47 protein-coding genes, 2 tRNA genes and 1 other RNA gene are annotated in these 50,864 nt (G+C 72.3%); 23 read left to right on the forward strand and 27 right to left on the reverse strand.

Going from position 1 to position 50,864, the window contains the following annotated elements; genetic code table 11:
• Positions 1-164: 164 nt before the first annotated feature.
• The 10 genes from ACWD6P_RS27425 to ACWD6P_RS27470 all read right to left on the reverse strand — a co-directional run bounded on the left by ACWD6P_RS27425 (position 165) and on the right by ACWD6P_RS27470 (position 8,931).
• Positions 165-1,271 carry a zinc-binding dehydrogenase gene (locus ACWD6P_RS27425; protein WP_451446836.1) on the reverse strand — a complete coding sequence of 369 codons (1,107 nt, stop codon included), beginning with the start codon at positions 1,269-1,271 and terminating at the stop codon, positions 165-167.
• Complete coding sequence (locus ACWD6P_RS27430) at positions 1,268-2,080, reverse strand: phytanoyl-CoA dioxygenase family protein (RefSeq protein ID WP_451446837.1); 813 nt, start codon at positions 2,078-2,080, stop codon at positions 1,268-1,270. The genes ACWD6P_RS27425 and ACWD6P_RS27430 overlap by 4 nt, the downstream gene beginning before the upstream one ends.
• Positions 2,081-2,150: 70 nt before the next feature.
• Complete coding sequence (locus ACWD6P_RS27435; protein WP_451446838.1) at positions 2,151-2,885, reverse strand: SDR family NAD(P)-dependent oxidoreductase; 735 nt, start codon at positions 2,883-2,885, stop codon at positions 2,151-2,153.
• Positions 2,886-2,916: 31 nt separating this feature from the next.
• Complete coding sequence (gene panD / locus ACWD6P_RS27440; protein ID WP_451446839.1) at positions 2,917-3,333, reverse strand: aspartate 1-decarboxylase; 417 nt, start codon at positions 3,331-3,333, stop codon at positions 2,917-2,919.
• An 80-nt stretch (positions 3,334-3,413) separates the two neighbouring features.
• Entirely contained in the window at positions 3,414-3,932 is a 519-nt protein-coding gene (locus tag ACWD6P_RS27445) for a flavin reductase family protein (RefSeq protein WP_451446840.1), read from the reverse strand.
• Positions 3,926-5,116: an acyl-CoA dehydrogenase family protein gene (locus ACWD6P_RS27450; RefSeq protein WP_451446841.1), complete on the reverse strand. Its 1,191-nt coding sequence runs from the start codon at positions 5,114-5,116 to the stop codon at positions 3,926-3,928. The genes ACWD6P_RS27445 and ACWD6P_RS27450 overlap by 7 nt, the downstream gene beginning before the upstream one ends.
• A gap of 44 nt (positions 5,117-5,160) precedes the next feature.
• Complete coding sequence (locus ACWD6P_RS27455) at positions 5,161-6,321, reverse strand: acyl-CoA dehydrogenase family protein (protein WP_451446842.1); 1,161 nt, start codon at positions 6,319-6,321, stop codon at positions 5,161-5,163.
• Positions 6,318-6,581: an acyl carrier protein gene (locus tag ACWD6P_RS27460; protein ID WP_451446843.1), complete on the reverse strand. Its 264-nt coding sequence runs from the start codon at positions 6,579-6,581 to the stop codon at positions 6,318-6,320. Before ACWD6P_RS27460 ends, ACWD6P_RS27455 begins: the two co-directional genes overlap by 4 nt.
• Entirely contained in the window at positions 6,578-8,161 is a 1,584-nt protein-coding gene (locus ACWD6P_RS27465) for an amino acid adenylation domain-containing protein (RefSeq protein ID WP_451446844.1), read from the reverse strand. The genes ACWD6P_RS27460 and ACWD6P_RS27465 overlap by 4 nt, the downstream gene beginning before the upstream one ends.
• Positions 8,158-8,931, reverse strand: a complete 774-nt coding sequence (locus ACWD6P_RS27470; RefSeq protein ID WP_451446845.1) for an alpha/beta fold hydrolase — start codon at positions 8,929-8,931, stop codon at positions 8,158-8,160. Before ACWD6P_RS27470 ends, ACWD6P_RS27465 begins: the two co-directional genes overlap by 4 nt.
• A 560-nt stretch (positions 8,932-9,491) precedes the next feature.
• On the opposite strand from ACWD6P_RS27470, the gene ACWD6P_RS27475 reads away from it, so the two are divergent.
• A complete protein-coding gene (locus tag ACWD6P_RS27475; RefSeq protein WP_451446846.1) occupies positions 9,492-10,346 on the forward strand; it encodes a LysR family transcriptional regulator in 855 nt (284 codons plus the stop codon).
• An 837-nt stretch (positions 10,347-11,183) separates the two neighbouring features.
• Here ACWD6P_RS27475 and ACWD6P_RS27480 read toward each other — a convergent pair.
• Positions 11,184-11,271: transfer RNA gene (locus ACWD6P_RS27480), tRNA-Ser, on the reverse strand.
• Positions 11,272-11,403: 132 nt separating this feature from the next.
• On the opposite strand from ACWD6P_RS27480, the gene ffs reads away from it, so the two are divergent.
• From ffs to ACWD6P_RS27535, 11 genes are all read left to right on the forward strand, one after another.
• Positions 11,404-11,502, forward strand: an RNA gene (ffs, locus tag ACWD6P_RS27485) — signal recognition particle sRNA small type.
• A gap of 169 nt (positions 11,503-11,671) precedes the next feature.
• The gene (locus ACWD6P_RS27490; RefSeq protein WP_451446847.1) at positions 11,672-14,278 is read left to right on the forward strand and encodes a DNA polymerase III subunit gamma and tau; all 2,607 of its coding nucleotides are present in this window, start codon (positions 11,672-11,674) and stop codon (positions 14,276-14,278) included.
• A gap of 168 nt (positions 14,279-14,446) precedes the next feature.
• Positions 14,447-14,797, forward strand: a complete 351-nt coding sequence (locus ACWD6P_RS27495; RefSeq protein WP_451446848.1) for a YbaB/EbfC family nucleoid-associated protein — start codon at positions 14,447-14,449, stop codon at positions 14,795-14,797.
• Between the two features lie 51 nt (positions 14,798-14,848).
• Positions 14,849-15,448, forward strand: coding sequence for a recombination mediator RecR (recR, locus tag ACWD6P_RS27500; RefSeq protein ID WP_006604196.1), 600 nt, complete (start codon positions 14,849-14,851; stop codon positions 15,446-15,448).
• Positions 15,441-16,103 carry a DUF5063 domain-containing protein gene (locus tag ACWD6P_RS27505; protein ID WP_451446849.1) on the forward strand — a complete coding sequence of 221 codons (663 nt, stop codon included), beginning with the start codon at positions 15,441-15,443 and terminating at the stop codon, positions 16,101-16,103. Before recR ends, ACWD6P_RS27505 begins: the two co-directional genes overlap by 8 nt.
• A 273-nt stretch (positions 16,104-16,376) precedes the next feature.
• Positions 16,377-17,648, forward strand: coding sequence for an aspartate kinase (locus ACWD6P_RS27510; RefSeq protein WP_384427788.1), 1,272 nt, complete (start codon positions 16,377-16,379; stop codon positions 17,646-17,648).
• Positions 17,645-18,784: an aspartate-semialdehyde dehydrogenase gene (locus ACWD6P_RS27515; RefSeq protein WP_451446850.1), complete on the forward strand. Its 1,140-nt coding sequence runs from the start codon at positions 17,645-17,647 to the stop codon at positions 18,782-18,784. The genes ACWD6P_RS27510 and ACWD6P_RS27515 overlap by 4 nt, the downstream gene beginning before the upstream one ends.
• A 371-nt stretch (positions 18,785-19,155) precedes the next feature.
• Positions 19,156-19,818 carry a SigE family RNA polymerase sigma factor gene (locus ACWD6P_RS27520; RefSeq protein ID WP_451446851.1) on the forward strand — a complete coding sequence of 221 codons (663 nt, stop codon included), beginning with the start codon at positions 19,156-19,158 and terminating at the stop codon, positions 19,816-19,818.
• Complete coding sequence (locus ACWD6P_RS27525) at positions 19,815-21,314, forward strand: hypothetical protein (protein ID WP_451446852.1); 1,500 nt, start codon at positions 19,815-19,817, stop codon at positions 21,312-21,314. The genes ACWD6P_RS27520 and ACWD6P_RS27525 overlap by 4 nt, the downstream gene beginning before the upstream one ends.
• 86 nt (positions 21,315-21,400) lie before the next feature.
• Positions 21,401-22,192 carry an SURF1 family protein gene (locus tag ACWD6P_RS27530; protein WP_451446853.1) on the forward strand — a complete coding sequence of 264 codons (792 nt, stop codon included), beginning with the start codon at positions 21,401-21,403 and terminating at the stop codon, positions 22,190-22,192.
• 92 nt (positions 22,193-22,284) lie between these two features.
• Positions 22,285-23,406, forward strand: a complete 1,122-nt coding sequence (locus ACWD6P_RS27535) for a cation diffusion facilitator family transporter (protein WP_451446854.1) — start codon at positions 22,285-22,287, stop codon at positions 23,404-23,406.
• Positions 23,407-23,603: 197 nt separating this feature from the next.
• Here the strand turns inward: ACWD6P_RS27535 and ACWD6P_RS27540 are convergent, their stop codons facing one another.
• Entirely contained in the window at positions 23,604-25,394 is a 1,791-nt protein-coding gene (locus ACWD6P_RS27540; protein WP_451446878.1) for a S9 family peptidase, read from the reverse strand.
• A gap of 189 nt (positions 25,395-25,583) precedes the next feature.
• Between ACWD6P_RS27540 and ACWD6P_RS27545 the strand changes: the two genes are divergently transcribed.
• Complete coding sequence (locus ACWD6P_RS27545; protein ID WP_451446855.1) at positions 25,584-26,417, forward strand: class I SAM-dependent methyltransferase; 834 nt, start codon at positions 25,584-25,586, stop codon at positions 26,415-26,417.
• A gap of 101 nt (positions 26,418-26,518) precedes the next feature.
• Here ACWD6P_RS27545 and ACWD6P_RS27550 read toward each other — a convergent pair whose 3' ends face one another.
• The 7 genes from ACWD6P_RS27550 to ACWD6P_RS27580 form a co-directional block, all read right to left on the reverse strand.
• Positions 26,519-27,811 carry a cytochrome P450 family protein gene (locus ACWD6P_RS27550; RefSeq protein WP_451446856.1) on the reverse strand — a complete coding sequence of 431 codons (1,293 nt, stop codon included), beginning with the start codon at positions 27,809-27,811 and terminating at the stop codon, positions 26,519-26,521.
• Between the two features lie 54 nt (positions 27,812-27,865).
• A complete protein-coding gene (locus tag ACWD6P_RS27555; protein WP_451446857.1) occupies positions 27,866-28,609 on the reverse strand; it encodes a TetR/AcrR family transcriptional regulator in 744 nt (247 codons plus the stop codon).
• Positions 28,610-28,737: 128 nt separating this feature from the next.
• On the reverse strand, positions 28,738-30,345 hold the full coding sequence (locus ACWD6P_RS27560) for a hypothetical protein (protein ID WP_451446879.1): 1,608 nt from the start codon (positions 30,343-30,345) through the stop codon (positions 28,738-28,740).
• Between the two features lie 2 nt (positions 30,346-30,347).
• On the reverse strand, positions 30,348-31,268 hold the full coding sequence (locus tag ACWD6P_RS27565) for an ABC transporter ATP-binding protein (RefSeq protein WP_451446858.1): 921 nt from the start codon (positions 31,266-31,268) through the stop codon (positions 30,348-30,350).
• A 2-nt stretch (positions 31,269-31,270) separates the two neighbouring features.
• Complete coding sequence (locus tag ACWD6P_RS27570) at positions 31,271-31,666, reverse strand: hypothetical protein (RefSeq protein ID WP_451446859.1); 396 nt, start codon at positions 31,664-31,666, stop codon at positions 31,271-31,273.
• Between the two features lie 88 nt (positions 31,667-31,754).
• Complete coding sequence (locus ACWD6P_RS27575; RefSeq protein ID WP_451446860.1) at positions 31,755-32,927, reverse strand: sensor histidine kinase; 1,173 nt, start codon at positions 32,925-32,927, stop codon at positions 31,755-31,757.
• Between the two features lie 9 nt (positions 32,928-32,936).
• Positions 32,937-33,626: a response regulator gene (locus ACWD6P_RS27580; protein ID WP_451446861.1), complete on the reverse strand. Its 690-nt coding sequence runs from the start codon at positions 33,624-33,626 to the stop codon at positions 32,937-32,939.
• Between the two features lie 272 nt (positions 33,627-33,898).
• Here ACWD6P_RS27580 and ACWD6P_RS27585 point away from each other — a divergent pair, with 272 nt between their 5' ends.
• The 4 genes from ACWD6P_RS27585 (at position 33,899) to ACWD6P_RS27600 (ending at position 37,571) form a co-directional block, all read left to right on the forward strand.
• A complete protein-coding gene (locus ACWD6P_RS27585; RefSeq protein ID WP_451446862.1) occupies positions 33,899-34,807 on the forward strand; it encodes a hypothetical protein in 909 nt (302 codons plus the stop codon).
• A 71-nt stretch (positions 34,808-34,878) separates the two neighbouring features.
• Positions 34,879-35,997: a hypothetical protein gene (locus tag ACWD6P_RS27590; RefSeq protein WP_451446863.1), complete on the forward strand. Its 1,119-nt coding sequence runs from the start codon at positions 34,879-34,881 to the stop codon at positions 35,995-35,997.
• A gap of 70 nt (positions 35,998-36,067) precedes the next feature.
• Positions 36,068-36,487, forward strand: coding sequence for an effector-associated constant component EACC1 (locus ACWD6P_RS27595; protein ID WP_451446864.1), 420 nt, complete (start codon positions 36,068-36,070; stop codon positions 36,485-36,487).
• Positions 36,474-37,571 (forward strand): caspase, EACC1-associated type, encoded by a 1,098-nt coding sequence (locus ACWD6P_RS27600; RefSeq protein ID WP_451446865.1) that lies wholly within the window; start codon positions 36,474-36,476, stop codon positions 37,569-37,571. Before ACWD6P_RS27595 ends, ACWD6P_RS27600 begins: the two co-directional genes overlap by 14 nt.
• Before the next feature lie 261 nt (positions 37,572-37,832).
• On the opposite strand, the gene ACWD6P_RS27605 is transcribed toward ACWD6P_RS27600, so the two are convergent.
• From ACWD6P_RS27605 to ACWD6P_RS27615, 3 genes are all read right to left on the reverse strand, one after another.
• Positions 37,833-37,906, reverse strand: a tRNA-Pro gene (locus tag ACWD6P_RS27605).
• A 12-nt stretch (positions 37,907-37,918) separates the two neighbouring features.
• Positions 37,919-38,650 carry a Pr6Pr family membrane protein gene (locus ACWD6P_RS27610; protein ID WP_451446866.1) on the reverse strand — a complete coding sequence of 244 codons (732 nt, stop codon included), beginning with the start codon at positions 38,648-38,650 and terminating at the stop codon, positions 37,919-37,921.
• A 168-nt stretch (positions 38,651-38,818) separates the two neighbouring features.
• The gene (locus tag ACWD6P_RS27615; RefSeq protein ID WP_451446867.1) at positions 38,819-39,745 is read right to left on the reverse strand and encodes a metallophosphoesterase; all 927 of its coding nucleotides are present in this window, start codon (positions 39,743-39,745) and stop codon (positions 38,819-38,821) included.
• Positions 39,746-39,972: 227 nt separating this feature from the next.
• Here ACWD6P_RS27615 and ACWD6P_RS27620 point away from each other — a divergent pair, with 227 nt between their 5' ends.
• Positions 39,973-40,437 (forward strand): GatB/YqeY domain-containing protein, encoded by a 465-nt coding sequence (locus ACWD6P_RS27620; RefSeq protein WP_451446868.1) that lies wholly within the window; start codon positions 39,973-39,975, stop codon positions 40,435-40,437.
• A 314-nt stretch (positions 40,438-40,751) separates the two neighbouring features.
• Here ACWD6P_RS27620 and ACWD6P_RS27625 read toward each other — a convergent pair whose 3' ends face one another.
• Positions 40,752-42,959, reverse strand: coding sequence for a transglycosylase domain-containing protein (locus tag ACWD6P_RS27625; RefSeq protein WP_451446869.1), 2,208 nt, complete (start codon positions 42,957-42,959; stop codon positions 40,752-40,754).
• 381 nt (positions 42,960-43,340) lie between these two features.
• Between ACWD6P_RS27625 and ACWD6P_RS27630 the strand changes: the two genes are divergently transcribed.
• Positions 43,341-43,688: a WhiB family transcriptional regulator gene (locus ACWD6P_RS27630; RefSeq protein WP_451446870.1), complete on the forward strand. Its 348-nt coding sequence runs from the start codon at positions 43,341-43,343 to the stop codon at positions 43,686-43,688.
• A gap of 287 nt (positions 43,689-43,975) precedes the next feature.
• Here the strand turns inward: ACWD6P_RS27630 and ACWD6P_RS27635 are convergent, their stop codons facing one another.
• Together ACWD6P_RS27635 and ACWD6P_RS27640 are read right to left on the reverse strand one after the other, a co-directional pair.
• Positions 43,976-45,349 carry an ArsA family ATPase gene (locus ACWD6P_RS27635; RefSeq protein WP_451446871.1) on the reverse strand — a complete coding sequence of 458 codons (1,374 nt, stop codon included), beginning with the start codon at positions 45,347-45,349 and terminating at the stop codon, positions 43,976-43,978.
• Entirely contained in the window at positions 45,346-46,407 is a 1,062-nt protein-coding gene (locus ACWD6P_RS27640; protein WP_451446872.1) for an ArsA-related P-loop ATPase, read from the reverse strand. Before ACWD6P_RS27640 ends, ACWD6P_RS27635 begins: the two co-directional genes overlap by 4 nt.
• A 209-nt stretch (positions 46,408-46,616) precedes the next feature.
• Here ACWD6P_RS27640 and ACWD6P_RS27645 point away from each other — a divergent pair, with 209 nt between their 5' ends.
• From ACWD6P_RS27645 to ACWD6P_RS27660, 4 genes are all read left to right on the forward strand, one after another.
• On the forward strand, positions 46,617-46,778 hold the full coding sequence (locus ACWD6P_RS27645) for a DUF4177 domain-containing protein (RefSeq protein WP_003975360.1): 162 nt from the start codon (positions 46,617-46,619) through the stop codon (positions 46,776-46,778).
• Positions 46,775-47,239 (forward strand): RidA family protein, encoded by a 465-nt coding sequence (locus ACWD6P_RS27650; protein ID WP_451446873.1) that lies wholly within the window; start codon positions 46,775-46,777, stop codon positions 47,237-47,239. Before ACWD6P_RS27645 ends, ACWD6P_RS27650 begins: the two co-directional genes overlap by 4 nt.
• A gap of 204 nt (positions 47,240-47,443) precedes the next feature.
• The gene (locus ACWD6P_RS27655) at positions 47,444-48,391 is read left to right on the forward strand and encodes an NUDIX hydrolase (protein WP_451446874.1); all 948 of its coding nucleotides are present in this window, start codon (positions 47,444-47,446) and stop codon (positions 48,389-48,391) included.
• Entirely contained in the window at positions 48,388-49,224 is an 837-nt protein-coding gene (locus ACWD6P_RS27660; protein ID WP_451446875.1) for an MBL fold metallo-hydrolase, read from the forward strand. Before ACWD6P_RS27655 ends, ACWD6P_RS27660 begins: the two co-directional genes overlap by 4 nt.
• Positions 49,225-49,280: 56 nt before the next feature.
• On the opposite strand, the gene ACWD6P_RS27665 is transcribed toward ACWD6P_RS27660, so the two are convergent.
• Together ACWD6P_RS27665 and ACWD6P_RS27670 are read right to left on the reverse strand one after the other, a co-directional pair.
• On the reverse strand, positions 49,281-50,096 hold the full coding sequence (locus ACWD6P_RS27665; protein WP_451446876.1) for a nucleotidyltransferase: 816 nt from the start codon (positions 50,094-50,096) through the stop codon (positions 49,281-49,283).
• A gap of 137 nt (positions 50,097-50,233) precedes the next feature.
• Positions 50,234-50,864, reverse strand: a 631-nt coding sequence (locus tag ACWD6P_RS27670) for a Crp/Fnr family transcriptional regulator (RefSeq protein WP_451446877.1), incomplete at its 5' end; no start/stop codon positions are given.

Consider the following 50,864-nt stretch of genomic DNA (forward strand, 5'->3'; position numbering starts at 1 on the left):
GCGCTGGGGGCGCTCGTGGGGTGAGCCGGCGCCGCTTTGCGCGGGCGGGCAGGCAGCGGTGACGGCCCGACCGCGGCGGAGCCTGCTGTCGGGCCGTCACCTGCACCGTCCCGGCGCACCGCGGGGGCCGGTGCGTCAGGAGGTGAGCGAGTGGAGCACAGGTGTCAGGAGGTGAGCACCGCCTTCATCACCGACCCGTCGGCGACCGCGGTGAGCGCGTCGGCGTGGTGCTCCAGCGGGAACGGCGTCACCAGGCTCGCCAGGTCGAACCGGCCGGTGAGGGCCGGCAACAGGCGGACGTACTCGACGAGATGGGCGCCGGTGAAGGCCCAGGAGCCGACGACGTCGAGCTGCCGGTGGACGATCTGGTGCGGGTTGATCAGGGTGTCCCCGGCGTCCGTGTACTGGCCGATGATGAGGTAGCTGCCACCCCGGCGGGCCAGGGTGAGGCCCTGCCCGACGGCGGCCGGCACTCCGGCGCACTCGATCACCAGGTCGGCGCCGTCCCCGCCGGCGGCGGCCCGCGCCTCGCGCAGGACCTCCGCGGGGTCGGCGGCGTCGGCGATGTCCAGGTGGACGTCACCGATGCCGGCCGCGGCGGCCCGCTCCAGCCGGCCGGCCGGCCCGCCGATGACGACGACCTTGGCGGCCCCGGCCAGCTGCGCGAACGCGGCCGCCGCCAGTCCGACCGGCCCGCTGCCCTGCACCACCACCGTCTCGCCCAGCCGCACCGGGCGCCTCTCGTACAGCGCATGCGCCACGGTGGGCCCGGCGCACGCCAGCGACATGGCGGCGAGCGGGTCGGTGCCCTCGGGCACCTTGATCACGGTGGTGCCGGGCTGCAGCACGATGTGGTCGGCCCAGGACCCGGAGAGTTCGGGGCCGTCGGCGAGGGCGCGGTTGACGCCGTAGGTGCGGCGCCGCTCGCACAGGGTCGGTTCGCGGTGCAGCCGGCAGGGCGGGCAGACGCCGCAGGCGATGGAGGAGGCCCACATCACCGTGTCGCCGACCGCGAGCGGCGACCCGGCGGCATCCCGGTCCGTGCCCTGGCCCAACTCCCGTACGACACCGAGCCCTTCGTGCCCGAGCACGAGCGGGACGGGGATGTCCAGGTGGCCCTGCTGCAGATGCAGATCGGTGCCGCAGACGCCGCCGTATCCGCAGGCGACGACCATGCCGCCGGCGGGGGCCGCGGGCAGCGGGAACTCCCGCAGCCGCAGCGGCTGGGCGAACTCCTCCAGGACGACGGCGCGTCCGGTGCGCCGGGTCATGCCGTCACCGTGCTCAGGGTCTGGGAGAACGGGGCCGCCAGCGGGCGCAGCGGCTCGGTGTCGCGGCACACGACGTAGTCCGGGCGGGGTTCGCCCTTGGGCCGCGGCAGGTTGGCGGTGTCGTTGTAGGTGGCGATCAGCAGCCGGCGGGCGAACGGCGACATGTTGGGGGACGAGCCGTGCACGATCTCCGGGGAGAACAGCACGACGGAGCCGGCCGGGCCCTTGGGGCTGGTCATGCCGTGCCGGTCGACGTGTTCGGCGAGCTGCTGCGGCGACAGCGAGATGTCGTCGGGGTCGAGGTGCTGCTCGGACCTGGCCGCGGCCGAGCGGCCCTCGTGGACGAGGCCGTTGCGGTGCGAGCCGGGCAGGAAGATGACCGGGCCGTTGAACTCGGTCACATCGTCGAGGAAGACGCCGATGTTGACCTGGCGCGGGGCGGGCAGGCCGTCGGCGAGCCGCCAGGCGAGGAAGTCCTGGTGCCAGGCCCACTTGTCGCCGCCGAACGCCGGCTTGGCGTTGATCTTGAACTGGTAGATGTAGACGTCCTCGGTGAGCAGCTGCCGGACCGGCTCCAGGATGCGCGGGTCGCGGATCAGACCGGCGTACTCGGGCTGCCGCTGGTGGGAGGAGTAGACCGCGCGCACCTCCGTGCCGCCTTCCTCGGTCACCACCTGCGGTCCGGGCACCTTCGCATCGCGCTCGAAGGCGTCGCGGAGCGACTCCACCTCCTGCGGGTCGAGGAGGGATTCGAGCAGGAGGAATCCCTGCTCGTGGTACTGGTCGGCCTGGTGCTGGGTCAGTCGCATCGCTTCTTCTCCTGAGAGGTGAGGGAATCCGTCGGGCGGACCGGTGGGTGAGCGGACCGGCGGTGGGGGGTCATCCCATGAAGTGGCCGCCGTCGACGATGAGTTGCTGTCCGGTGACATAGCCGCTGCGCGCGGTCACCAGGAATTCGAGGGCGTCGGCCATGTCCTCGGCCGTGCCGAGCCGGCGGCCGGGGATGGTGTCCAGTACGGCGGCCAGCCGCTCCGGGTCATCGAGGCGGTAGCGCTCGGTGACCTCTTCGGTGTCGGTGAATCCGGGCAGCAGGGCGTTCACCCTGATGTGCGGGGCGAGTTCGAGGGCCATGCACTTGGTGAGCTGGAGCAGGCCCGCCTTGCTGGCGCAGTAGTTGGCGCCGTTCGCACGGGGCCGGATCGCTGTGGTGGAGGCGACGTTGACGATGCTGCCGCCGCCGGCCTCCAGCATCGCGGGCGCCAGGGCCCGGGTGAGGTGGAAGGGGCCCGAGAGGTTGGTGGCCAGCACCGTGTCCCAGTCCTCGGCGGTCATCGACAGGAACGGCCGGTCGCGGTTCACCCCGGCGTTGTTGACGAGTACCGAGGGCGCGCCGTACTCGGCGGTGATCCGGTCGCCGACCGACCGGACCTCCTCGGGCCGGGCGAGGTCGCAGCGCAGCGTCTCGATCCGGCCGTCGCCGGCCTTGGCGGTCTGCTGCGCGGCGAGGTCGTCACCGCGGTAGAGGGCGATCACCCGGTGGCCGAGGGCGGCGAGCCTGAGGCTCAGCGCCCGTCCGATGCCGCGGGTGCCGCCGCTGACCACGGAGATCGTCATGGCATCTCCCTGAAGTGCACTGTGCGGACGGTCAGTTGGCGACGAGGTCGCCGCGCTTGAGGCCCGAGCCCTCGGGCACCTCGGCCGGGTCGCCGCCGACGCCGGCAAGGGCGTTGTGCTCGTCGACGAAGACGACGTGGGGGACGAAGGAGGCGGCCTCGGCGTCCGTCATGGCGGCGTAGGCGATCAGGATGACGAGGTCGCCGGGGCTGATGAGCCGGGCGGCGGCGCCGTTGATGCCGATGACGCCGGAGCCGGCCGGGCCCTCGATGACGTAGGTGGACAGCCGGGCGCCGTTGTCGATGTCGACGATGTCGACCTTCTCGCCGGGCAGTAGGTCGGCGGCCTTCATGAGGTCGGAGTCGACGGTCACCGAGCCGACGTAGTGCAGGTCTGCCTGGGTGACGGTGGCACGGTGGATCTTCGACTTCATCAGGGTGCGGTACATGCGGACTCCTCACAGGTGGTGGGGCGGGTGGTGGTGCGGCGCGGCCGCGGGTGGGGCCGGCCGGTGGGGTTGCGACCGGATCAGGCCGGCCAGGCGGCGTAGCGGCGCATGCCGTACAGCAGCGGCGCCTCTTCGGCGGCCGGGGCGTGGGTCTGGGTGCTGAGCACCTCGCCGATCACGATGGTGTGATCGCCGGCCGGGATGAGCCGGGTGACCCGGCACTCGGCGGTGGCGTGCGCGTCCTGGGTCAGCGCCGGCAGGCCGGTGGCCGGCGCGGGCCGCCAGGGGACGGTGCGAAAGCGTTCGGCGGCCGGTCCGGCGAACGCCTCGGCGGCGCGCCGCCCGGCGCTGTGCAGCAGGTTGACGGTGAAGGCCCCGCGGGCGGCGAGGACCGGGAGGGTGCTCCCGTTGTTGCCCGCGCACACCAGCAGCTGGGGCGGGTCGAGGGAGACCGAGCACAGCGCGGTGCAGGTGAAGCCGTACGGCGTGCCCTCGGCATCGGCGGTGGTGATCACGGCGACGCCGCTGGGGTGCGAGCCCATCAGGGCCCGGAAGGCGTCGCGGGTCACCGCGAGTTCGTCCTGGACGGGGGTCACCATGCGAAGGCCCGGGCGTCGTAGAGGTTGACGCCGACCGCGGCCTTGCCCAGGTATTCCAGGCACTCCTGCGGTTTGGCGGGCATCACATGGGCGAACTGGGCCTCGCGGATCAGCCGCTCCAGCGGGTGGCTGCGGCTGACCGCGGCCGAGCCGCACAGCCGCAGCGCGTCCTGCGCGAGCTGCGGGCCGACCTCGCCGACGACGTACTTGGCGGCGTGCACCATGGCGTTGGCCTCCAGGCTGCCGCGCTCGGCGGTGACGAGGTCACCGGCCTCGTGCACCAGGGCGCGGGCGGCCCGGAGCCGGGCGGACATCCGGCCCAGCTCCTGCTGCACGACGGGCGACTCGGCGCGGGCGGGCGAGGCGGTGACATGGTCGACGGTGTGCCGGAAGAGGGCCTCGGCGATGCCGAGGTAGGCGCCGGTGTAGCCGGCGACCATCCAGTGCGGCTCGCGCACGACCTTGAACAGGGACATGCCCTCGACGCCGAGGTAGAGGCGGGAGCGGGGCACCGGGACCTCGTCCAGCGTCATCGGGGCGGTGCTGGTGCCGTACATCGCCGACATGTGCTGCACGGTGCCGAAGCTCACGCCGGGGTCGTCGGCGGCGACGACGAAGTGCGAGGCCTCGCCGGTGTCCTCGGCGCCGTTGTCGGCGGCCGCCGCGACGACGTAGTAGTCGGCGGCTCCGGCCAGCGACACAAAGGACTTCTTGCCGCTCAGGATGTAGTGCCTGCCGTCGTCGGAGAGGCGGTAACGGGTCTGCATGCCGCGGAGCTTGGCGCCGCGGCCGGCCTCGGAGGTGGCGGAGGCGAACAGCTTGCGCCCGTTCACGACCTCGTCCAGCATCCAGGCGCGGAACGTCTCGGCGGCGGGGGGCAGCCGGGTGCCGGCGGCATCGGCGAGCGCGCCGATGACGACGTGGTGCATGTTGAAGCCGAGGGCGGCGGCGCCGTTGTGCGCACCGAGTTCGGCCAGCACCCGCCAGTAGTCGCCGAAGCCGAGACCGGCGCCGCCCGCTTCCTGAGGGACGAGCAGGGCGAGCAGACCGGACTCGCGCAGGATGCGGTAGGTCTCGTGGCCGTCGTCGCGTCCGGCGTCGGTGCCGGCGGCGAGCGGGGCGAGCCGTTCGCCCGTCTCCGCCGCGAGTTTGAGGAGGTCGTCGAGGTGGGTCGGCAGCGTCATCGAAATCCTTCGGGTCGGTGGTCGGCCGGTCGGGTCCCGACCGGTCAGTTCTCGACGGGCAGGCCGAGTTGCCGTGCGACACCCACGCGCAGCAGGTCGTTCGGACCGGCGTAGGTGAGGGCCGCCATGGGGCCGGCGAGGTCGGCGGCGAGGTCGAAGCCGGGGAGGAAGGCGCGGACGCCGGACAGCGCGGTGGCGTGCTCGGTCATCCGGACGTAGTCCTCGGAGACGGAGATCTTGGTGAGGGCCGCCTCGGCGGCCAGCTGCCGGGCGGGCGTGCCGGCGTCGAGCCGGGCGGCCATCGCGTAGAGCTGGACGCGGGAGCGGTGCAGCGCCAGGGCCATGTCGCTGACCCGGCCCGCGACCTGGTGGCTCGCTCCCATGCGGCGGCCGAAGTGGTCGCGCTCCGCGGCCCAGCCGACGGTACGGGCCAGGAGGCGCTGCATCGGGCCGAGGGCGTAGCCGAGGATGACGGAGCGCTCCCAGGCGGTGGTGGAGGCCATCACCGCCAGGCCGGAGCCCTCCTCGCCGAGCAGCGCGCTCCCCGGCAGCCGGGCGCCCTCGAAGAGGAGCTCGCCCATCGGCACGGTGGGCAGCGCGGTCTTGGCGAACGTCTCGCCGCGGCGGATCCCCGGCAGGTCCAGCGGGAAGAGGAATGCGGACAGCGCGAACGGCGAGCGTCCCTCGGAGGTGCGGGCGAAGACGATCGCCCGGTCGGCCACGGGGGCCGCGGTGATGAACGTCTTGGCGCCGTCGAGCACAAAGCCGTCCCCGTCGCGCCGGGCGCGGGTCTGCATGGAGAACGGGTCGCTGCCGCCGCCGCGCTCGGTCAGCGCGTGGCACAGCAGCACCCGGCCCTGCTGGACGTCGGCGACCGCCCGCCAGGCGTCGGCGCCGAGGGCGTCCCGCAGCGGGAACTGCATCCCGAAGATCTGCGAGGTCAGCGCGTAGCACAGCCCCGGGTCGGCGCCGGCCAGACCGATGCCCTCGATCATGGCGAGCGAGCGGGTGACCGGGCCGGGGGCCGTGGCGTCCGGGGCGGCGAGCTTGAGCACACCGAGGTCGGCCATGGCCCGCCACTGGGCGGTGAAGTCCTCGTCCGCGATCCGCTCGACCACCGGTGCGGCCAGGTCCCGGTAGGTGTCGACGAGGTGCTCGGTCGCCGGTGCGCCGGTGCGCAGCGCCGCGGTGGCCGCCGCGCTCACTTGCGGCCCTCGCCGGAGAGGTTCTCGATGGCGACCCAAAGGGCCTTGGGGCTGCGGAAGTTGGCGGCGACGATCTCGGTGTCGGGCAGGGTGATACCGGCCTCCTTGTGGAGCGCCGCGACGATCTCCATGATCGCCAGCGAGTCGACCAGGCCCATTTCGAGCAGCGGGGTGTCGGGGTTCAGGGAGTCGGCGTCCTCGGCGCGTCCCCAGCTGATGCGGCTGCCGATGAGGGTGCAGAGTTCTTCGACGCTGTTCATGCGGTGATCTCCTCCGGGAGTGCGGGGGCGGTGGTGTGGTCGGCGGTGTGGCCGGTGGCGCTCAGGGCGCGGCGGTCGACCTTCCCGCTGCTGGTGGTGGGCAGGGTGGCGAGCGGGACGACCCGGTCCGGCAGCATCCGCTTGGGCAGCACCTCGCGCAGCGCGGCCAGGACCTCCCGTTCGGTGGCGTCGGTCTGTGCGTAGGCCCAGATCTGGCCGGCGTACGGGCCGTCCTTGGCGACGACCGCGGCGGTGGCGATCTGCGGCAGCTCCAGGACGGCGTTCTCCACGTCCATCAGGTCGATGCGGTGGCCGCGCCGCTTGACCTGGTTGTCGCGCCGGCCGCGCAGGAAGACCCGGCCGTCGGGGGTGATCCGGCCGATGTCACCGCTGGCGTAGGCGCGGCGGGCCACGCCGTCACGGCAGGTCACGGTGACGGTGGGGTCCTCGGGTGCGCCGCCGCGCAGATAGCCCTGGAACACGACGGGTCCGGCGATGTGGATCTCGCCCTCGCCGTCGGTGGGCCGGCCGTCCTCGTCGAGCACCTCGATGTGGACGCCGCCGATCCCGCGGCCGATGGGCAGTTCCTGGTCGGCGGTCCAGTCGGCCGGCACCCGGTGGTAGGTGCAGGCGTTGGTCTCGGTGGGCCCGTACAGGTTGTAGAAGGGCACCCCGTCCAGCAGCCGCAGGTACCGCTCCAGCAGGTCGGGGGCGAACGCCTCCCCGCCGAAGGCCGCGATGCGCAGGTCGGGCGGCGGCGTATCGGCGATACCGCCCTGCTGGAGCATGTTGTGGTACAGGGACGGCACGGCCATGAAGGCGGTGATGCGCTGTTCGGTCAGCCAGCCGACGACATCGCGCGGGAAGGCCCGCAGCAGGTCCGGCATCAGGACCGTGCAGGCCCCCGCGGCGGCGGCGCTGAACAGGTCGAAGGTGGTCAGGTCGAAGGTGAGGGCGGCCTGGGAGCCGATCCGGTCGTCCGGGGTGAGGCCGAACTCGCCGGCGGCCCACAGCGCGTAGTGGGCGACGTTCTCGTGCGAGAGCAGCACGCCCTTGGGCCAGCCGGTGCTGCCGGAGGTGAAGAGGATGTAGCCGCCGGAGCCGGTGGGTGCGGGCAGTGGCGCGGGCCGCTCCTCGGGGGCGAGGACCCGCAGCCAGTGCAGGCCGTGGTCGAGGGCGCCCGCGTCGGCCGGCGCGCCGTCGCGGGCGCGGGCGGCGGCGCGGTGGGCTCCGGCCAGGGCACGGTCGACGGTCACCAGCAGGGACAGACCCGCGTTGCGGATCATGCGGGCGGTGCGCTCCGGCGGGTCGGCGACATCGAGGGGCGCGGTCACCGCACCGGCCCGCAGCGCCGCGTACAGGGCGATGACGGTGGCCGGGGTCTTGGGGGCGTAGACGCCGACCCGGTCGCCGGGCGCGACGCCGGTGGCGGTCAGGTGGGCCGCCAACGCGTCCACGGCGCGGTCGAGTTGGGCGTACGTCCAGCTCTCGCCGGCCCCCTCCAGGGCGGTGCGGTCGGGGTGGGCCCGCGCGGAGCGGGACAGCAGGGCGTCGAGGCGTACGGGGGCCTGCGCGGTCATCGGGCCGCCTCCACGGACTGCGGGTGCCCGGTGAGGAACTCGCGGACGGTGTCGGTGACGAGGTCGGGGCAGACCAGATGCGGGTAGTGGTCGCAGCCCTCGGGGACCAGGCGCCGGAAGGGGCCGGCGACCGCGCGCTCGACGGCGTCGACCTGGCCCATGGAGCCGTACTCGTCCGCGTCCCCCTGGATCACCAGCACCGGCGCGGTGACGTCGAGGTCCTTCTCGATGGACCAGCTGCGGAAGGCGGGCGAGAGCCAGACCCCGCTCCAGCGGTCGAAGACGCCCCGGGGGTCGTCGTGCACCATGGCCATCTTCTTGGCGAGCGGGCCGGCCTCGTAGGAGGCGCGGGCGTTCTCGATGCCGATGCGGTTCTCCTCCTCGAAGTACATGTGCGGGCCCATCCCGACGACGGCTTCGACGGGGTGCGCGGAGGCGTACAGCAGGGCGATGGAGGCGCCGTCGCTGTGGCCGACCAGGACGGGGCGGTGGATGCCCAGCGCGTCGAGCAGTTCGGGCAGCACGTCCTGGGCGTGCTCGTGCATATAGCGGGGGGTGCGGGGCAGCGGGTCGGGGCCGCTGCCGCCGTTGCCGTGGCGGGAGTAGACCAGGGCGCGGCGTCCGGTGGCGGCGGCCAGCCGGGCGGGGAAGCGGCCCCAGGCCGCGAGGCAGCCGAGGCCGCCGTGCAGGAAGACCAGGGGCGCCAGGTCCGGGTCACCGTCGATGACGACGTGTTCCAGCGGACCGTTGCGCGTATCGATTACCGGCACAGCAAAATCCTTCACAGTGATTTACGGCAGCAGAAACGGACATTCCGGCAACCCGGCCGGCGTCATCCCGCGACGGCCTGCCCTGGCGCGGAATAAAGGTGAATGACGGGCCGGAAAGGCGGCAGCAATAGTTGAGGAATGGCTTTTGAGAGGGCAGCAGTCACCGGCGGAACGGCGATGCGGGCACGATGCATCGCATTACGTCGAATCACCGGTTCCGCATCCCGCGCGGCCGAGGGGCGGCGCGGTCGGCAACTGAGCTACGAGGCGTCCGAAGAGGCTGCGAAGAAAAAGACTTCGGAGTCGGAAACCTGTCGGATGACCCGGCCGTCCGGGGATTCTTTTACTTTGCCTTTGGCCGATTTTTGCGCTCTGCCGACTGACGGCGCGCGCCAACTTTCCTGCACGTTACCCCCGTTGAACACATGACTGCACGCCAGCGGCGGCGGCTATCGGCCCGTACTTCCCGGGCGCCCTGTCCGCTCGGCGACACCAAGAAGACTAGACACTGTGCCGGGGGTGGAGAAATGACATTGCTGAACCACCTATACGCTCGACGAATGAACATCGACCTGCGTCACTTGCGATGCTTTCTGGCCGTAGCCGAGGAAGGAGGCTTCACGGCCGCTGGCCGCCGTCTGCATCTGGCCCAGCCGACCCTGACCCGCAACATCAGAACTCTTGAGGAGTCCCTCGGCGTACGGCTATTTGAACGCAGCACCCGCAGAACCGAGCTGACCGACAAAGGAGAAACCCTGCGCAAGGCCGTCACCCCGCTGCTGCGCCAACTCGATTCGGCGCTGACGGATTTGCAGAAAGGGGAGAAACTGCGCATCGGGTTCAGCTGGGGCCTGCCCGAGGGTCTGTCGCGACTGGCCGCCCGGTTCGGGGAGGAGACCGGGGTCGGAGTCGAATTCATCCGCTGCGACACCCCCCAGGCCGGACTCGACACCGGCCAGGCGGATCTGGGCCTGCTGCGCAGCGAGCCCCTGCCGAAGGGACTGCGCGGCGTCCTCCTCTACGAGGAGTCCCGGATCGCCGCCGTCCCCGCGAGCTGGCAGCTGGCCGAACGCACCGAACTCGACTGGACGGAGCTCGCCGGCCTGCCACTGATCATCAACACCGTCAGCGGCACCACCTTCCCCGACATGTGGCCCGACGGCAGCCGGCCGGTGGTCGGCGCCGAGTGCCGCAACTTCGACGAATGGCTGGAGCAGGTGGCCGTCGGCCTCGGCGTGGGCACCGCCCCGATCTCCGCCGCCCGCCGCTACACCCACCCCTCCGTCCGCCTCGTCCCCCTCACCGGCGCCCCCACCGTCCGCGCCTACCTAGCCCACCCCTCCCACGGCGCCCACCCCCAGGCCACCCGCTTCACTGACCACGCCTGGCGCGCGACGGAGGAACTCCAGACGTAGCAGTCCGGCGGGCCCTGTGGGGGCCACCGCGCCCTGCCCGCCCATCGCTGCCACGCCCCCACCCGGCCCGCCTCGGATGTCGCCAGCATCAGCAGAGGCGACCCTCAGGCCATGCTCATCGTGATCAACCTTGTCCTGCTTCTGTGTTCGGTCCTCGCCGTGGCGGGATGGCGCAAGGGGCGACACGGGATGCTCCTCGCGGCGGGCTTGGGCGTAGTGGCCGGCGCAGGACGTACGACGGCTGCGAGGTGAACCTCACAGACCACGAAGCGCCTCGTAGAGATCGCCGTAGGCGGTCCAGCAGTCGACACTGCCATCGTCATTGAGCCCGCCCATGTGCCAGTGCTCGTCGTTGACCGGCTTCACCAGACACAGGCCATGAAAGCCCAGAACGATCTCAGGGCGGATCCGTTCATGACCTCCTGGTCCAGGGACACGTCTTCGCCTCACCGGTCGGAGGCCCGCTCAGGACCAACACCGCCTTCCATGTCTGGAAGCGGCTTCTTCGGGACGCGGGCGTCCGGGAGGGGCGGCTTCACGGCGGCTTCATGACGCTCGTCACACAGCGGGGGCCGTGCCGTCCTGTTTGCTGCTCGGCGTTCCGGATGTCGTGGTCGGCGCGATCACGGGGTGGGAGCCGGGGGAGCGGCGCGGATGCGGCTTGGTACATGCAGATCACCGGGCCGGTGCTGCAGTGCTGCGGAAGGTCGCGCAGTGGGTCGGAGGCGCGCTCTGGGCGCCGGCCGGGGCCGGCTGAGGTGAGAACCGAGGGGGAGAACCGCGAAGGGCCCCACCGCAAGCGGTGGGGCCCTTCGACGTATTGCCCGGTGAGAGCAATGGCGGAGGATACGAGATTCGAACTCGTGAGGGGTTGCCCCCAACACGCTTTCCAAGCGTGCGCCCTAGGCCACTAGGCGAATCCTCCGCCGCAAACAATACAAGACGTTGGGGAGTGCTCGCGAACATGATCCGGGGGACGGGGTGGGGCGGGGGTCGGAGTGGGGGTCTGGGCGGGGTGTGGGTTCGATTGCGGGGCGGGGGATCCGCTACTGTGGTGTGCAGCCCCTCACGTGGCGCTATCTGACTGAACTCCCCCAGGGCCGGAAGGCAGCAAGGGTAGGTTGGCTCTGGCGGGTGCGTGGGGGGCGCTTGCGTTGGTGCATGGGGCCTTCCCGCTCTGCTTATGAGGCCCGCTTCCTGCTCATGGGGCGAGGTCCGCTTCCTGCTCATGGGGTGTCCCCGCTCGGGCGAAGCCGGGGGCGGGGGAGAAGCCGGGAACTTTGGGGTAGGGCCGGTTGTCAGTGGGGCCCGATATCGTCGTATGCGTGTCGTCCCTTGCGCTGTACCGCCGATACCGACCCGAGACCTTCGCCGAGGTCATCGGGCAAGAGCACGTGACCGATCCGCTGCAGCAGGCGCTGCGGAACAACCGGGTCAACCACGCCTATCTGTTCAGCGGGCCGCGCGGCTGCGGCAAGACGACGAGCGCGCGGATCCTGGCGCGGTGCTTGAACTGTGAGGAAGGTCCCACTCCCACGCCCTGCGGGAAGTGCCAGTCGTGTGTGGATCTCGCCAGGAACGGGCGGGGGTCCATCGATGTCATCGAGATCGACGCTGCTTCGCACGGTGGTGTGGACGATGCCCGTGAGCTGCGGGAGAAGGCGTTCTTCGGGCCGGCGAGCAGCCGGTACAAGATCTACATCATCGACGAGGCCCATATGGTCACGTCGGCGGGCTTCAACGCGCTGCTGAAGGTGGTCGAGGAGCCGCCGGAGCACCTGAAGTTCATCTTTGCCACGACCGAGCCCGAGAAGGTCATCGGGACGATCCGGTCGCGTACGCACCACTATCCGTTCCGGCTGGTGCCGCCGGGGACGCTGCGCGAGTACCTGGGGCAGGTGTGCGGGCAGGAGGAGATCCCGGTCGAGGACGGCGTGCTGCCGCTGGTCGTGCGGGCGGGCGCGGGCTCCGTACGTGACTCGATGTCGGTGATGGACCAGCTGCTCGCGGGGGCGGGCGCCGACGGTGTGACGTATGCCATGGCGACGGCCCTGCTGGGGTACACGGACGGGTCGCTGCTGGATTCGGTGGTGGAGGCGTTCGCCGCCGGGGACGGGGCGGCGGCCTTCGAGGTGGTCGATCGCGTCATCGAGGGCGGTAACGACCCCCGTCGGTTCGTCGCGGACCTGCTGGAGCGGCTGCGGGATCTGGTGATCCTCGCGGCGGTGCCGGACGCGGGGGAGAAGGGGCTGATCGACGCCCCTGCCGACGTGGTGGAGCGGATGACGGCGCAGGCGTCCGTGTTCGGGGCGGCCGAGCTGAGCCGGGCGGCCGACCTGGTCAATGCGGGCCTGACGGAGATGCGCGGGGCGACCTCGCCCCGGTTGCAGCTGGAGCTGATCTGCGCGCGGGTGCTGCTGCCCGCGGCGTATGACGACGAGCGGTCGGTGCAGGCGCGGCTCGACCGTCTGGAGCGCGGTGCGGGTGCGGCGCTGCTCGGCGGTGCCGGCGGTGTGACTGGTGGTGGCGGTGCGGGCGCCGGGGGTGACCTCGGGGCCGGGCCGGTGCCCGTGGTGTCCGGCGGCGGGCCCGCGGCCGGTTATGTGCCGGGCCCCGAGGCGCATCCGCCGATGCCGGCCGGACCGTCCGGACCGGCCGCTGCCCGCGCCGCGGTGCGGGGCGCGACGGGCGCGACGGGTGCGACGGGTGCGACGAACGGCGGTGCCGGAAGCGGCGGCCCGGGTGCCGGTGCGGGGGCACCGGTCGCTCAGGGCGGGTCGGCTGGTGCCCCCGCGGCTCCGGCTGCGGGCGGTCCCGCGGCCGCCTCGGGCACGCCCGGCGGGGCGGCGGCCGGTCCCGGTGGGGAGCAGCAGCGGGGTTCCGACGGCGGGCCGCAGGGCGGTCCGGCGGGTGGTGCGCAGGACGCCGACCGGGCGGGTGTGCCCGCGCGGCCCGGGGCCTGGCCCGGCGGTGCCGGCCGCGGCGGCGGCAACGGCAGTGGCGCAGGCAACGGCGGCGGCCCAGGCAACGGCGGCGGGGCGCGGCAGCCCGGTGGCTGGCCGACGGCCGTGGCGCCGGGGCAGGGCGGCCAGGGGCAGCAGGGCGGTGCGCCCGCGGCGGCCGGCCCGGCGGGCGGTGCGCCCGTGCAGCAGCAGCCGGCACCGGCCGCCCCGGCGGCGGGCGCTCCGGCGGCCGCGCCGCAGCAGCCGCAGGGCGGGCCGGCTCCCGGGGCGGCGCAGGGTGCCGCCCAGGTGCGGCAGATGTGGCCGGACATCCTCGAGGCGGTGAAGGACCGCCGGCGCTTCACCTGGATCCTGCTGAGCCAGAACGCCCAGGTCTCCGGCTTCGACGGCACGACGCTGCAGATCGGCTTCCCCAACGCCGGCGCCCGCGACAGCTTCGCCAACGGCGGGAGCGAGGACGTCCTCAAGGACGTGCTCGCCGAGCGGTTCCAGGTGCAGTGGCGGGTCGAGGCGATCGTCGACCCGTCCGGCGGCGCCAATCCGCCGGCCGGCGGTGCGCCCCGCAGCGGCGGTGGCGGCTTCGGCGGCGGCCCCGGTGGCGGTGGCGGCTTCGGCGGCACGGCGCCCGCCGCGCCGGCGCAGCCCGCACCGCACTCGCCGCCCCAGCAGGGCGGCCCAGCGGCGCCCGAGTCCTCCGGCGGTCAGTACGGACAGGGCGGCGGCACAGGCGGCGGCCAGGGCGCGCGGATGGCGCGGGAGGCCGTGGCCCCCTCGGCGTCCGCGGGCGGCGGGCAGGGCGGCGCCCCGGCGGCGGAGCCCTCGTACGCCCCCGAGCCCCCGCCGATGTCGATCGAGTACGACATGCCCGCCGAGGACGACCCCGACCTGGTCGACTCCGCGCTCAGCGGCCACGACCTGATCGTGCGGGAGCTCGGCGCGACGGTGCTGGAGGAGTTCAACAATGAGTAAGAGCCCGCCCCCGCGGTGCATACGGGCGACGACACACCGTTAGCGGCAGCACCGGCAGTACACCAGGCGTACACCCGTGCTCCTCCCTACGGCGTAGGGCGCGGGGCCGTTGGAACACGTAGGCTCGGGCTACCGCACCAATCGTTGTCGTATGGCAGGAGTCACGTCGTGATCCCCGGTGGTCAGCCCAATATGCAGCAGCTGCTCCAGCAGGCCCAGAAGATGCAGCAGGACCTTGCGGCCGCCCAGCAGGAGCTGGCGGAGACGCCCGTGGAGGGCACCGCGGGCGGTGGCCTGGTCAAGGCGACGGTGACCGGCTCCGGTGAGCTCAAGGGCCTGGTCATCGACCCCAAGGCGGTCGACACCGACTCCGCGGAGGAGACGGCCGAGACGATCGCCGACCTCGTGCTGGCGGCCGTCCGGGACGCCAACGCCAGCGCCCAGCAGCTGCAGCAGGCCAAGCTCGGTCCGCTCGCCCAGGGTCTGGGCGGTGGCGGCATCCCCGGTCTCCCCTTCTGAGGAGTAGCCAACTAGCGTACGCAGCACGGCAGAAGAGAGAGAAGACGTTCCGTGTATGAAGGCGTGGTCCAGGACCTGATCGACGAGTTGGGCAGGCTGCCCGGCGTCGGTCCCAAGAGCGCGCAGCGGATCGCCTTCCACATTCTTCAGGCCGAGCCGACCGATGTCCGCCGGCTCGCGAACGCGCTGATGGAGGTCAAGGCCAAGGTCCGGTTCTGCAGCGTCTGCGGCAATGTGGCGCAGGAGGAGCAGTGCCGGGTCTGCCTGGACCCACGGCGCGATCCGGCGGTCATCTGCGTCGTGGAGGAGCCCAAGGACGTCGTGGCCATCGAGCGGACCCGTGAGTTCCGCGGCCGCTACCACGTGCTCGGTGGGGCGATCAGCCCGATCGAGGGCGTCGGCCCCGACGACCTGCGGATACGGGAGTTGCTGGCCAGGCTCGCGGACGGCACCGTCACCGAGCTGATCCTGGCCACCGACCCGAATCTGGAGGGCGAGGCCACGGCCACGTATCTGGCCCGGATGATCAAACCCATGGGCCTGAGAGTGACACGCCTGGCGAGCGGACTGCCGGTCGGAGGCGATCTGGAGTATGCCGACGAGGTCACGCTCGGGCGGGCCTTCGAAGGGAGGAGACTTCTCGATGTCTGATGCCACGCTGCACAACGCGACACAGAACCCGGACGACTTCGCCGTTTCGATCTCCGACTCGATCGAGAGTTTCATCGTCGCCGTCACGGAGGTCGCCAAGGGTGACGAGCCGGACAGCGCGGTGCCCTTCCTGCTGCTGGAGGTCTCCCAGCTGCTGCTCACCGGCGGCCGGCTGGGCGCCCACGAGGACATCGTCCCCGACGAGCGGTACGAGCCGGACACCGGCCCGGAGCCGGACGTCGACGACCTGCGGGAGCGCTTCGCGACGCTGCTCGACCCGGTGGACGTCTACTCCGAGGTCTTCGACCCGTATGTGCCGCGCAGCGAGCCGGTCGCCTGCCGCATCTCCGATGATCTGGCCGACATCATCACCGACCTGCGGCACGGCCTGGCGCACTACAGGGCGGGCCGGGTCAGCGAGGCCCTGTGGTGGTGGCAGTTCTCCTACCTCTCCAACTGGGGCCCGACCGCCTCGGCCGCCCTGCGCGCGCTGCAGTCGCTGGTCGCCCACGTACGCCTCGACCAGCCGCTGGACGCGCTGGACGGCCTGGACACCGACAGCGGGGCCGACGGCGACGAGGAGCGGCTCGCCGAGGAGGCCGGGAAGGTCATGGCGGCCGAGATCGCCGGGCCGCTGGGGCTGCGCGGAGTGTGAGCCCCGCAGGCCGCTCCGATGAGCGAGCGCCCTGTGACCTGGGTTACGTTTCCGTGTGTACCGCCCCGTAGCGGGCATGTGCTGGCCGAGCGGGCGCGACGAGGCGCCCGGCGGAACCGCCCGAGCGGCGCCGTTCAAGCAGTGAGTCCCGCGTCTCACGATGTGGTATTAGCAGGGCGGGCTCCGCTTGCTCGTTAGACTGAGCCGACCGCAGTACCCCCATTTCGGGGGTCCGGGAGGAAACTCCCGAAGAGACAGTTGCGAGGAGCGCACGTGGGCCTTGTCGTGCAGAAGTACGGCGGCTCATCCGTTGCGGATGCCGAGGGCATCAAGCGCGTTGCCAAGCGAGTCGTCGAAGCCAAGAAGAACGGCCACCAGGTGGTCGTCGTGGTTTCGGCGATGGGCGACACGACGGACGAGCTGATCGATCTCGCGCAGGAAGTGTCCCCGATTCCGTCGGGGCGCGAGTTCGACATGCTGCTGACCGCCGGAGAGCGGATCTCCATGGCCCTGCTGGCGATGGCGATCAAAAACCTCGGTCACGAGGCGCAGTCCTTCACCGGTAGCCAGGCCGGCGTCATCACCGACTCCGTGCACAACAAGGCGCGGATCATCGACGTCACGCCGGGCCGCATCAAGAGCTCGGTCGACGAGGGCAATATCGCCATCGTCGCCGGCTTCCAGGGCGTGTCCCAGGACAAGAAGGACATCACGACCCTGGGGCGGGGTGGCTCGGACACCACCGCCGTGGCGCTGGCGGCCGCGCTGGACGCCGAGGTCTGTGAGATCTACACCGATGTGGACGGTGTCTTCACCGCCGACCCGCGGGTCGTGAAGAAGGCCCGGAAGATCGACTGGATCTCCTTCGAGGACATGCTGGAGCTGGCCAGCTCCGGCTCCAAGGTGCTGCTGCACCGCTGCGTCGAGTACGCACGCCGTTACAACATCCCGATCCACGTCCGCTCCTCCTTCTCGGGGCTGCAGGGCACGTGGGTCAGCAACGAACCGCAAGGGGACCAGCCGATGGAGCAGGCAATCATCTCGGGCGTCGCACACGACACCTCCGAGGCGAAGGTCACGGTCGTCGGTGTCCCGGACAAGCCGGGCGAGGCCGCGCGCATCTTCCGTGCGATCGCGGACTCCGAGGTCAACATCGACATGGTCGTGCAGAACGTGTCGGCCGCGTCGACCGGTCTGACCGACATCTCCTTCACGCTGCCCAAGGCCGAGGGCCGCAAGGCCGTCGCCGCGCTGGAGAAGACCCGGGCCGCGGTCGGTTTCGAGTCGCTGCGCTACGACGACCAGATCGCCAAGATCTCGCTGGTCGGCGCGGGGATGAAGACCAACCCGGGCGTCACGGCGACGTTCTTCGAGGCGCTGTCGAACGCCGGCGTGAACATCGAGCTCATCTCGACCTCCGAGATCCGCATCTCGGTCGTCACCCGCGCCGATGACGTCAACGAGGCCGTGCGCGCCGTGCACACCGCCTTCGGTCTCGACACGGAGAGTGACGAGGCCGTGGTCTATGGCGGCACCGGACGATGATTCCGGCCGAGGCGGGCCGTCCGTCCCTCGCTGACACGGCGGGGGCGGACGCCCGTACGGCCCGCAGGCCGCATCTCGCCGTCGTCGGTGCCACCGGCGCCGTCGGCTCGGTCCTGCTCGGCATCCTGTCCGAGCGGGCCGACGTCTGGGGCGAGATCCGGCTGATCGCCTCGCCCCGCTCGGTCGGCCGCAAGCTGACCGTACGGGGCGAGCAGGTCGAGGTCGTCGCGCTGACCGAGGAGGCCTTCGACGGCATCGACGTCGCGATGTTCGACGTCCCCGACGAGGTCTCCGCACAGTGGGCACCGGTCGCGGTGTCCAAGGGCGCGGTGGTCGTGGACAACTCGGGCGCGTTCCGGATGGATCCGGACGTGCCGCTGGTCGTGCCCGAGGTCAATGCGCATGCGGCGCGGGTGCGTCCGCGCGGCATCATCGCCAACCCCAACTGCACGACGCTCTCGATGATCGTCGCGGTGGGCGCGCTGCATGCCGAGTACGGGCTGAGCGAGCTGATCGTCTCCTCGTACCAGGCCGCCTCCGGGGCGGGGCAGGCCGGCGCCGACACCCTCCGGGCACAGCTGTCGGCGGTGTCCGGTACGGAGCTGGGGACGACGCCCGGCGATGTGCGGCGGGCCGTCGGCGACACGCTGGGGCCGTTCCCGGCGCCGATCGCGCTCAACGTCGTGCCCTGGGCCGGGTCGCTCCAGGAGGACGGCTGGTCCTCCGAGGAGCTCAAGGTCCGTAACGAGTCCCGCAAGATCCTCGGGCTGCCGGACCTGCCGGTCACCGCGACCTGTGTGCGGGTGCCGGTGCTCACGACCCACTCGCTGGCCGTGCACGCGCGGTTCGAGAACGAGGTCACGGTCGCCGGCGCGCATGAGATCCTGGCCGCGGCCCCCGGGGTCGTCCTCAGCGACGATCCGGCCGAGGGCGAGTTCCCCACCCCGTCCGATGTCGTCGGTACGGATCCGACCTGGGTCGGCCGGGTGCGGCGCTCGCTGGACGATCCGCGGGCGCTGGAGCTGTTCGTGTGCGGCGACAATCTGCGCAAGGGCGCGGCCCTGAACACGGCGCAGGTGGGCGAGTTGGTGGCGGGGGAGCTGCGGGGGCAGGGCCGGCCCCACGACACGCCTTAGCCGTGCGGGCGGGGGAGTTGGCGGGATTGGCCGTCGCCGCCGGGGCCGCCTGGGAGATACTTTGTGGGTCGTGTGAAGATCCTGTGAGCGAATTGCTGGCCCATACCTCTTGATCTGGGCTGACGATCTGTTCGACCATTCGCTCCCCGCCGTACTGCAACCGGCAGTTGGGCGGGGAGCGTCTTTGTGGCCGCCCTCAGGGGTGGCCCGGTGTTCGCGGGCCGCTGGGTGAGCCCTCGGATATCAGGGCAAACGCGTCGGAATGAATAGGGCATTCGGGAAGAGCTGGTACGCATGAGGGCATTTGATGCATCGTCGAAAACGGTGCCTTGCGCGTACAACCCTTATGGGGGGAAGCGTGTCCAACAGGCGTGGCAGAGGTACTCGGATTCACGATCGCCCCAGCGGGCGCAGCAGGCGCGGCGGTGCGCCCGCCGCGGCCCCGCGTGGCCGGGGGCATGCCGGTGATCGCCCCCTGGCCCACCACACGTCCCGCGCAGCTTCCTTCTCAGCGTGGGGACACTGACGAGGCGATGGCAGCGGGCACCACAGTCGATCACCTCACCGAGACCTACCGCGCGCACTACCGCTCGCTGCTCGGTCTCGCCGCGCTGCTCCTCGACGACACCGCCTCCTGCGAGGACGTCGTCCAGGAGGCCTTCATTCGTGTGCACTCCGCGCGCGGGCGGGTGCGCGACCCGGAGAAGACCCTCGCCTACCTCCGGCAGACCGTCGTCAACCTCTCGCGCTCCGCGCTGCGCCGCCGCATCCTGGGCCTCAAGCTGCTGTCCAAGCCGATGCCGGACATGGCCAGCGCCGAGGAGGGCGCGTACGACCTGCTGGAGCGGGACCAGCTGATCAAGGCGATGCGCGGGTTGCAGCGCCGGCAGCGCGAGGTGCTGGTGCTGCGCTACTTCGCCGATATGACCGAGGCGCAGGTGGCCGAGACGCTGGGCATATCGCTGGGCTCGGTCAAGGCGTACGGGTCGCGGGGAATCGCGGCGCTCCGCGTCGCGATGGAGGCTCCCGCATGAGTGGCACACGGTTCGACCGGTACGACGCGCCGGGTGTGGCCGGCCCGTCCCGCCCGGATGAGGCGGGCGGCCCGGGCGATCCGGGCGGACGGCGGGACGACGTGTCCGGCGCCCCCGGAAAGCCGGGCGATGACATCGCTGTCACGGACAGCTCCGCGGACGGCACGGACCGTAGGGGCGAGGGTGCGCGGGCGGGTGGCGCGGTCGCCGGTCACGCGCCGGCGGAGCATGCCCACGCCGGCCGCGCGCACGCCGAACGGACGCGGGTGACGGCCGCGGCGTACGAGGACGAGACGCCCGAGGGCGAGGCCCACGACGGTACGGCGCACGACGGTGCGGCGTACGACTCCGAGCCGGACGACCACGCTGCGCACGGCCGCGACGCGGCGGGCGAGGCCGCCTTCGGCGGCAGTGGCAGCGGCGACGGAGACGGGCGCGACCACGGCCGCAGCCACCCCACCGGCGGCTTCGGCGACGGCTTCGGCGGCGAGGACGAACTGCGGCGCCTGCTGCAGTCCCGGGTCGGCGGCCTCGAACCCGCCCCGGACGCGCTGGAGCAGCTGCGCCGCGCGGTCCCCGCCCGCCGCCAGCGCCGTCGGCATGCCGTCGTCGGCGCCGCCGCCGCGGTGCTGCTCGGCGGCACGGCCATCCCCGCCATGGTCCATGTCGCGAACCTCGCGGACGGTTCCACGGACCGGCCCGCCAACGCCGCGAGCAGCCAGCGCGCCCACGGCCACACCGAGGGTGCGCACGGCGAGGGCACCGAGCAGGCCGGACCGCGGCCGAGCGACGAGAACGGGGCGAAGCCCGGCGGGCGCGAGCGCGAGGGCAAGGGCAAATCCGGGGAGAAGAACGGCACCGGCCACGGCGCCGGGGCCGGCACCCCCGCCCCGGACGCGACCATGGACGTCACCTCACCGGTCTGCGCCCGCACCCAGCTCGGCCAGGGCACCGGAACGGTTCTCCCGGCGGACTCCGCGGGCCGGGTCTACGGCTCGTTCCGGGTGGTCAACACCTCCCCCACGGCCTGTTCCGTCGAGGGCGGCGGTGTCGTCGGCGTGGTCGCCCAGGGCTCCACCAACCCCGACCGCATCCATGTCGTCGACCACACCTCGGGCGATGAGGCCACCGGTCTGCCCGACCCGGCCACCACCCCTGACCAGCTGGTTCTCAAGCCGGGGGAGGCGTACGAGGTCAAGTTCGCCTGGATCCCCGAGTCCGGCGGCGGACCCACCGGGTGCGCCAACCCCGGGCCCTCACCGACCCCCACGCCCTCCGGCGACCCGGGCCAGTCCCCGGAATCGGGGACCACGGCGACCGGTGACACCGGTGGCCAGGCGGGCGGCGAGGAGGGGCCCGGCGACGGCGGGACCGCGTCCGGCGGGGTCGTGCTCAGCCATACGCCGGAGGCCGGGGAGCCCGCCGCGACCGAGGCAACGATCGCGGACGCATGTGCCGGAACGGTCTACCGCACCGAGGCGCTGGCGACCCAGTAACGGCCGGACGGCCACGTCCCGGCGGCCGGTGCGGGCCGTGGAGGGGGCGGTGCGACCGCGTCGTGCAGGCCCCGTACCGTGGTGGTGTGTACCGGTTCCTGCTGACCCCGCGGTGGTGGGGGATCAATGTCTTCGCCGTACTGGCGATTCCCTTCTGCATCTTCATGGGCAGCTGGCAGCTGAGCCGCTTCGAGGACCGGGTCGACACCCACCAGCAGCAGGAGGACCGCTCCGCCCGGGCCAAGGCCGCGCCCGCCCGCCCGCTCGCCAGTCTGCTGCCCGTCGACCAGGTCACCTCCGGCCGCCAGGCCAGCGCCCGCGGGCACTACGACACCGGTCACCAACTGCTCGTACCCGGCCGCACCTTGAAGGGCGGACACGGCGAGCGGCAGGGCTTCTACGTCCTCAACCTGCTGCGTACCGACAGCGGCAAGGCCCTCCCGGTCGTACGCGGCTGGCTGCCCGGCGACGCCGGCGCCAGGGCCGATACGGCGAAGGTCCCGGCGCCGCCCAAGGGCGAGGTGACGGTGACCGGGGCGCTGCAGGCCTCCGAGAACCAGGGGACCGACGGTGTGCAGGCCGGCGGCGGGCTGCCGAAGGGCCAGCTCGGCATGATCAGCGCGGCGTCGCTGGTCAACATCGTTCCCTACGAGGTCTACGACGGCTGGATCACCCTCACCGAGGCCCAGGCTCCGCTGCGCGCCGTGCCCCCGGCCGCCGCCGAGGGCAGCGGCCTGGACCTCAAGGCGTTCCAGAACCTCGGCTACACCGGCGAGTGGTTCGTCTTCGCGGGCTTCGTCGTCTTCATGTGGTTCCGCCTTTTCCGGCGCGAAGGGGAGGCGGCACGGGACGCGGAGCTGGGGATTTCCGGGGGCTGACCGGCTGCAACCGGCTGCAACCGCCTTGCACCTGGTCAGCGGGTGTATGACCGCTGTAGCCGCAAGGGGGTCGGCGTGCCACGGTAGGCCGTATGGCAGGCAACCACGCGCACCCGCACGGCCATGACCACCCGCCTACCGCCGACCACGGGCACGGCCCCGTGCACGACCACACCCATACCGCCGACCACGGGCACGTCCCCGTGCACGACCACCACCATGCCGGGCGGTGGGCCCGGCTGCGACACCGGCTCGTCCACCTGGTCACCCCGCACAGCCATGCGGCCATGGACAAGGTCGACACCGCGATGGAGAGCTCCCGTGCGGGCATGCGCACCCTCTGGCTCTCGCTGGGCGTCCTCGGCCTGACCTGCGCGATCCAGGCAGTGATCGTGGTGCTGTCCGGGTCCGTGGCGCTGCTCGGCGACACGATCCACAACGGCGCCGACGCCCTGACCGCCGTCCCGCTGGGGATCGCCTTCGTGCTGGGCCGCCGCGCCGCGAACCGCCGCTACACCTACGGCTACGGGCGTGCCGAAGACCTCGCCGGTATCGCCATCGTGCTGACCATCGCCGCTTCCTCCCTCCTGGCCGGCTATGAAGCCATCGACCGGTTGCTGCACCCTCGTGATGTCACACACCTGTGGGCGGTCGCCCTGGCCGCCATGACCGGGTTCGTGGGCAACGAGTGGGTGGCCCGTTTCCGTATCCGCACCGGCCGCCGGATCGGCTCCGCCGCCCTCGTCGCCGATGGGCTGCACGCCCGCACCGACGGTTTCACATCCCTCGCCGTCCTCCTCGGCGCCGGCGGTGCGGCCCTGGGCTGGCGCCTGGCCGACCCGCTCGTCGGTCTGCTCATCACCGCCGCCATCCTCGTGGTCCTGCGCGACGCCGCCCGGGAGGTCTACCGGCGTCTGATGGACTCCGTCGACCCTCAGTTCATCGACACCGCCGAGGCCACCCTGCGCGCGGTGGACGGCGTACGCGACGTCGGGCAGGTCCGCATGCGCTGGATAGGCCACACGCTGCGCGCCGAGGCCGACATCGTCGTCGACTCCCGTCTGACCGTGGTCCAGGCCCATGCGCTCGCCGTCGCCGCCGAACACGCCCTCATCCACGCCGTCCCCCGGCTCACGGCCGCGACCGTCCACACGGACCACACCACCGACGGGACCGACCCGCACGCCGTCCTCGCCCATCACACGGCCGCCTGACGGACGGTGCACCCCGGACGGTCCCCCCGTGCCCTCGGTGCCGGCCGCGTTCTCCGGCACCGAGGGACTGAGCATCGCCCGGGCCGCCCGGGGCGGTCGTCCGGGCCGCGCGGGGCGGTCGTCCGGGCCGCGCGGGGCGGTCGTCCGGGCCGCGCGGGGGCGGTAACTCCCTGGCACTCCCTGCCGCGGGCGCCCTCCTAGCCCTGCGGGTTCTCGCCGCTGATGTAGCGCTCGGCGAAGTCCAGTTCCAGGCGGACCTGCTTGATGCGCTCCTCCACGACGAGGGAGCCGTGGCCGGCGTCGTAGCGGTAGACCTCGTGCGGGTGGCCGCGCTGTTCCAGGCGCTGGACGTAGTTCTCCACCTGGCGGATCGGGCAGCGCGGGTCGTTGACGCCCGCGGAGATGTAGACCGGCGCCCGGACCGCGTCCACATACGTCAGCGGGGAGGAGGCCTCGAAGCGCTCGGGGACCTCCTCGGGAGTTCCGCCCAGCAGGGTGCGGTCCATCGCCTTGAGGGCTTCCATCTCGTCGTTGTACGCCGTGACGTAGTCCGCGACCGGGACCGCCGCCAGGCCCACCGCCCAGGCGTCCGGCTGGGTGCCCAGGCCCAGGAGCGTCAGATAGCCGCCCCACGAGCCGCCCGCCAGCACCAGCCGCGCGGGATCCGCCAGACCCGAGGAGACCGCCCACTCGCGCACCGCGGCGATGTCCTCCAGCTCGATCAGACCGACGCGGTGCTTGAGCGCATCCGTCCAGGCGCGGCCGTAGCCGGTCGAGCCGCGGTAGTTGACGCGGACGACCGCGAAGCCGTGGTCCACCCACGCCGCCGGCGACGAGGCGAAGGCGTCGCTGTCGTGCCAGGTCGGGCCGCCGTGGATGTCGAAGACGGTCGGGAAGGGGCCGTCGCCGGGCGGCTGCTGGACCAGTGCGTGGATACGGCCGCCGGGGCCCTCCACCCAGGCATCCCGCACCGGCACCGACCCGGGCGCCTTCATGCCGGGCGGGTCCAGGACCACCTTGCCGGTCGTCGAGCGGACCTCCGGGGGCTGCGCCGCCGACGACCAGAGGAACTCGACCGCGCCGTCCGGCCGGGCCGTCGCGCCCGAGACCGTACCGGCCGGGGTCTCGACGCGGGTCAGCACCTGGTCGCCCGCGCCGGAGAGCTCATAACGCCACAGCTCGCTGCGCGCCTGGTACTCGTGCTCCACCAGCAGCGCGGAGCCGTCCGGATACCAGTCGGCGCCCACGTCTCCGGGGAGGTCGATCTCCAGCGGCGTCTCCACGCCGGTCAGCGGATCCCAGATCATCGGCTCCCAGCGGCCCCGCCGCTGATGTCCGACCAGCAGCCGGGAGTCGCCGTCCACCGGCGCGAAGCCCATCACCGACAGGCCCAGTTCCTCGGTCCCGCCGTTGGTGTCGTCCAGCTCGGCGACCGTGGAGCCGTCGGGGCGAACGACGCGGATCGCGGAGTGCATGGCGTCGCCGTGCTCGGTGTGTTCGAGGGCGATCAGCGAGCCGTCGTGGGAGAGGTCACCGACGCCCGCAGACTCGCGGTGGCGGTAGATCTCCACCGGGGGCTGCCCCAGCGGGACGACGTGCACCGTCGAGCCGTCCTCGTCCGTCGAGCGGCCCACGACCGCCGTGCCGTCCCGGCCGATCGCCAGGCCGCCGGGGTAGGAGGGGCCGAGGCCGGGGGTGGCGGGCTCGTCCGGGCCGCCGGCGAACGGCTGGCGCATCCAGACGCCGAACTCGTCCCCGTCGGTGTCCGAGAACCACCAGATCCACTCGCCGTCCGGCGACAGCGTTCCGTCCGTCGTGCCGTTCGGCCGGTCCGTGACCTGGCGCTGTCCGCCCGTCGCCCGGTCCCAGGCGTACAGCTCGAAGGTTCCGGTGGCGTTCGAGACGAACAGGGAGCGGTCCGGGGCGTCCTCGGCCCAGTCCGGCAGCCCGATCCGCGGCGCGCGGAAGCGCTTCTCCCAGTCGGGCATCCCCTTGTCCGCTATCGGGGCGGCCGGGCCCGTCGCCGTCGCGGAGGAGCGGGCGGCGTCGGTCGTCGGATGGGTCGGATCGATGGAGCGGTCGGGGCCTGCGGTCGTCTCGTCAGTCATGGGCCCATTCTGCGCCCGGCGCTCGAATCGCGTTGGCGAGGTCGGCAAGGCTGTGGATAACTTCGCGGTATGCGAAGACACAACGGTCCCGACGACTGGCGGGAAGCCAATCGCGCCAGGTGGGACGAGCGCGTGGCCATCCACACCGCGAGTGATTATTACGACCAGGAGAAGTTCCGCCGGGGCCGGGACGTGATCCGCGACTTCGAGGCCGCCGAGGTCGGCGATGTCACCGGCCGGTCCCTGCTCCACCTCCAGTGCCACTTCGGCCAGGACACGCTCTCCTGGGCCCACCGCGGCGCCGCCCGCGTCGTCGGCCTGGACTTCTCCGAACCGGCGATCGACACGGCCCGCGAGCTGGCCGGCGAGCTCGGCTACGGCCCGGACCGCGCGGCGTTCGTCGCCGCCGACGTCTACGACGCCGCCGAGGCCGTCCCGGACGACGCCTACGACATCGTCTACACCGGCATCGGGGCCCTGAACTGGCTCCCGGACCTGGAGCGCTGGGCCGACACCGCCGCCTCGCTGGTCGCGCCGGGCGGGTTCCTCTACCTCGCCGAGTTCCACCCGCTGTGCGATGTGCTGGACGACGAGAGCGGGTCGCGGATCGTGCACGACTACTTCAGCCGGGACGCCTGGGTCGACGAAGTGCCCGGTACCTACACGGACTTCGGCGCGCCGACGGTCCACAACCGCAGCGTCGAATGGCAGCACCCCATCGGGGAGGTCGTCTCGGCCCTGTGCGGGGCCGGTCTGCGCCTTGAATTCCTGCATGAGCACGACATGACGATGTTCCAGCGCTTCGGGGACCTTCGCCGCGGTGACGACGGCTACTACCGGTTCCCCGGGGACCGCCCCCGCATCCCGCTCATGTACTCGCTCAAGGCGAGCCGCCCGCGCTGACCTGCTTGCCGAGCACGAGCGCCGGGATCACGCCGCGGACCGCGGGCACGCACCGGTGCCGCGCCGGACGCCCGCCCGGCACGGCACCGTATGCGTGCGGCTCAGCCCAGCCGCAGCGGCAGCGACGTCAGCCGCCAGGCGCCCGGTGACGGCACGCGCTCCAGTTCGTCCGGCGCGACGGCCAGGGACACGTCGGGGTAGCGCGTGAACAGCTTGCCGAAGGCGACCTCGCCCTCCTGCCGGGCGAGCGAGGCGCCCAGGCAGTAGTGCGGCCCGTGGCCGAAGCCCACGTGGTTCTCGGCGTGGCCGGCGGGGTGCCGGGTCAGATCGAGGCGGTCCGGGTCGGTGTAGTGGCGCGGGTCGTAGTTCGCGGAAACCAGGACGAGTTGGACGACGTCGCCCTTGGCGATCCGGGTACCGGCGACGTCGATGTCCTCGGTGGCGTACCGCACCTGGGTCATCTGCACCGGCCCGCACCAGCGCATCAGCTCATGGACGGCGCGCGGGAGCAGGCCCGGGTCGTCCTTGAGCAGGCGCAGCTGGTCGGGGTGGGTGAGCAGCGCGGTCGTGCCGTTGCCGATGAGGTGCGCGGTGGTCTCGTGACCGGCGAGCACGAGGGTGAGGACCATCGTGACCATCTCGACGTCGCTGAGCCGGCCGCCGTCGTCGTCATGGGTCCGGATCAGCTCGCTGAGCAGGTCGTCGGTGAGCGCTTTGCGCCGTTCGCGGATCAGCTCGTGGATGTGGTCGATCATCTCCGTGAAGGCCCGGCCCAGCTGTTCCGGCTGGAGGGAGACGAACGCCGCTCCCCACCTGCGCCACTGGGGGCGGTCCGCCTCGGGGATGCCGACCAGTTCGCAGATGACGGTGATCGGCAGCGGGTAGGCGAAGTGCCGGATCAGATCGACGACGCCGTCCTCGGCGTGCTCCGGCAGCCGGTCCAGCAGCTCGTCGGTTATCTGCTCGACGCGCGGCCGCAGATCGGTGATCTTCCGTGCGGTGAAGGCCCGGGAGACCAGGCGGCGGAGCCGGGTGTGATCGGGGGCGTCGTTGTTGAGGATCGAGCCGGTCATGTAGATGTGCAGGTGCTCGGGCAGGCCCATGGACTCCAGCAGCCGGTCCCTCGGGTTGTCCCCGGGCGCGCGGTCCAGGGCCGGGTGGACCGGGTTGGTCACGAACCGTGGATCGCGCAGGACCTGGCGGACCTCCTCGAAGCGGGTGACGAACCACACCGGGGTGTCGTCGAAGAACCGTCCGCGGACGACCGGGCCCTGCTCGCGCAGCGCGCCGTAGCCGCCGAACGGGTCGTTGACCAGGGCCGGTTCCATCACATTCGGCTCACCCGGGTGTTTCCCCACGTGCTCGGCGAACGGAGAGGTGGTTAATTCCGACATCTTTCGTTCTCCTCAGGTTGGGAGGTCGGTCTGGAGTCAGGGTGGGACTCGACGTCAGCTGCGCACCTGCCGGCGCATCTCCTGGGTTCGCAGCTCCGCCAGCTGCTCGTAGAGCGCGATGATCTCGGGCGCGGCCGCGGCGGCCGCGCGTACGGAGTCGGAGTCGGGGGCCGGGCAGGAGGCCGGATCGGATGCGGCCGGGGTCTCCAGCGCGCTGCGGACCGTTCGGGCGAGGATGTCCGCCCGTACCTCCGGGGTGTCCGGGGCACGGTCGTAGATCAGCGCTTCGGTCGTGAAGAAGCCGGTGATGATGGCCAACAGGGCGTACCGCTGGTGGTGGACGTCGGTGTCGTCGCGCACCAGCCCGTGTGCGCGCAGCACTTCGAGATGGCGGCACAGCGCCCGGTCGCCGTGCGCGATCAGCTCCGCGAACTCCTTCTTGGCGGTGTCGTTGAGCCGGCCGAGTATGTCGGAGTCGTCGGTGTAGAGGGCCCGCAGCACCGGATCGCCCGGGTTGCCCAGGATGTCGCGGAAGACCCCGCCGACCATCCGGCTCGGCAGGATCTCCAGCGGGTCGGCGCGCATCCGGTCCAACTGGACCTGCTGGCTTCGGGACTGCGCCTTGAGCATGACGGCCAGGAACAGGGCGTCCTTGGTCTTCCAGTGCAGATAGACGGTGCCCTTGCCGACCTTGGCGCGCCGGGCGATCTCCTCGATCGTCACCCGGCCGTACCCCCAGGCCAGCAGCAGCTCCGCCGCCGCCTCCAGGATGCGCTCGGCACGCTCCGCCCGTTCCACGGTCCCCCCTCCGCTGTCGTGACCAGATTTCGAATCCGGTCACACAGTCAAAGCTAGGCCGCGCGGCGCAAGGGGGTAAGTCGGTTTCCGGCCAGGCGAGTTGGCCGGACGCGCGGTCCGGCCGCGGCTCAGTCGCGGCTGAAGCGGCGCAGTACGCCGGTCAGGAGGACCACGGCCAGCAGGGCGGCGGAAGCCACGAGCGTCATCGGCGCCTGGACGGCGGCCGGTTCGCTGCCGTCCCGCAGCGCGCCCATGAAGTCGAAGACGGGCAGGCCGTTGGCGACCGAGTACCACAGCGGCACATAGACCGCCTGGAAGAGGCGGTGGGTGCGGCTGACGGTGCCCAGGGCCAGCGCGAGGGACGGGATGAACAGGGCGCCGCCGCACCAGCCGGCCAGACCGGGCCCGTCGGCGGCGGCGATCAGACGGATCAGGGGGCCGGCGCCGGCCACGACGGTGACGGTCAGGCCCGCGGCCCATTCGGCCAGGACCCGGCGGCGCACCGCGGGGTAGGCGCCGAGCATGCCGCCCACGCCGTGTTCATGGCGCTGGGTGCCCAGCCGGGACCAGATCAGCACCGGCCAGATCCAGGCCAGCGGCAGCATGACGCGGACGACGCCGTGCAGCGTGGCGGCGCCCATCGCGCACAGGAAGAGCAACGCGGCACCCAGCCACCACCACCAGCGCACGCCCTGCAGCAGGATGCGGACCTCACCGGCCCACAGCCGCAGGGTCACCGCGCCCGGCTGCGGGCGGGTGCGCAGCACCGTGGCGACGGCCGGCCCGGACCCGGCGGCGCAGCGCCCCGCCTCGTCGACGAAGACCGCCCGGCCGGCGCCGTCGGCCGGGGTCTGGTGGCCGTCGGCCGGCCGGTGCCGGCGGCCGCGCGAGGGGTCGAAGCGGCCGAACCACAGCGCCGGCAGCATGGCGAGGGCGACGGCGGACAGCAGCAGCGTCAGCCGGCCCAGCACATAGCCGGCGGTGGGGGAGAAGCCGTGCCAGGTGAAGAGCTCAAGCGGCTTGTCCAGGTAGGTCAGGCCCAGGCTGAACGCCCCGCTGACGTCGGCGTGCTGGGCGGTCAGGTCGGCGTACATCGATCTGGCGACGCTGTTGACGCCGATGCCGTCCAACGGCAGCCCGGGGCCCTGTCCGGCCGTGGAGACCACCAGCCATCCGCAGAACCACAGGATGGTGCCGACGCCGGTGCGCAGCAGCGGCAGCGACTCGAAGAGCAGGGCGAAGGCGGCGGTCAGCGCCACCAGCGGCAGCGCGATCACGACGAACGGCTGCCACAGGGCGAACAGGTCGACGTCGCGGGACTCGCCGCGCGCCAGCTGCATCACCAGGGCGGTGACCGCGAGCACGCCCAGCATGGAGGAGAGCAGCAGCAGATTGCTGAGGAACTTGCCGAGCAGGTACGCGGTGGTGCGCAGCGGGGTCGCGGCGAGCAGCTGGCCGACGCGGGTGCCGCGGTCGCGCTCGATGGAGTTGCGGACGAGGGAGAAGCCGCCGAGGCTGATCCACAGGCCGGCGGCCAGCGCCGTCACCATGCCGACATAGGCGCTGTTGTAGACCCCGCGGTGATCACCGAGCTGCATGATCATCCAGGTGGCGTCCGAGTCCGGCACCGCGACATACCCCAGGGCGACGGCCGCGGCCAGCACGGCCAGATACGCGGGACGGCGTACCCGGTCGCGGAAGTCGGCCAGCGCGAGCCCGGTGAGCGTCCGGAGCATCGTCACACCGCCCCTGCCCGCTGCGGCCGTTCGCCGAAGCCAGGGGCGGGCCGGCCGCCCTCGGACCGCCGGATGATGCCGAGGTAGGCGTCCTCCAGGTCGGGCGTCAGCGGCACCGCGCCCTCGTACGGCAGCTCGTCGGACAGCAGCCGGATCCGTACGCCGTCGGTGGTGCGCACCAGCCGGCTGACGGTGTACCGCGCCTGCACCGCCGGTACGGAGGACGGATCGACCAGTACCTCCCACACCTGGCCGGCCACCGAGCGCAGCAGGTCCTCGGGGGTGCCGCGGCGCTGCAGCCGGCCACCGGCCAGCACCGCGATGTCGGAGGCCACCGACTCGACGTCGGAGACGATGTGGGTGGAGAGCAGCACGGCCTTCTCGGCCGCCAGCTCGCTGAGCAGGTTGCGGAACCTGACCCGCTCCTCGGGGTCGAGCCCCGCGGTCGGCTCGTCCACGACGATCACCTGCGGGTCGGCGAGCAGCACCTGGGCGATGCCGACCCGGCGCAGCATCCCGCCCGAGTACGTGCCCAGGGGGCGCTTGACCGCCTCGGTCAGATTGACCAGCTCCAGGAGCTCGTCGACACGGGCCCTGGCGGTCCTGGCCGAGACGCCCTTGGCGGCGGCCAGGTACCGCAGGAATTCGCGGGAGGTCAGGTTCGGGTAGACCCCGAAGTCCTGCGGGAGGTAACCGAGCGCCCGGCGCAGCGCGTCGGGCCTGGCCACCGCGTCCTCGCCGTGGAAGAGGAGCCGGCCGGCGGTGGGGCGGGTGACGGTGGCGGCGATGCGCATGAGGGACGACTTGCCGGCGCCGTTGGGGCCCAGCAGGCCGAGCATGCCGGGCCCCAGGCGCATCGTCAGGTCGTCCACGGCGCGTTTGCCGCCCTTGTAGACCTTGGTGATGCCGACGAGTTCGAGCATGATCAGCGCTTTCCGCTCGGGATCCGCTCGCCGTCCTTGGTCACCGCGACGCCCTTGGGGACCTCGACCTCGAACCGGGCGTCACAGATGGCGATCCCGCTGCATCCGGCGTCGATGTCGAGGGTGTCGCCCTTGAGGACCCAGGTCAGGTGCTCGCTGCCGGCGGCCGCGTCGAACCAGCGGGTGACCTTGATGTCCGCGCGGTCGGCGGCGACGACCTTGGTGGCGACCTCGTGCGTGGTCAGCCTGAGGGCCTTGCCGGCGTACGCGAAGGTCTTCGACTCGGGCTTCGCCTTCGAGGCGTCCACGGAGCAGCCGGTGAGGCCGAGGGCGGCGGCGACGGCCGCCGCCGCGACGACGAGTGCGGCGGGCCGCTTCGGGATGGCGCCTGAGAACATCGATTCCTCCAGAGGTGCGGGATGGTGCACTGCGGAGAGAATCGCGTTTCCCGGCGGCCCCCACATCTGCCGATCGGCAGATATCGGCTCAGCGGATTGCCGGCGCCGGCAGCAGGCATCTGACCCGCCAGCCGGGGCCGTGCGGGCCCGCCTCCAGCGTGCCGCCCAGCGCGCCGACCCGTTCGTCCAGGCCCGCCAGTCCGGTGCCGCCGCCCCGCCGGGCGCCACTGGGCGCGGCGGCCCCCGCGTCGTCGGTCACCGAGACCTCCACGGCCCGGTCGGCGGTCCGTCCGGCGAACACCTCGACCCGGCCGGCCTGCGGGGCGTGCCGCCGTACGTTGGTCAGCGCCTCCAGCACCACCCGGTACGCGGTGTCCCCGGCCTCCCGCGAGAGGGCGCCGGCCACCTCGTCCTCCAGGTCCAGCGCCACCTCGGCGGCGGCCATGGACGAGAAGCGGCCGACGAGCTCGGGCAGGTCGGCCAGGCCGTGGAGCCGGGTGGGGGGCGGCTCGCCCCACTTGCGGCCGTCCGCCTCCCGCAGCGTGGCCACCATCTGGTCCATGGAGTCCAGGGCCCGCAGTCCGGCCTTCTCGATGCGTTGCAGCAGGTCCCGGTGCTCCGCGCCGCCGGCGTCCGGGCCGAGCTGGCCCGCCTGTGCCTCCAGGACGATGCCGGTCACCTCGTGGGCGACGAAGTCGTGCAGATCGCGGGCCACTTCGAGGCGCTGCTCGCGCCGGGCCTGCACCACGGCCCGTGCGCGGCGGTTGTCCAGCGACCGCAGATACAGCCCGATGCCGGTCGCCACGGCGGCCGGGAACAGGGCCACGGAGGCGGCGAAGACCGACTCCTTGAGCCCGGTCTGGGGCGCGTACAGGGTGAAGCGCAGCGGCAGCAGGATCGCGGCGGCCCCGGTCAGCGGGCCGGTGAACGCCACGCGGGGGGCAGGGAGATGGCGTACCACCCGCTCCAGCAGGACGAGCAGCGCGACCGTCTCGAACGGGTACCACAGGAGCACCAGGCCCGGCTGCCCGAAGGAGGCGGCGTCCACGGCGAGGGAGAGCAGCGCGGCGCCGCCGGCCGCCCGTCCCAGCGAGATCCGCCCGGCCGGCCGGGCCAGGATCGCCACGGTCAGGGTCACCGCGGCCATGACCGCCGGCGGATAGGCGCTCGGGGGAGATATGACGGCGGGGAGGAGCATTGCCGCCGCGGCCACCCCGGCCCAGCGGCCGCGCCTTTGCCGGGGAGGAATGTCGTCATCCATGGACCGAGGCTACGCACCTGCCCCAGAGGGGCCCGGGGTCTGCCCGGTGGCATATCCCAGCTCCCAGGCCCGTACCGCGACCCCGACCCGATTGCGTACCTGGAGTTTCCGCTGAATGCTGGCGACATGGGTCTTGACCGTGCCCGCCGAGATGAACAACTCGCGGGCGATATCGGAATTGGTCTTGCCCTCGGCGACCTTCCCGGCGATCTCCACCTCGCGTTCGGTCAGCACCGAGTCGCGCTGCCGCCGGGGCCGCCGGCCGGCCGTCGGACCGGTGACGTGCTGCAGCAGTCGCACCGTGACGGAGGGGCTGATCAGGCTGTCCCCGGCCATCGCCGCCCGGACCGCCTCCACCAGCAGCGTCGGCCCCGACCGCTTGAGCAGAAAGCCCGAGGCACCGAAACGCAGCGCGGGGTAGACGTATTCGTCGAGGTCGAAGGTCGTCACGATCACGATGCGGACGGGGTGGGGCGCGGCGGGGTCGGCTAGGCGGCGGGTCACCTCCAGACCGTCCATCCCCGGCATACGGATGTCCACCAGCGCGACATCCGGGGCGAGTGTGCGCCCCAACTCCACGGCGTCCACGCCGTTCGTCGCCTCGCCGACCACTTCCATGTCGGGCTGGGTCTCCACGATGCGCCGTATTCCCCGACGGACCATCTCCTGGTCGTCGGCGATCAGTAGACGAATAGTCACGGGCGGGAATTCTGCCGTACGGCGGGGCGGACGAGCCGGGGGCGGCCTTCGCCCACGCTGCCGGGCGGTCTCCGCACGCGCCCCCGGGAGGTCTCCGCCCACGCCGCAGGGCCACGCCCCGGGCGCCCTTCGCGCAGGTCGCCACAGCGGCCGTCAACTGCCGTCAACTGCCGTCGCTGAATGGGAAGTTACTGGTGAAACGGGGATCGAGCTGTGCCACAGTAGGGATCCGGCGCCCGTTCCCCGGGCGCACAGTTGCTGATCGGGGGAAAATGATCACTGGTAGCGAGACACCACTCCCTGGCTGGCGCGGAGGCGACGGGAACGCCGCCTACCTGGACAAGACGCTGCGCTATCAGCCCATCGAACTCGCCCTCAACGAGAGCGTCAGCGCGAAGACGATCTTCTTCCTGTGGCTGCGGGCCGCCGTCGCCGCAGTCGTCGTCGGCGCGATCCCCGCCTTCATCGGCATCGTCTCGCTCCTGTCCGGCATGGGCCAGGAATCCTCGGACCCCTTCGGCTACGGCGGGTCCGGCGACAGCGGTTCCAGCTCCAGCTCCGGAACCGGCTGGCTGGCGTTCGCCCAGCTCGCCTCCTTCGCCGTCTTCTGGATCGTCCTGCTGGCGTCTCGGCTGCCCGAGCCGGTCGCCGAGTGGCGGGTGCTGCTGGCCGACCGCCCCGACCGGGCCTCCGCGGTCTACGCGACGATCACGCAGACGCTCGGCTCCCGCCGCTACCCCCTCACCGCCAGGGGCCACGGCACCCGCATCACCCTCAACGACCCTCCGTACACCGCCTATGTCTCCGTCTTCAACTACGGCAGCAGCCTCTACCTCGGCTGGATGATGTGGCGTTCGCGCCGCGGTACGGAGCTGATGGGCCAGTTCCTCGGTGACTTCTTCCGCGGGCTCAAGGGCGACAACGCCATCGAGCACCAGATGCTGCGCAGCGAGGGCGCCCGCGCCATGCGGGAGGCCGTTCACCTCGCCTGCCGCGAGGGCTTGATGGTGGCCGTCGACGGGACGCCGGTGGCGCCCGCACCGGCCGCGCAGCCGGCCGTGGGCGGCACCCCGCCGCCGCCCGCCGTCCCGCCCGTCGTACCGCCCGCCCCGACCAAGCTGCCGCAGCAGCCCGGGGAGGCGCAGACCCGGCCCGCAGGTGGGGCCGACACCACCGGATGAGCGTCCTGGCCACCAACGGGCCCTCGGGAGCATGGGCCTGGGCCGGGCTCCGGCTCGAACCGGAACCGGCGATGTCCGAGAGCGGCGCGCACATCGGCCTGCCCGAAGCCCAGCGGCGCATCGAGGCGGCCACCCTCGAACAGGTCTGGCTGTCGCGGCAGTGGCAGCCGGACGGACGCGCCTTCGAGCTGCGCTACGCCACCGAGCCGGGCGGCGGTGTGAGCTGCACGCTGCTGTGCCGGACGCACGGCCCCGACGGCCGCTCCGCTTCGGCCGCCGCCCTCGCCCTGCGCGACGCCCTGGCGGACACCCCCCGGCACGTACGGGCCGCCCCCATCGAGGACGCCGCCGAACTGCACACCGTGCTGGTCCCCTTCGCGCAGCCCCCCGCCGGCCTCGCCGAGGTCCGCAAGCGCCTCTCCTGGTCGTGGCTGCAGCGCCGCGACACCGACTTCCCGCTCGGAGTGGCCTTCACCCCGCTGCTCGGGGAGGCGGTGAGCTGGGAACCGGTGTGGGAGGCGCTGGTCCGCGCGGACACCCGCACGGTGGTCGGCGTCTTCCTGGAGCCGTACGCACCACCGCAGCAGCTGCTCTCCTACCTCGGCTACCTGACCCAGGAGTACGGCAGGCTCGCCCAGCCGGGTCAGCCCAGCCCGGTGTTCACCCAGTACATCGCGCCCGATCCGTTCGCCCAGCGGGCGGCCGGCCTCTACCGTGACGCGCTGACCGCCTGCTCGGGCCGCACCTACCGCCTGCGCATCTCCCTGGCCGGCACCGGACCGGCCCCCCTCCCGCTCGCCGAACTGATCGCGGCGACCGTCGCCCCGTCCACCGCCGCCCCGTCCACCGCCGCCCCCTCCGTCGTCCCGCCGTCCACCGCGGGGGCCGGCGGCGCGGTGGCCCGTGCGGTGCCCCCGCACGAGACGGCGGCCGCGTGGGCCGCCCTCACCGGCCTGCAGCACACCTGGCTGGACACCACCTACCGGCAGGAGGCGCCGCAGCCCCTGGGCGGCTGGGAGCAGATCCTCGCCGACCTCGTCGACGTACCGCAGGCCTCGGCCGCCTTCCGCTTCCCGTACGAAATCCCGGGCCGCCCACCCCTGTTCACCACGGCCCGCCGCTCCGCCCCCACCCCCGGCACCAGCCCCGCCCCCGCCCCCGGCCACGACCCCTACGCCCCGAACTTCTGACCCCGCCCGCCCCGACCACCCTTCCCCACCCCTGAAACCACCCTGCCCTGACACCCGGAGCACGCCCACCATGAACCCCACCCCCAACACCTCTCTCACCACCCCCACCCCTCCCACCATCACCTTCGCCTTCGACGGGGAGGCGGAGGAGGCCGACGCCCTGGCCCAGTCCCTCGCCGACTGGCTGAACGACGACGAGGACCTCAGCGGCTCGACCCGGCTGCGCATGATCCCGCCGGCACCGGGCCACCAGGGCGGCCTCGCGGACGCCGCGGAGGTGCTGGGCGCGGTCGGCCCGGTGCTGGAGGCGCTGGTCGGCGGGGTGGCGGTCTGGCTCGCCCAGCGCTGCCGCTCCCGTCGGGTCAGCTTCAAGGTGACCCGGCCCGACGGCACCGGCATCGAGCTCTCGGCGGGCAACCCCGAGGACGCCGCCGCCGTGGAGAAGCAGTTGCGCACGTTCCTGGAGCCCGGTCCCGGTGACCCTCGCTGAACACCCGGCCGCCCGCCCGGTGCCCTGGCCGCCGGTGGTCCCCTCGCCCCGGCGGTCGGCCGCCGTCCTGGTGGGCACCGCGACCCACGTCGTACCGAGCACCCTGCCGCCGCTCCCCCAGGCCTCGGCGAGCGTCACCGAGCTGGCCGACGCGCTCACCGGCCCGCCGGGCGTCTTCGACCCCGGCGCCGTACACCGCCGGGTGGACCCGCAGACCGCATCCGATGTCTTCCGGCTCCTCCCCGCGCCCGCCGGCGAGCAACTCGACGTCCTCCTCTTCTACTTCGCCGGCCACGGGCTGCGGGGCGTGGACAACCGGCTCTGCCTGGCCCTGCCCGGTTCGGTGGACGACGGCCGCCGCACCGAGCGCACCTCACTGCCCGTCGCCACCGTCTTCCAGGCCATGCGCCAGGTACGTGCCGAGCACAAGGTCGCCGTCCTCGACTGCTGCTTCGCCGGCCGGGCCCTGGACGCGGCCGACGCGTCCGACATCCACGTACTGGCCGCCGCGGGCCGTGCAAAACGGGCGTACACCCCCGATGGCCACACCCGCACCGGCTTCACCACCGCACTCCTTAGCCTGCTCACCGAAGGAGTGCCGGACGGCCCCGAGCACCTCGACCTCACCACGCTCTACCGGCACCTGTCCGTCACCCTCCAGGCCGCCGGCCTCCCCGAGCCCCTGCAACGCGCCTTCGGCACCACCGGCGACCTCGCCCTCTTCCGCAACCCCGCCCACGGCACCGCGCACACCCGCCAGGGCCTGCTCGCCCGCGCCCGCTTCGCCGAACAGGTCAAGGCCCTAGGGCTGCAAGGACGCCCCAGACGCACGGCCCAGGCGGCCCACCTCTTCGAGGCCATCGCCCACGACGCCGCCGCCCACCTCGGCCCCGTCGACCCCGACACCCTCCGCTACCGCCACGTCCACGCCTCCACCACCGGCGAATCCGGCGACCCCCACAAGGCCTGCACCCTCCTGGAACAAACCCTCACCGACTGGCAACCCCTGGCCCCACCCGACGACCCGGCCCTCTCCGCGGCCCGCTCCAGCCTCAAGTACTGGCGCAGCAACGCGCCTGCGTGACATCGGGCAGACGGGCAGACGCATCCGGCGGTCGGTCGGATCTCTGCACCTGGGTCGGCGGCCGGTGGCTCGACTCCGTGACTCAGCTCACGTCCGATGCAGTGCCGGCAGGCAAGAACGCGACCCCTGAAGGAGCGTCAGAGCGAGAAACCCGGCGAGCACGACCCCAAGATCCACTCCCCGCCCACCCCGCAGCGGCTCCACAACGCATCAGGCCCGGCTTCCGTTTCCGGAAACCGGGCCTGACCTGCTACTTCTCAGTCGGGGTGGCGGGATTTGAACCCACGACCTCTTCGTCCCGAACGAAGCGCGCTGCCAAGCTGCGCTACACCCCGAAGCAACGAGCTCTACTTTAGCGGACTGATCCCCGTAGGCGAAATCCGGTTGTTGTGGCGCCGGGGAGAGGGCCTGACCTGGTCGATCGCGAGGGCGATCAAGGGGAGGAGGCAAGCGGCGAGGGCGATGGCGAGGGCAGTGGACGCGGTGGGGGAGGGGGCGGCAGTGAGGGAGGGGGCGGTGAGGGCGAGGCAGAGGAGGGGGTAGGCCGGCCACTGCCAGGCGTAGGGGAGGCGGAAGTGGCGAGCGGGGGTGAGGAGAAGCCAGTCGGCGACGGTGGCGAGGGGGGTGAGCGTGAAGAGGAGGAGGTGGGAGATGGCTTGGGCGGTGGTGGGGGCGGCGGTGCCGGGGAGCGTGAAGGAGGTGGGGGTGCCGGCCGGGAGGAGGGGGAGGCAGTGGTGGACGAGGGCTGCGAGGCAGACGTAGGAGAGGAGGGCGCCGGTGAGGCGGGGGCTTACGGGGCGGCGACCGGTCCAGGCGCGGTGGGCGGAGCAGAGGGAGACCAGGGCCAGGGCGAGGGCGGTCTGTGCGGTGAAGGATGCGGCCAGGCGGGCGGGGGTGGGTGTGCTGAGGGCCGCGAGGAGGAGGCCGGAGAGGGCGCCCGTGGCGAGGAGGAGGCGGAAGGCGCCTGCGAGGGGGCGGCGGATCGTGGGGGCTACGGCTGCGGCCGGGGTGCGGGCGGCGGCGCCGGCCGGGCCGGTGGCGTGGCGCGTGGACTGCGAGGTCCGGGTGGGGTCGGACATTCCTCCACGTTAGGGGGGTGACGGACGGAAACAGGGGAGGGGTGGGGGATGCCGGGGGGAGCCCCCACCGGTGGGTCCTTCGGCCTGACCCGTCCGGCCAGGCCTGCCCCTGCGCCCGGGGGCCCGGGGTGTCCGGGGTGGCAGGGGCGTCGCCGACCGTTCCTACGCCTACGCCTGCGCCGTCAGCGTCAGCAGCGTCGCCTCCGGGGGGCAGGCGAAGCGGACCGGGGTGTAGCGGTTGGTGCCGCAGCCGGCGGAGACGTGGAGGTAGGAGGTGCGGCCTGCGGAGGTGTGGGTGGAGAGGCCCTTGACGCGGTCGGTGTCGATGTCGCAGTTGGTGACCAGGGCTCCGTAGAAGGGGATGCAGAGCTGGCCGCCGTGGGTGTGGCCGGCCAGGATCAGCGGGTAGCCGTCGGCGGCGAAGGCGTCCAGGGAGCGCAGGTAGGGGGCGTGCACCACGGCCAGGGAGAGGTCGGCGCCGGATTCCGGGCCGCCGGCCACCTCGGCGTAGCGGTCGCGCTTGATGTGCGGGTCGTCCAGACCGGTCAGGGCGACCTCGACGCCCTCCAGCTTGAGGCGGCCGCGGGCGTTGGACAGGTTGACCCAGCCGGCCGTGTCGAAGGCGTCGCGCAGCTCTTCCCACGGGTTGTGGATGGCGCCCACGACGGGGGCGTTTCCGTTGAGGCCGTGCCGTCCCTGGACCCGTTCGAGCAGGTAGCGGGCGGGGTTGCGCAGCTTGGGGCCGTAGTAGTCGTTCGAGCCGAAGACGTACGCGCCGGGGAACTCCATCAGCGGGCCGAGCGCGTCCAGCGTCTCGGGGACGCCCTCGGGGTCGGAGAGGTTGTCACCCGTGTTGATGACGAAGTCGGGGCGCAGCCCGGCGAGCGACTGGAGCCAGCGCTGCTTCTTGCGCTGTCCGCCGACCATGTGGATGTCGGAGACCTGGAGGACGCGCAACGGACGCATGCCACGGGGGAGTACGGGCACCGTGACGCGTCGCAGGCGGAAGGAGCGGACTTCGAAGCCGGCGGCGTAGGCCAGGCCGGCCGCGCCGACTGCAGTCAGGGTCAGGGGTACTCCGTATCGCGCGCGCATGGACCCATCGTTGCAGAGTGGCGATGGTCCCTGCAGGCAGGGCGAGGGCCGGGCGGGGCGGGGGCCTCCGCGGGCCGGGCCGAGCCGGGCTGGGTGTGGCCTCTCAGGGGCGGGGGGTCTGTGGCCTTCCCCTCGCGGGGCGGGGCAGGGTCTCCCTCCGTGGCTGAGGCGGGGCTCGGGAGGAAAAGGCGCGGCGGTTGTCGGTGGGGCGGGGCATACTCGACGGCATGACCACGCTCAAGTCCAAGCTGCAGGACGACCTCACCGTCGCGATCAAGGCGCGCGATGAGCTGCGCTCCTCCACCCTCCGTCTCACCCTGACCGCGATCCAGAAGGAAGAGGTCGCGGGCAAGGAGGCGCGTGAGCTGTCCGACAGCGAGGTCGAGAAGATCATCACGCGGGAGGCGAAGAAGCGCCGGGAGGCTGCGGACGCCTTCGACCAGGGCGGCCGTGCCGAGCAGGCCGAGCGCGAGCGCGCCGAGGGCGAGGTGCTCGCCGACTATCTGCCCAAGCAGCTGACCGACGACGAGCTGGAGCAGCTGGTCGCGGCGGCGGTGGCGGAGGCCAAGGGCGCCGGCGCCGAGGGGCCACGGGCGATGGGTGCCGTCATGAAGATCGTCAACCCGCAGGTGGCGGGTCGCGCCGAGGGCGGCCGGGTGGCCGCGGCGGTGAAGAAGCTGCTGGCCGGCTGAGCCGCCGGAGGAAAGTCCGGACGGACGTCCGGATGAACGTGAAGTCTTGAGGGAAGGACGAGGGGCGCCCCCGCTGCTGGGGGCGCCCCTCGTCGCGCTCACTGCCCTGCCCTGACCTGCCCTGTCCGGCCACATGGGCTGGCCGTACGGCCTGTACGGACGGCTCGCACGAGCCTGTCACGACGACCTGCTCCGGCCACCGGCCCGCTAAGACCACCGGCCTGCTACGACCGCCGACCTCCGACCTGCTAGGCCACCGGCCTCCTGCGGCCCAACCAGTGGCCGCGGCCGCGACCCTGTGCCCAACTCGCCCGCTACCAACCCCCGTTGCCGCCACCCAGGAAGTCGGGCCAGTCCGGGATGTCCCAGCCGCCGCCCGGCTTGTCGTCGCCGCCGCCGTGGCCCCGTCCGGGCTTGTCCTTGTCGCGGCCCTTGCCGTCGTCACCCTGGCCCTTGTCCCTGTCCTTGGCGGGGTCGCCGACCGGGACGGTGGGCAGGGCGGGGGCAGGCCGGCCGGCCAGGGCTCCGGTCATCGCGTCGCGCCAGATGGGGCCGGGGGTGTCGGCGCCGTAGACCTTGTCGTGCGGGACGCCGCCGATGGTGATGTTGTACATCTTGCGCTTGTGCTGGGGGTCGCCGACCCAGACGGCGCCGGCCGCGTTCGGGGTGTAGCCGACGAACCAGGCGGCGTAGCGGCTGTCGCTGGTGCCGGTCTTGCCGGCGCTGTCGCGGCCCTGGAGACCGGCCTGCTTGCCCGTGCCGTCCTCGACGACGCCCTTGAGGAGGGTGTTGATCGTGTCCGCGGTCCTCTTGGACATCGCGCTGCGGCAGCTCGTCTGCGGGACCTTCAGCGCCCGGCCCCGCGCGTCGGTGATCGACTCGATGGCCACCGGCGAGCAGTACTCCCCGCCGTTGGCGAAGGCGGCGTAACCGGAGGCCATCGTCAGCGGCGACGTCTCCTGCACGCCGAGCGTCATCGACGGAACTTGCTGCAAGGGCTTGCCGTCCGCCCGCTCGATGCCCATCTTCTGGGCCATCTTGACCGCGGGGCAGATGCCCATGTCGCTGATCAGCTGCACGAAGTAGGTGTTGACCGACTTCGCGGTCGCCTCCTTCATGCCGTACGGGCCGACCTCCCGCTTGTTCTCGTTCTGGGTGGTGTCGGCGGGGGAGCCCCGCCACTCCCCCTCGCAGGTCTGCACCGGGCTCGGATACGGCATCCGGTACGGCGAGGAGTACTCCTGCTCGGGGCTGGTCCCCTGCTCCAGCGCGGCCGCCGCGATCACCGGCTTGAAGGTCGAACCGGGCTGGTAGCCGGCGCCGCCGCCCATGTTGTTGTCGACCGAGAGGTTGAGCACGGTCTGGTTCTCGCCGAAGCCGTACGGGCGGGACTGGCCCATGCCGAGGATCTTGCCGGTGCCCGGCTCGACGATGGTGGCGGCGGTGGCGACCGGGTCGTCCTCGTAGACGTGATCGTTTACCGACGCCTGGATCGACTTCTGGGTCTGTGGATCGAGGGTGGTGCGGATGGTCAGCCCGCCCTTGTCCCAGCGCTTCAGACGCTCCTTGCGGTTCTTGCCGAAAGCCTTGTCACTGAGAAAGACCTTGCGGATGTAGTCGCAAAAGAAACCGGCGCCGTCGGTGGCCGTGATGCAGCCGTTCTTCGGACGGCTGACCGCCAGCTTGATCGGCTTCTTGGCGGCCGCGTCGGCCTGCGCCTGGGTGATGTTCTTGAGGTCGGCCATCCGCTGCAGCACGGTGTTGCGCCGCCGGGTGGCCTCCTGCGGGGCATTGACCGGGTCGTAGCGGCTCGGCGACTGGACGATGCCGGCCAGCAGCGCCGACTCCTCCAGGTTCAGATCCTTGGCGTGCTTGCTGAAGTACCGCTGGGCGGCCGCCTCGATGCCGTAGGCCTGCTGCCCGAAGAAAGTGATGTTGAGGTAGTTCTGCAAGATCTTTCGCTTGCCCAGCTTCTCGATCTGGATCGCATACTTGAGCTCTTTGATCTTGCGGCCGATCGTCTGCTGGGTGGCCTGCGCGACCTTGGTCTGGTCGTTGCCGGCCTCCTCGACGAAGACGTTCTTCACATACTGCTGGGTCAGCGTCGAGGCGCCCTGGGAGACACCGCCCGACTGGGCGTTCTTGTTGAGCGCGCGCAGGATGCCCTTCATGTCGATGGCGCCGTGCTGATAGAAGCGCGCGTCCTCGATCGCGACGATCGCCTTCTGGATGTACGGCGACATGTCCTTGAGGCCGATGACCGTGCGGTCGCGGGAGTAGACCTTGGCGATCTCGCCGCCCTTGGCGTCCAGAATGGTGGTCCGCTGGCTGAGCGGCGGGGTCTTGAAGTTCGCCGGGATGTCGTCGAAGCCCTCGACGGATCCCTTGGCCGTGAGGCCCAGCGCCCCGGCCGCCGGGAGCGCGAGCCCGGCGAGCACCGCTCCGGCCAGGACGCTGACACCGAGGAACTTGGCGGCTTGCTGCGTCTTGGACAGACCCCCGCCATCGCGCTTCTTAGGCATGGGGGCAGCCTACGTTCTCATTCGCCGGACAGGGGCGCACCTGTTCGCTTAGCCTGTCCTCAGCTGACACAGCCGAAGAGTTACGCCCCAGTTCGTCAACCCCTCCCCCCGCGCGGATCCACCCCCACGTGCCCGTGTGTGCGACAGAAACCCCGCGTCAACCCGGTGAAGTGTCCTGCCTTGTGAGTTAAGTGACACATGTCGTCCGGTCACTCCGTTGGGTGATCTGCCGCGTACGCATAGTCCGTTCGGGCCATTCAAGATTGGGCCCGAAGGGGGTGTTGCGCCCTGCTCGCCTTCCGTAACGTCCTCAACTGGCAACGGTGAATATGCCGATTGCCGCCGTGGGGGAGCCTCGATTCGGGAGAGGACGGCGCCAGCATGGGCTGGGTAACCGACTGGAGTGCACAGGCAGCCTGCCGCACTACCGATCCGGATGAACTGTTCGTTCAAGGCGCGGCACAGAATCGTGCCAAGGCGGTGTGTACCGGATGTCCGGTACGCACGGAATGCCTGGCCGACGCCCTGGACAACCGGGTGGAGTTCGGCGTGTGGGGCGGGATGACCGAGCGCGAGCGGAGGGCGCTGCTGCGCCGCCGCCCGACCGTGACGTCATGGCGCCGCCTGTTGGAGACAGCGCGTACGGAATACGAGCGCAGCACGGGCATTCTGCCGGTGGACTGCGAGGACGAGACCTTCGACGAGGACGAGTACGCCGCCGTCGGGTAGCGATGGGCGGTTGGGCAGACGGTCAGGCGACTGATCGGATGACTGGTCGGGCATCTGGCCGGACGGCCGAGGGCTCGGTTGGCCATGCGCCCGTCGTCACGGGCGTCGTCAAGGGCGGTGCGCCATCAAGTGATCTTGGCGTGCCTGGATGTTGGGCACTCCGCCTCGCGCGTCGGCAGGGCGGTCCCTGTAGCGGTCCCCGTCTCGGCAGAGGCGGTAGAGGCCTGCGCTGATCGACGCGTATGCGGCGTATGTGGCGAGCCGGTGCCGCCGGCGGGCCGTACGGCTCAGGCGTCGGGGGCGGCGTCGATGTCCCTGCTGGTCTCCGCGCCGGCTTCCGTGCCGTTCAGTGCCAGGCGGTCGCCGATCGCGCGCAGGCCCGCGAGGTCATGGACATCGCCGGGCAGCGCGGCGACCTCCGTCACCGGGACCTCGGGGTGCAGCGCGGTGAAGCGGTCACGCGTGCGCCGTTCGCGCGCGAGGACCTGCATACGTTCCGCGTGCAGTCGTAGCAGCCCGGCGGCCAGTTGCGCCGCCGAGGCCGAAGTGGGTGCCTCATGCTCCGCCGCGGCAGCGGGGGAGAGGCCGCCGGCGGTACGTGATCCAGCCTTCCCGCCGTCGAGATCCACAATGCCGGTTGCTTCAAGATTATTTTCGGCGTGGTCCGCCGGGGGGTCGTCCTCGGCCTCGTCCTCCGCCAGCCCGTCCGTCAGGGCCTCCGCGGCTGCCAGGGCGCGCTCGGCGCTCAGTTGGGCGGCGCCGCTGCCGTGCACCCGGTTCAGCACGAGGCCGGCCAGCGGCATCTGTTCGGCGGCCAGCCGCTCGACGAAGTACGCCGCCTCGCGCAGCGCGTCCCGCTCCGGCGCGGCCACCACGAGGAACGCCGTACCGGGCGCCTGCAGCAGGCGGTAGGTGGCGTCCGCGCGGGTGCGGAAGCCGCCGAACATGGTGTCCATGGCGGCCACGAACGTCTGCACATCGCGCAGCAGTTGACCGCCCATGAGCTTGCTGAGCGTGCCGGTCATCATCGACATGCCGACATTGAGGAACTTCATGCCGGCCCGGCCGCCGACCTTCGCCGGCGCCATCAGCACCCGGATGAACTTGCCGTCCAGGAAGGAGCCGAGGCGCTTGGGCGCGTCCAGGAAGTCCAGGGCAGAGCGGCTCGGCGGCGTGTCGACGACGATCAGATCCCACTCGTCGCTCGCACGGAGCTGGCCGAGCTTCTCCATGGCCATGTACTCCTGCGTGCCCGCGAAACCGGCCGACAGGGACTGGTAGAAGGGGTTCTCCAGGATGGCGCGGGCGCGGTCGGCGTCCGCATGGCCCTCGACGATCTCGTCGAAGGTGCGCTTCATGTCCAGCATCATCGCGTGCAGTTCGCCGCCCGCGGTCTCGTCGACGCCCTTCACCCGGCGCGGGACGTTGTCGAGCTCGGAGATGCCCATCGACTGCGCCAGCCGCCTGGCCGGGTCGATGGTCAGCACGACGACCTTGCGGCCGCGCTCGGCGGCCCGTACGCCCAGCGCCGCGGCGGTGGTGGTCTTGCCGACGCCGCCCGAGCCGCAGCACACCACGATGCGGGTGCCAGGGTCGTCGATCAGCGCATCGACCTCCAGGCACGGGGCCGAGGCGTCCAGCGTCGTGTCGTCCGAGGTCATATCGGCCCCTGTTTCCGCAGCTCTCTCGCCAGTTGGTAGAGCCCGGCGAGGTCCACTCCCTCGGGGAGCAGCTCCAACTCGTAGGTGGGCAGGCCGATTGCGGTCAGCTCGGCATGCTCGGCGCGCTCCAGCTCGACCCGCTCGGCGTGCTCCCGCGCCTGCTCCAGCAGGGGGTCGATCAGCCGGTCCGCCAGGCCGCCGCGGCGGGCCCCGCCCAGGCCGGCCTGGGAGAGCGCCTTGGCGACGCCCGTACGGGCCCCGCGGGCGGCGATGACGTCGAGGTCGCCGTTGTCCAGGAGGGCCGGGCGGGTCATGTTGATGACGATGCCGCCGACGGGGATGCCCGCGGCGCGCAGCTCCGCGACACCGTCCGCGGTCTCCTGGACCGGCATCTCCTCCAGCAGCGTCACCAGATGCACCGCGGTCTCGGGCGACTTGAGGACCCGCATCACGGCCTGCGCCTGATTGTGGATCGGGCCGATCTTCGCAAGGCCGGCGACCTCGTCGTTGACGTTCAGGAACCGGGTGATGCGGCCGGTCGGCGGGGCGTCCATCACGACCGCGTCGTAGACGAACCTGCCGCTCCTGTCCTTACGGCGGACCGCCTCGCACGCCTTGCCGGTCAGCAGGACGTCCCGCAGGCCCGGCGCGATGGTCGTCGCGAAGTCGATCGCGCCGAGCTTCTTCAGCGCCCGGCCCGCGCTGCCGAGCTTGTAGAACATCTGGAGGTAGTCCAGCAGGGCGCGTTCGGCATCGATGGCGAGGGCATGGACCTCGCCGCCCGCCCGTCGCCCGCCACCGCCCCGAGCGGAATCTCCCCCAGACTCCGTCCGGGGGGACCCCCATTGCGATGCGCCTTCGGACGTCGGTCCGACGGCGATCTTGCGCTCCTCGTACGGAAGCGCCTCGGTCTCGAACAGCTGGGCAATGCCCTGCCGGCCCTCGACCTCGACCAGGAGGGTACGACGCCCCTCGGTGGCCAGGGCGAGGGCGAGGGCAGCGGCGACCGTGGTCTTGCCGGTGCCGCCCTTGCCGCTGACGACATGGAGCCTGCTCACGCCAAGGAGCCTAACCAGTCCACGTCGCGGCTACGCACGGGATACGCCCGGGAAGCCCCGGAGATCTTGCCCACGTTGCGTCCGGGTCCGGTCAGGGTTGTTCCGTAGGGGGCGGGCGCGGGCCTGGTCGGGCGCCGTGCCGGGCGGGCACGGGCGGGCCGTGGCGGACGGCGTCCGCCGCGGTGGTGGACAGGCATTACGCTCGGCCCATGACCAAGTGGGAATACGCGACCGTGCCGCTGCTCGTGCACGCGACGAAGCAGATTCTGGACACCTGGGGCGAGGACGGCTGGGAGCTGGTCCAGGTCGTGCCGGGCCCGAACAACCCCGAGCAGTTGGTGGCCTACCTGAAGCGGGAGAAGCAGGCGTGAGCACGGCCGAGGACAAGATCGCGGCGCTCGGGCTGAAGCTGCCGCAGGTCGTGCCGCCGCTGGCCACGTACCAGCCCGCGGTGCGCTCCGGCTCGTACGTCTTCACGTCCGGCCAGCTGCCGATGGTGGACGGCGCGCTGCCGGCCACCGGCAAGGTCGGTGCCGAGGTCAGCGCGGAGCAGGCCAAGGAACTCGCGGCTACGTGTGCGCTCAACGCGCTGGCCGCCGTGAAGTCCGTCATCGGCGACCTCGACAAGATCCAGCGGGTCGTCAAGGTCGTCGGCTTCGTGGCCTCCGCGCCGGACTTCACCGGGCAGCCGGGCGTCCTCAACGGCGCCAGTGAGCTGCTGGGCGAGATCCTCGGCGACAAGGGCGTGCACGCCCGGTCAGCGGTGGGCGTGGCGGTGCTGCCGCTCGACGCGCCGGTCGAGGTCGAGATCCAGGTCGAGGTCGCCGAGTAGGCCTTCCGCGCCTGTGCCCCCGGCCCCTCCCCCTCCTCCCCCTTCGGGGGAGGGGGCGGGGGGTGGGTTCGGGGGTGGGGGGCGGCCCAGCGCCTTCACCGGACGAACGGCGCCCCGCGTCCCGGTACGCCCTGGCGGCGGCGGAGCACGCCCGGCGTGAAAGCAGCCCTCGAACATCCGCGCACGAGCGCATAGCATCCGGCCATGTCGTCCACGACCAATGGCCAGTGGTACCCGCCGGAGTGGCCGGACCGCATCCGGGCCCTCGCGCACGGCGAGCTGACCCCTGCCGAGCCCCGGCGGGCCGCCACCGTCCTGCTGCTGCGGGACTCGGAATCCGGCGGCCCCGCCGTCCACATGCTGCGCAGACGCACCTCCATGGCCTTCGCCGGAGGCGCATACGCCTACCCCGGCGGCTCCGTCGACCCCCGTGACGAGCGTCCGGTGGCCTGGGCCGGTCCCTCGCGCGCCCAGTGGGCGGTCCGTATGGGCGTCGATCCGGCCAGTGCGCAGGCCGTCGTCTGCGCAGCCGTGCGCGAGACCTTCGAGGAGTCGGGCGTCCTGCTCGCCGGTGCCTCGGCCGACACGGTCGTCGCGGACACCACGGGCGAGGACTGGGAGGCCGACCGCGCGGCCCTGGTCGCCCATGAGCTGTCCTTCGCCGACTTCCTGGGGCGTCGCGGCCTGGTCCTGCGCTCCGACCTGCTGGGCGCCTGGGCCCGCTGGATCACCCCGGAGTTCGAGCCACGGCGCTACGACACCTGGTTCTTCGTCGCCGCGCTGCCCGAAGGCCAGCGCACCCGCAACACGTCCACCGAAGCGGACCGCACGGTGTGGATCCGGCCCGAGGACGCGGCCGCCGGCTACGACCGCGGCGAGCTGCTGATGATGCCGCCGACGATCGCGACGCTGCGCGGGCTCCAGCCGTACGCCACCGCCGCGGACGCGCTGGCCGCCGCGGAGGCCCAGGACCTGACACCGGTACTGGCCCGCGCGCGCCTGGTGGGCGGCGAGATCGAGCTGAGCTGGCCGGGCCACGACGAGTTCACCAAGCACATCGCGCCGACGGGTGCCGAGGGCGGCGCCCCCGGGGACGGCGATTCCGGCGGATCCTCAGGAGCCACCGGCCCTATGGGAGGGACCCCCGCATGACCGATGCAGCCGCGCTCCCGGGCCAGCCCCGTGGCGGAGTGATCTCCGGGCCGGCCACCGCCCGCGCCCACTGCGTGCTCGCCCCGAACCCGTCGGCGATGACCCTGGACGGCACCAATACCTGGATCGTCGCCGAGCCGGACTCCGATCTCGCCGTCGTCATCGACCCCGGGCCGCTCGACGAGGGCCACCTGCGGGCCGTCATCGACACCGCCGAGCGGGCCGGCAAGCGCATCGCGCTGACCCTGCTGACCCACGGTCACCCGGACCACGCCGACGGGGCCGCCCGGTTCGCCGAGCTGACCGGCTCGGCCGTACGGGCGCTGGACCCGGCGCTGCGCCTGGGGGACGAGGGCCTCGAAGCGGGCGACGTCATCACCACCGGGGGGCTCGAACTGCGCGTGGTGCCCACACCGGGGCACACCGCCGACTCGCTCTCCTTCCATCTCCCGGCCGACCGCGCCGTGCTGACCGGCGACACGATCCTCGGGCGCGGTACGACCGTGGTGGCGCACCCCGACGGCCGGCTGGGCGACTATCTGGACTCGCTGCGCCGGCTGCGCTCCCTCACGGTGGACGACGGCGTCTCGACGGTCCTGCCGGGCCACGGGCCGGTCCTGAACGACGCCCAGGGAGCGGTGGAGTTCTATCTGGCGCACCGTGCCCACCGGCTCGCCCAGGTGGAGACCGCGGTCGAGGCCGGCCATCGCAACCCCGCCGACGTCGTCGCGAACGTCTATGCCGACGTCGACCGGTCCCTGTGGCCGGCCGCCGAGCTCTCGGTGCGGGCACAGCTGGACTACCTGGGCGAGCACGGGCTGATCGAGGGCTGAGCGCCGGCCGGGCCCGGGAGCCGGTCCGGTCCCGCCGCGAGGGTTCGTCAGCGGGTCTACGGGCGGGGCGCCTTCGCCCCGTGGACGGCGAGGTACTCGTCGGCCAGCCAGGGGGCGAGGCCTTCCAGCAGCTCGTCCGGCAGCTTCGGGTACGCGGCGGGCGCCCGGGCGGCGCGTGCCGCGGCGCGCATCTGCTCGGCATGCGCCGGGTAGTAGCGGCCGAACACCTCGGCGGACTGGGCGAGATCACTGGTCCAGCCGCCCCAGCGCGGCATGACCAGTGTGAATCCGGTGCGTACGAGCCGGCGTGCCACGCCCCGGGTCAGCTGGGTGCGCTCGGCTTCCGTAGTGGCCGCCGCCGCCTTCGCGCGCAGACCGGGCAGGCTGCGCAAGAGATCGCCGTTGGTCTCGCGGGCGAGGAGCGAGGTGGGGCGGTAGCGGGGCAGCCGGGCGGCGAGATCCGGACCGCTCAGGGGCGTACACAGACACGCCACGAACCACCCCAGGTCGTAGCGCTCCAGCTCGCTCAGCAGCCGGTCCACGCCGAACAGCAGGAGTCCCGCGCCGTCGATCTGCCGGAAGGAGGCGTCCAGCCCGTCCTCGATGGCGCGGGCGGCGGCACGGTCGGCCCCGGTCGGCTCGTCCCGTAGGGCGATCAGCGCGTCGAGGTCGGAGACACCGGGGACGGCGGTGCCGCGCGGGATGCTGCCGTAGAGGTAGCTGCTGTGCAGACGGCCGGGGCCGAAGTGGCCGGTGAGCCGGGTGCCGAGCTCTGCCACGACGGGGGCGAAGGGCGCGGAGACACGGTCCAGGGACCCCTCCCGTACGAAGTGGCCGTCCTCGTCCAGGCCCGTACCGCTGCCGTAGATCATGGCGCCACTATGGCGACGAGGCGGGCAGCGGCGCGAGGCAGTAACCGCGAGGCAATAGCCGCGAGACGGTAACCGCGCGGCAACGGCGAAGGGCCCCGCCGGAGCGGGGCCCTTGCGAAGCCGTCTGCGGGGAGTGCTCAGCGCGAGCGCTTGGCCAGCCGCTCGACGTCCAGCAGGATCACGGCGCGCGCCTCCAGGCGCAGCCAGCCGCGGCCCGCGAAGTCCGCGAGCGCCTTGTTGACCGTCTCGCGGGAGGCGCCGACCAGCTGGGCCAGCTCTTCCTGCGTCAGGTCGTGGACGACGTGGATGCCTTCCTCGGACTGCACGCCGAAGCGGCGCGACAGGTCGAGCAGGGCGCGCGCCACACGGCCCGGCACGTCCGAGAAGACCAGGTCGGACATCTGGTCGTTGGTCTTGCGCAGCCGGCGGGCGACCGCCCGCAGCAGGGCCGTGGCCACCTCGGGGCGGGCGTTGAGCCAGGGCTGGAGGTCGCCGTGGCCCAGGCCGAGCAGCTTGACCTCGGTCAGGGCGGAGGCGGTGGCCGTACGCGGACCCGGGTCGAAGAGCGAGAGCTCACCGATCAGCTCGCCGGGGCCGAGGACGGCGAGCATGTTCTCCCGGCCGTCGGGGGAGGTGCGGTGCAGCTTCACCTTGCCCTCGGTGACCACGTAGAGGCGGTCGCCGGGGTCCCCTTCGTGGAACAGGGCGTCGCCGCGGGCGAGCGTGACCTCTCCCATAGAGGCGCGCAGCTCGGCCGCCTGCTCGTCA

This window comes from Streptomyces sp. NPDC002446 (assembly GCF_053595675.1).

Coding starts and splice junctions, on each gene's coding strand:
- ACWD6P_RS27425 (WP_451446836.1), bottom strand. CDS start 1,271: ATGACCCGGCGCACCGGACGCGCCGTCGTCCTGGAGGAGTTCGCCCAG.
- ACWD6P_RS27430 (WP_451446837.1), bottom strand. CDS start 2,080: ATGCGACTGACCCAGCACCAGGCCGACCAGTACCACGAGCAGGGATTC.
- ACWD6P_RS27435 (WP_451446838.1), bottom strand. CDS start 2,885: ATGACGATCTCCGTGGTCAGCGGCGGCACCCGCGGCATCGGACGGGCG.
- panD (WP_451446839.1), bottom strand. CDS start 3,333: ATGTACCGCACCCTGATGAAGTCGAAGATCCACCGTGCCACCGTCACC.
- ACWD6P_RS27445 (WP_451446840.1), bottom strand. CDS start 3,932: ATGGTGACCCCCGTCCAGGACGAACTCGCGGTGACCCGCGACGCCTTC.
- ACWD6P_RS27450 (WP_451446841.1), bottom strand. CDS start 5,116: ATGACGCTGCCGACCCACCTCGACGACCTCCTCAAACTCGCGGCGGAG.
- ACWD6P_RS27460 (WP_451446843.1), bottom strand. CDS start 6,581: ATGAACAGCGTCGAAGAACTCTGCACCCTCATCGGCAGCCGCATCAGC.
- ACWD6P_RS27465 (WP_451446844.1), bottom strand. CDS start 8,161: ATGACCGCGCAGGCCCCCGTACGCCTCGACGCCCTGCTGTCCCGCTCC.
- ACWD6P_RS27475 (WP_451446846.1), top strand. CDS start 9,492: ATGAACATCGACCTGCGTCACTTGCGATGCTTTCTGGCCGTAGCCGAG.
- ACWD6P_RS27505 (WP_451446849.1), top strand. CDS start 15,441: ATGTCTGATGCCACGCTGCACAACGCGACACAGAACCCGGACGACTTC.
- ACWD6P_RS27515 (WP_451446850.1), top strand. CDS start 17,645: ATGATTCCGGCCGAGGCGGGCCGTCCGTCCCTCGCTGACACGGCGGGG.
- ACWD6P_RS27525 (WP_451446852.1), top strand. CDS start 19,815: ATGAGTGGCACACGGTTCGACCGGTACGACGCGCCGGGTGTGGCCGGC.
- ACWD6P_RS27535 (WP_451446854.1), top strand. CDS start 22,285: ATGGCAGGCAACCACGCGCACCCGCACGGCCATGACCACCCGCCTACC.
- ACWD6P_RS27540 (WP_451446878.1), bottom strand. CDS start 25,394: ATGCCCGACTGGGAGAAGCGCTTCCGCGCGCCGCGGATCGGGCTGCCG.
- ACWD6P_RS27545 (WP_451446855.1), top strand. CDS start 25,584: ATGCGAAGACACAACGGTCCCGACGACTGGCGGGAAGCCAATCGCGCC.
- ACWD6P_RS27550 (WP_451446856.1), bottom strand. CDS start 27,811: ATGTCGGAATTAACCACCTCTCCGTTCGCCGAGCACGTGGGGAAACAC.
- ACWD6P_RS27560 (WP_451446879.1), bottom strand. CDS start 30,345: ATGCTCCGGACGCTCACCGGGCTCGCGCTGGCCGACTTCCGCGACCGG.
- ACWD6P_RS27565 (WP_451446858.1), bottom strand. CDS start 31,268: ATGCTCGAACTCGTCGGCATCACCAAGGTCTACAAGGGCGGCAAACGC.
- ACWD6P_RS27570 (WP_451446859.1), bottom strand. CDS start 31,666: ATGTTCTCAGGCGCCATCCCGAAGCGGCCCGCCGCACTCGTCGTCGCG.
- ACWD6P_RS27575 (WP_451446860.1), bottom strand. CDS start 32,927: ATGGATGACGACATTCCTCCCCGGCAAAGGCGCGGCCGCTGGGCCGGG.
- ACWD6P_RS27585 (WP_451446862.1), top strand. CDS start 33,899: ATGATCACTGGTAGCGAGACACCACTCCCTGGCTGGCGCGGAGGCGAC.
- ACWD6P_RS27590 (WP_451446863.1), top strand. CDS start 34,879: ATGTCCGAGAGCGGCGCGCACATCGGCCTGCCCGAAGCCCAGCGGCGC.
- ACWD6P_RS27595 (WP_451446864.1), top strand. CDS start 36,068: ATGAACCCCACCCCCAACACCTCTCTCACCACCCCCACCCCTCCCACC.
- ACWD6P_RS27610 (WP_451446866.1), bottom strand. CDS start 38,650: ATGTCCGACCCCACCCGGACCTCGCAGTCCACGCGCCACGCCACCGGC.
- ACWD6P_RS27615 (WP_451446867.1), bottom strand. CDS start 39,745: ATGCGCGCGCGATACGGAGTACCCCTGACCCTGACTGCAGTCGGCGCG.
- ACWD6P_RS27620 (WP_451446868.1), top strand. CDS start 39,973: ATGACCACGCTCAAGTCCAAGCTGCAGGACGACCTCACCGTCGCGATC.
- ACWD6P_RS27625 (WP_451446869.1), bottom strand. CDS start 42,959: ATGCCTAAGAAGCGCGATGGCGGGGGTCTGTCCAAGACGCAGCAAGCC.
- ACWD6P_RS27630 (WP_451446870.1), top strand. CDS start 43,341: ATGGGCTGGGTAACCGACTGGAGTGCACAGGCAGCCTGCCGCACTACC.
- ACWD6P_RS27635 (WP_451446871.1), bottom strand. CDS start 45,349: ATGACCTCGGACGACACGACGCTGGACGCCTCGGCCCCGTGCCTGGAG.
- ACWD6P_RS27645 (WP_003975360.1), top strand. CDS start 46,617: ATGACCAAGTGGGAATACGCGACCGTGCCGCTGCTCGTGCACGCGACG.
- ACWD6P_RS27655 (WP_451446874.1), top strand. CDS start 47,444: ATGTCGTCCACGACCAATGGCCAGTGGTACCCGCCGGAGTGGCCGGAC.
- ACWD6P_RS27660 (WP_451446875.1), top strand. CDS start 48,388: ATGACCGATGCAGCCGCGCTCCCGGGCCAGCCCCGTGGCGGAGTGATC.
- ACWD6P_RS27665 (WP_451446876.1), bottom strand. CDS start 50,096: ATGATCTACGGCAGCGGTACGGGCCTGGACGAGGACGGCCACTTCGTA.